Annotated in this window: 55 protein-coding genes; 16 read left to right on the top strand and 39 right to left on the bottom strand. The window is 68.8% G+C overall.

Going from position 1 to position 45,628, the window contains the following annotated elements:
* The 6 genes from AC1RSK_RS23385 to AC1RSK_RS23410 form a co-directional block, all read right to left on the bottom strand.
* On the bottom strand, positions 1–459 hold a 459-nt coding region (locus tag AC1RSK_RS23385), incomplete at its 3' end, for an IF-2-associated domain-containing protein (RefSeq protein ID WP_492910096.1).
* Positions 460–555: 96 nt separating this feature from the next.
* Positions 556–1,203: an RNA-binding protein gene (locus tag AC1RSK_RS23390; protein WP_492910097.1), complete on the bottom strand. Its 648-nt coding sequence runs from the start codon at positions 1,201–1,203 to the stop codon at positions 556–558.
* 92 nt (positions 1,204–1,295) lie between these two features.
* Entirely contained in the window at positions 1,296–3,011 is a 1,716-nt protein-coding gene (gene nusA / locus AC1RSK_RS23395) for a transcription termination factor NusA (RefSeq protein WP_492910098.1), read from the bottom strand.
* 27 nt (positions 3,012–3,038) lie between these two features.
* On the bottom strand, positions 3,039–3,593 hold the full coding sequence (rimP, locus tag AC1RSK_RS23400) for a ribosome maturation factor RimP (RefSeq protein ID WP_492910099.1): 555 nt from the start codon (positions 3,591–3,593) through the stop codon (positions 3,039–3,041).
* A gap of 158 nt (positions 3,594–3,751) precedes the next feature.
* A complete protein-coding gene (locus AC1RSK_RS23405; RefSeq protein ID WP_492910100.1) occupies positions 3,752–4,282 on the bottom strand; it encodes a hypothetical protein in 531 nt (176 codons plus the stop codon).
* Positions 4,283–4,392: 110 nt separating this feature from the next.
* Positions 4,393–4,776 (bottom strand): VOC family protein, encoded by a 384-nt coding sequence (locus AC1RSK_RS23410; RefSeq protein ID WP_492910101.1) that lies wholly within the window; start codon positions 4,774–4,776, stop codon positions 4,393–4,395.
* 421 nt (positions 4,777–5,197) lie between these two features.
* On the opposite strand from AC1RSK_RS23410, the gene AC1RSK_RS23415 reads away from it, so the two are divergent.
* Positions 5,198–6,238, top strand: coding sequence for a phosphotransferase family protein (locus AC1RSK_RS23415; RefSeq protein WP_492910102.1), 1,041 nt, complete (start codon positions 5,198–5,200; stop codon positions 6,236–6,238).
* Here AC1RSK_RS23415 and trmB read toward each other — a convergent pair.
* The 17 genes from trmB to AC1RSK_RS23500 form a co-directional block, all read right to left on the bottom strand.
* Positions 6,235–6,918 carry a tRNA (guanosine(46)-N7)-methyltransferase TrmB gene (gene trmB / locus AC1RSK_RS23420; protein WP_492910103.1) on the bottom strand — a complete coding sequence of 228 codons (684 nt, stop codon included), beginning with the start codon at positions 6,916–6,918 and terminating at the stop codon, positions 6,235–6,237. The genes AC1RSK_RS23415 and trmB overlap by 4 nt on opposite strands.
* 40 nt (positions 6,919–6,958) lie before the next feature.
* A complete protein-coding gene (gene metK, locus AC1RSK_RS23425; protein WP_492910104.1) occupies positions 6,959–8,179 on the bottom strand; it encodes a methionine adenosyltransferase in 1,221 nt (406 codons plus the stop codon).
* 204 nt (positions 8,180–8,383) lie between these two features.
* Positions 8,384–8,815 carry a helix-turn-helix domain-containing protein gene (locus tag AC1RSK_RS23430; RefSeq protein WP_492910105.1) on the bottom strand — a complete coding sequence of 144 codons (432 nt, stop codon included), beginning with the start codon at positions 8,813–8,815 and terminating at the stop codon, positions 8,384–8,386.
* 37 nt (positions 8,816–8,852) lie between these two features.
* Complete coding sequence (lnt, locus tag AC1RSK_RS23435; protein ID WP_492910106.1) at positions 8,853–10,451, bottom strand: apolipoprotein N-acyltransferase; 1,599 nt, start codon at positions 10,449–10,451, stop codon at positions 8,853–8,855.
* On the bottom strand, positions 10,448–11,251 hold the full coding sequence (locus AC1RSK_RS23440) for a hemolysin family protein (protein WP_492910107.1): 804 nt from the start codon (positions 11,249–11,251) through the stop codon (positions 10,448–10,450). Before AC1RSK_RS23440 ends, lnt begins: the two co-directional genes overlap by 4 nt.
* Positions 11,252–11,320: 69 nt before the next feature.
* The gene (gene ybeY, locus AC1RSK_RS23445) at positions 11,321–11,797 is read right to left on the bottom strand and encodes an rRNA maturation RNase YbeY (RefSeq protein WP_492910108.1); all 477 of its coding nucleotides are present in this window, start codon (positions 11,795–11,797) and stop codon (positions 11,321–11,323) included.
* Entirely contained in the window at positions 11,797–12,738 is a 942-nt protein-coding gene (locus AC1RSK_RS23450; protein ID WP_492910109.1) for a PhoH family protein, read from the bottom strand. The genes ybeY and AC1RSK_RS23450 overlap by 1 nt, the downstream gene beginning before the upstream one ends.
* Complete coding sequence (miaB, locus tag AC1RSK_RS23455; protein WP_492910110.1) at positions 12,735–14,087, bottom strand: tRNA (N6-isopentenyl adenosine(37)-C2)-methylthiotransferase MiaB; 1,353 nt, start codon at positions 14,085–14,087, stop codon at positions 12,735–12,737. Before miaB ends, AC1RSK_RS23450 begins: the two co-directional genes overlap by 4 nt.
* A 192-nt stretch (positions 14,088–14,279) precedes the next feature.
* Positions 14,280–14,705, bottom strand: coding sequence for a Fur family transcriptional regulator (locus AC1RSK_RS23460; RefSeq protein WP_492910111.1), 426 nt, complete (start codon positions 14,703–14,705; stop codon positions 14,280–14,282).
* A 42-nt stretch (positions 14,706–14,747) separates the two neighbouring features.
* Positions 14,748–15,164, bottom strand: coding sequence for a GNAT family N-acetyltransferase (locus tag AC1RSK_RS23465; protein WP_492910112.1), 417 nt, complete (start codon positions 15,162–15,164; stop codon positions 14,748–14,750).
* Positions 15,165–15,314: 150 nt separating this feature from the next.
* Positions 15,315–15,962, bottom strand: coding sequence for a tRNA (adenosine(37)-N6)-threonylcarbamoyltransferase complex dimerization subunit type 1 TsaB (tsaB, locus tag AC1RSK_RS23470; protein ID WP_492910113.1), 648 nt, complete (start codon positions 15,960–15,962; stop codon positions 15,315–15,317).
* Between the two features lie 8 nt (positions 15,963–15,970).
* A complete protein-coding gene (locus tag AC1RSK_RS23475; protein ID WP_492910114.1) occupies positions 15,971–16,582 on the bottom strand; it encodes a DUF1131 family protein in 612 nt (203 codons plus the stop codon).
* A 139-nt stretch (positions 16,583–16,721) separates the two neighbouring features.
* Positions 16,722–16,919, bottom strand: a complete 198-nt coding sequence (locus AC1RSK_RS23480; RefSeq protein WP_492910115.1) for a hypothetical protein — start codon at positions 16,917–16,919, stop codon at positions 16,722–16,724.
* Positions 16,919–17,098, bottom strand: a complete 180-nt coding sequence (locus AC1RSK_RS23485) for a hypothetical protein (RefSeq protein WP_492910116.1) — start codon at positions 17,096–17,098, stop codon at positions 16,919–16,921. The genes AC1RSK_RS23480 and AC1RSK_RS23485 overlap by 1 nt, the downstream gene beginning before the upstream one ends.
* Positions 17,095–17,313, bottom strand: coding sequence for a hypothetical protein (locus tag AC1RSK_RS23490; RefSeq protein ID WP_492910117.1), 219 nt, complete (start codon positions 17,311–17,313; stop codon positions 17,095–17,097). The genes AC1RSK_RS23485 and AC1RSK_RS23490 overlap by 4 nt, the downstream gene beginning before the upstream one ends.
* Entirely contained in the window at positions 17,310–17,438 is a 129-nt protein-coding gene (locus AC1RSK_RS23495) for a hypothetical protein (protein WP_492910118.1), read from the bottom strand. The genes AC1RSK_RS23490 and AC1RSK_RS23495 overlap by 4 nt, the downstream gene beginning before the upstream one ends.
* Before the next feature lie 88 nt (positions 17,439–17,526).
* A complete protein-coding gene (locus tag AC1RSK_RS23500) occupies positions 17,527–18,276 on the bottom strand; it encodes a HesA/MoeB/ThiF family protein (RefSeq protein WP_492910150.1) in 750 nt (249 codons plus the stop codon).
* A gap of 36 nt (positions 18,277–18,312) precedes the next feature.
* On the opposite strand from AC1RSK_RS23500, the gene hslV reads away from it, so the two are divergent.
* The 3 genes from hslV to AC1RSK_RS23515 all read left to right on the top strand — a co-directional run bounded on the left by hslV (position 18,313) and on the right by AC1RSK_RS23515 (position 21,498).
* Positions 18,313–18,861 (top strand): ATP-dependent protease subunit HslV, encoded by a 549-nt coding sequence (gene hslV, locus AC1RSK_RS23505; RefSeq protein ID WP_492910119.1) that lies wholly within the window; start codon positions 18,313–18,315, stop codon positions 18,859–18,861.
* Between the two features lie 6 nt (positions 18,862–18,867).
* Positions 18,868–19,350 (top strand): GNAT family N-acetyltransferase, encoded by a 483-nt coding sequence (locus AC1RSK_RS23510; protein ID WP_492910120.1) that lies wholly within the window; start codon positions 18,868–18,870, stop codon positions 19,348–19,350.
* Positions 19,351–19,437: 87 nt separating this feature from the next.
* On the top strand, positions 19,438–21,498 hold the full coding sequence (locus AC1RSK_RS23515) for a sulfatase-like hydrolase/transferase (protein ID WP_492910121.1): 2,061 nt from the start codon (positions 19,438–19,440) through the stop codon (positions 21,496–21,498).
* Here the strand turns inward: AC1RSK_RS23515 and AC1RSK_RS23520 are convergent.
* The gene (locus tag AC1RSK_RS23520; protein ID WP_492910122.1) at positions 21,495–22,919 is read right to left on the bottom strand and encodes an MFS transporter; all 1,425 of its coding nucleotides are present in this window, start codon (positions 22,917–22,919) and stop codon (positions 21,495–21,497) included. The two genes, AC1RSK_RS23515 and AC1RSK_RS23520, sit on opposite strands and share 4 nt — an antisense overlap.
* 128 nt (positions 22,920–23,047) lie before the next feature.
* Between AC1RSK_RS23520 and AC1RSK_RS23525 the strand changes: the two genes are divergently transcribed.
* Positions 23,048–23,539, top strand: a complete 492-nt coding sequence (locus AC1RSK_RS23525) for a PaaI family thioesterase (RefSeq protein ID WP_492910123.1) — start codon at positions 23,048–23,050, stop codon at positions 23,537–23,539.
* Positions 23,532–24,479, top strand: a complete 948-nt coding sequence (locus AC1RSK_RS23530; RefSeq protein WP_492910124.1) for an alpha/beta fold hydrolase — start codon at positions 23,532–23,534, stop codon at positions 24,477–24,479. Before AC1RSK_RS23525 ends, AC1RSK_RS23530 begins: the two co-directional genes overlap by 8 nt.
* 228 nt (positions 24,480–24,707) lie before the next feature.
* On the opposite strand, the gene AC1RSK_RS23535 is transcribed toward AC1RSK_RS23530, so the two are convergent.
* Positions 24,708–25,112 carry an NtrZ family periplasmic regulatory protein gene (locus tag AC1RSK_RS23535; protein ID WP_492910125.1) on the bottom strand — a complete coding sequence of 135 codons (405 nt, stop codon included), beginning with the start codon at positions 25,110–25,112 and terminating at the stop codon, positions 24,708–24,710.
* Between the two features lie 299 nt (positions 25,113–25,411).
* On the opposite strand from AC1RSK_RS23535, the gene AC1RSK_RS23540 reads away from it, so the two are divergent.
* The 4 genes from AC1RSK_RS23540 to holA all read left to right on the top strand — a co-directional run bounded on the left by AC1RSK_RS23540 (position 25,412) and on the right by holA (position 30,187).
* On the top strand, positions 25,412–25,846 hold the full coding sequence (locus AC1RSK_RS23540) for a DUF3576 domain-containing protein (protein WP_492910126.1): 435 nt from the start codon (positions 25,412–25,414) through the stop codon (positions 25,844–25,846).
* Positions 25,847–25,916: 70 nt separating this feature from the next.
* On the top strand, positions 25,917–28,496 hold the full coding sequence (gene leuS, locus AC1RSK_RS23545) for a leucine--tRNA ligase (RefSeq protein ID WP_492910127.1): 2,580 nt from the start codon (positions 25,917–25,919) through the stop codon (positions 28,494–28,496).
* Complete coding sequence (gene lptE, locus AC1RSK_RS23550) at positions 28,496–28,987, top strand: LPS assembly lipoprotein LptE (protein ID WP_492910128.1); 492 nt, start codon at positions 28,496–28,498, stop codon at positions 28,985–28,987. The genes leuS and lptE overlap by 1 nt, the downstream gene beginning before the upstream one ends.
* Before the next feature lie 150 nt (positions 28,988–29,137).
* Positions 29,138–30,187 (top strand): DNA polymerase III subunit delta, encoded by a 1,050-nt coding sequence (gene holA / locus AC1RSK_RS23555; protein WP_492910129.1) that lies wholly within the window; start codon positions 29,138–29,140, stop codon positions 30,185–30,187.
* Between the two features lie 314 nt (positions 30,188–30,501).
* Here holA and AC1RSK_RS23560 read toward each other — a convergent pair whose 3' ends face one another.
* Positions 30,502–30,927 carry a cupin domain-containing protein gene (locus tag AC1RSK_RS23560; protein ID WP_492910130.1) on the bottom strand — a complete coding sequence of 142 codons (426 nt, stop codon included), beginning with the start codon at positions 30,925–30,927 and terminating at the stop codon, positions 30,502–30,504.
* An 85-nt stretch (positions 30,928–31,012) separates the two neighbouring features.
* Here AC1RSK_RS23560 and AC1RSK_RS23565 point away from each other — a divergent pair, with 85 nt between their 5' ends.
* Entirely contained in the window at positions 31,013–31,642 is a 630-nt protein-coding gene (locus AC1RSK_RS23565) for a LysE family translocator (protein WP_492910131.1), read from the top strand.
* Here AC1RSK_RS23565 and AC1RSK_RS23570 read toward each other — a convergent pair whose 3' ends face one another.
* Both AC1RSK_RS23570 and AC1RSK_RS23575 read right to left on the bottom strand, forming a co-directional pair.
* A complete protein-coding gene (locus AC1RSK_RS23570) occupies positions 31,643–32,146 on the bottom strand; it encodes a M48 family metalloprotease (protein ID WP_492910132.1) in 504 nt (167 codons plus the stop codon). It lies immediately after the preceding gene.
* A 151-nt stretch (positions 32,147–32,297) separates the two neighbouring features.
* Positions 32,298–32,780, bottom strand: coding sequence for a hypothetical protein (locus tag AC1RSK_RS23575; protein WP_492910133.1), 483 nt, complete (start codon positions 32,778–32,780; stop codon positions 32,298–32,300).
* Between the two features lie 178 nt (positions 32,781–32,958).
* Here AC1RSK_RS23575 and AC1RSK_RS23580 point away from each other — a divergent pair, with 178 nt between their 5' ends.
* Entirely contained in the window at positions 32,959–33,537 is a 579-nt protein-coding gene (locus tag AC1RSK_RS23580; protein WP_492910134.1) for a CC0125/CC1285 family lipoprotein, read from the top strand.
* A 156-nt stretch (positions 33,538–33,693) separates the two neighbouring features.
* On the opposite strand, the gene AC1RSK_RS23585 is transcribed toward AC1RSK_RS23580, so the two are convergent.
* Positions 33,694–34,482, bottom strand: a complete 789-nt coding sequence (locus AC1RSK_RS23585) for an SDR family NAD(P)-dependent oxidoreductase (RefSeq protein ID WP_492910135.1) — start codon at positions 34,480–34,482, stop codon at positions 33,694–33,696.
* A 56-nt stretch (positions 34,483–34,538) separates the two neighbouring features.
* Between AC1RSK_RS23585 and AC1RSK_RS23590 the strand changes: the two genes are divergently transcribed.
* The gene (locus AC1RSK_RS23590; protein WP_492910136.1) at positions 34,539–34,943 is read left to right on the top strand and encodes a YkvA family protein; all 405 of its coding nucleotides are present in this window, start codon (positions 34,539–34,541) and stop codon (positions 34,941–34,943) included.
* A 67-nt stretch (positions 34,944–35,010) separates the two neighbouring features.
* Positions 35,011–35,763 carry a lysoplasmalogenase gene (locus AC1RSK_RS23595; RefSeq protein ID WP_492910137.1) on the top strand — a complete coding sequence of 251 codons (753 nt, stop codon included), beginning with the start codon at positions 35,011–35,013 and terminating at the stop codon, positions 35,761–35,763.
* 313 nt (positions 35,764–36,076) lie between these two features.
* Here AC1RSK_RS23595 and AC1RSK_RS23600 read toward each other — a convergent pair whose 3' ends face one another.
* The 5 genes from AC1RSK_RS23600 to AC1RSK_RS23620 form a co-directional block, all read right to left on the bottom strand.
* Positions 36,077–36,706, bottom strand: a complete 630-nt coding sequence (locus AC1RSK_RS23600) for a glycoside hydrolase domain-containing protein (RefSeq protein WP_492910138.1) — start codon at positions 36,704–36,706, stop codon at positions 36,077–36,079.
* A 73-nt stretch (positions 36,707–36,779) separates the two neighbouring features.
* Positions 36,780–37,751 (bottom strand): DMT family transporter, encoded by a 972-nt coding sequence (locus AC1RSK_RS23605; protein ID WP_492910139.1) that lies wholly within the window; start codon positions 37,749–37,751, stop codon positions 36,780–36,782.
* The gene (locus AC1RSK_RS23610) at positions 37,751–38,473 is read right to left on the bottom strand and encodes a 2OG-Fe(II) oxygenase (protein ID WP_492910140.1); all 723 of its coding nucleotides are present in this window, start codon (positions 38,471–38,473) and stop codon (positions 37,751–37,753) included. Before AC1RSK_RS23610 ends, AC1RSK_RS23605 begins: the two co-directional genes overlap by 1 nt.
* A gap of 11 nt (positions 38,474–38,484) precedes the next feature.
* Positions 38,485–39,372 carry an SDR family NAD(P)-dependent oxidoreductase gene (locus AC1RSK_RS23615; RefSeq protein ID WP_492910141.1) on the bottom strand — a complete coding sequence of 296 codons (888 nt, stop codon included), beginning with the start codon at positions 39,370–39,372 and terminating at the stop codon, positions 38,485–38,487.
* Between the two features lie 68 nt (positions 39,373–39,440).
* Positions 39,441–40,439, bottom strand: a complete 999-nt coding sequence (locus tag AC1RSK_RS23620) for an NADPH:quinone oxidoreductase family protein (protein WP_492910142.1) — start codon at positions 40,437–40,439, stop codon at positions 39,441–39,443.
* A 78-nt stretch (positions 40,440–40,517) separates the two neighbouring features.
* On the opposite strand from AC1RSK_RS23620, the gene AC1RSK_RS23625 reads away from it, so the two are divergent.
* A complete protein-coding gene (locus tag AC1RSK_RS23625) occupies positions 40,518–41,402 on the top strand; it encodes an isoaspartyl peptidase/L-asparaginase family protein (RefSeq protein WP_492910143.1) in 885 nt (294 codons plus the stop codon).
* A gap of 81 nt (positions 41,403–41,483) precedes the next feature.
* On the top strand, positions 41,484–42,743 hold the full coding sequence (locus AC1RSK_RS23630) for a UbiH/UbiF/VisC/COQ6 family ubiquinone biosynthesis hydroxylase (protein WP_492910144.1): 1,260 nt from the start codon (positions 41,484–41,486) through the stop codon (positions 42,741–42,743).
* Positions 42,744–42,909: 166 nt separating this feature from the next.
* Here AC1RSK_RS23630 and AC1RSK_RS23635 read toward each other — a convergent pair whose 3' ends face one another.
* The 5 genes from AC1RSK_RS23635 to AC1RSK_RS23655 all read right to left on the bottom strand — a co-directional run.
* Entirely contained in the window at positions 42,910–43,104 is a 195-nt protein-coding gene (locus AC1RSK_RS23635) for a Trm112 family protein (protein ID WP_492910145.1), read from the bottom strand.
* A gap of 10 nt (positions 43,105–43,114) precedes the next feature.
* Entirely contained in the window at positions 43,115–43,768 is a 654-nt protein-coding gene (locus tag AC1RSK_RS23640) for an LON peptidase substrate-binding domain-containing protein (protein WP_492910146.1), read from the bottom strand.
* Positions 43,769–43,779: 11 nt separating this feature from the next.
* On the bottom strand, positions 43,780–44,691 hold the full coding sequence (trxA, locus tag AC1RSK_RS23645) for a thioredoxin (RefSeq protein WP_492910147.1): 912 nt from the start codon (positions 44,689–44,691) through the stop codon (positions 43,780–43,782).
* A gap of 238 nt (positions 44,692–44,929) precedes the next feature.
* Positions 44,930–45,439, bottom strand: a complete 510-nt coding sequence (locus AC1RSK_RS23650) for a prolyl-tRNA synthetase associated domain-containing protein (protein ID WP_492910148.1) — start codon at positions 45,437–45,439, stop codon at positions 44,930–44,932.
* Between the two features lie 2 nt (positions 45,440–45,441).
* A partial coding sequence (locus AC1RSK_RS23655; protein ID WP_492910149.1) for a hypothetical protein occupies positions 45,442–45,628 on the bottom strand: 187 nt, incomplete at its 5' end.

The following is a 45,628-nucleotide window of genomic DNA, read 5'->3' on the forward strand; positions in this document are numbered from 1 at the left end:
GGCCACAGGGGCCGGGGCCGGCGCTTCGGCGGCCGGAGCCGCAGGAGCCGGGGCGGCCGGAGCCGGGGCCGCCTTGGCGGCTTCCGCAGCAGCCGCGGCGGCGGCGGCCTTGCGGGCCTCCTCGGCGCGGGCGGCGGCCTGGATCTGGGCCTGGCGCTGGGCGCTTTCGATGGCGGCCTGGCGGGCCCGCATCTCGTCGGCGGAAAGACCGCCCGAGCCTTGCGAGCCTTGCGGACGCTGTTGCGGGGCGCCCGGTGCGGGGCGCCGCTCAGCGGCCGAGGGACCGGCGAGATTCGCCGCCGGCGCGGTGTGGGTCCGCTGCCGCTTGGTTTCCACCACCACCGTCTTGGTCCGCCCATGGCTGAAGCTTTGCTTCACCACGCCGGCGCTGACCGACCCCGTGCGGGGCTTCAGCGTCATGGGCGGGCGGCCCGGGCGGTTGTCGTTCTCGTCGCTCATGCGTCTCGCTTAACTCGCGACCGGATGATCCGGCCGCACTACCTGAATTTCCAAACTCACAAAGGGCCCGGTCGCGGTTTCCCGCGGGCCCTTCTCCTACCGTTCCTCGCGCCAGTCCTCAGGGAGAAGCGGGCGAAATCCGGCCAGACGTTCGACGTCTTGCGTCCAACTCTTGGCCGACCGTCCGCCGAGGAAGGCGGTGTGTATCACATTCTCGGCTCCCAAGGCCAAACCCAATTCGGCGGAAGTGAAAACGCCGATGACCCGAGGCTGCGGGGTCATATGCCGGGCCAGGTTGAGAATCTTCGAACGGCCGTCGGCCGCCCCGTCGCTGGCCTCGATCAGCCAGGCGGCCTTGCCGCCGCGAACGGCGGACATGACCTTTTCGAAGCCCGATGTAAGGTCGCCCGACCGGCGCGCAAGGCCCAGGCTGTCGAGAACCCGCTTGGTCAGCAGTTTCTCGACCAGATCGGCCAGGCCGTCGGGCACCGTCAGCTTGGCCTTGGCCGAGCGGGCGAAGGAGTTTTTCTTCGCTGCCGCCTCGATGCTGGCGCGGTCGGCGGCGACCCAGATGCCCCGGCCGGGCAGCTTGCGGGCGATGTCGGGGGTGACGACGCCGTCGGGGCTGGCGACGAAACGGACAAGCTTCTGCTCCGCCATCACCTCTCCCGAGACGATGTCGCGCCGTTCCCTGGCGGCTTCCGCCAGGGTCTTGTGAGCCGAAATGTCGGTCTCAGCCTGCATGGGCTGGTCGCGTTCCTTGTCGTCGACCAGCCTGGGATAGGCCGGTCAGTTCATCGTCGAAGACGTCAGTCCGAGGGTTTGGCCAAGGACGCTCACGCGTCCCGAGCCTCGCCTTCGGCCTCGGCCAGGGCGACCTCTTCCGAGGCTTCCGGCTGTTCGCCTTCGGCTTCGGCTTCGGCGTACTCCACGCCTTCCTCGCCCTCGTAGTATTCTTCCTCGACGTATTCCGGCTCCGGCGGGGCTTCGACCCAGCCCATCACCACGCGGGCGCGCATGATCAGGGTCTCGGCGTCTTCCGGCGTCAGGTTGAAGCTTTCCAGGGCGCCGGCCTCGCGGACCCGCTCGCCGTCCTTGCTTTCGTACCAGCCGCGCAGGTCGTCTGGGACCAGGCCGGCCAGGTCTTCCACCGTCTTGACGTCGGCTTCGCCCAGGGCGACGGCCATCGGCAGGGTGATGCCCTCGATCTCCAGGACGCCGTCCTCGACGCCCAGTTCGGTGCGCTTGGCGTCCAGCTCGGCGGCGGCCTTGTCGAGGAATTCGCGGGCCCGGGCCTGCAGTTCCTCGGCGGTGTCCTCATCGAAGCCTTCGATCTCGGCGATTTCATGCGGCTCGACGAAGGCGACGTCCTCGACGGACACAAAGCCTTCGGTGGCCAGCAGCTGGGCGATGACCTCGTCGACGTCCAGGGCGTCCTGGAACAGCTGGGTGGTCTCGGCGAACTGCTTCTGGCGGCGCTCGGACTCTTGAGACTCGGTCAGGATATCGATCTGCCAGCCGGTCAGCTGGCTGGCCAGGCGGACGTTCTGGCCGCGGCGGCCGATGGCCAGCGACAGCTGTTCGTCGGGGACCACGACTTCGACGCGCTCGTCGTCCTCGTCCATGACCACCTTGGAGACTTCGGCCGGGGCCAGGGCGTTGACGATGAAGGTCGCCTCGTCCGGGCTCCACTGGATGATGTCGATCTTTTCGCCCTGCAGCTCGGCGACGACGGCCTGGACGCGCGAACCACGCATACCGACGCAGGCGCCGACCGGGTCGATGCTGGAATCGTTGGAGACGACGCCCATCTTGGCGCGGCTGCCCGGGTCGCGGGCGACGGCGCGGATCTCGATGACGCCGTCGTAGACTTCCGGCACTTCCTGCGCGAACAGCTTGGCCATGAAGCCGCCGTGGGCGCGGCTGAGCATGATCTGCGGCCCCTTGGTCTCGCTGCGGACGTCGTAGATGTAGCAGCGGATGCGGTCGCCGAGGTTGAAGTTCTCGCGCGGGATCGACTGGTCGCGGCGCATGACGCCTTCGCCACGGCCGAGGTCGACGATGACGTTGCCGTATTCGACGCGCTTGACGACGCCGTTGACGATCTCGCCGACGCGATCCTTGTACTCTTCAAACTGGCGCTCACGCTCGGCCTCGCGGACCTTGCCGAACACCACCTGGCGGGCCATCTGGGTCTGCACCCGGCCGAACTCGAAGGGCGGCAGTTCTTCGTCGAACACCTGACCGACTTCGGTGTCGGCGCCATAGAAGGCCTTGGCGTCGGCCAGGCGCATCTTGCCGACGTCGCCCTCTTCGAATTCCTCGACGTCGTCCGGCACCACGGTGACGTAGCGCTTGATCGAGGTCTCGCCGGTCTTGGCGTCGATGGCGACGCGGATGTCGTGCTCGGCGCCGTAGCGGCTGCGGGCGGCCTTCTGGATCGCTTCCTCGATGGAGGCGATGACGATCTCCTTGTCGATGCCCTTCTCGCGGGCGACCGCGTCGGCGATCTGGAGCAGTTCGAGGCGGTTGGCGGAAATGCCGGTGGCCATGGTCTAAGTCCTTAGAACTCTAAAGGGTCAGTCGTTGTCGTTGCCGACGGAGTTGATGTCGTCCTGGGCGATGCGGGCGGCGCGCTGTTCGGCGCCGACCTTCATCAGCTGGTCGTTGAGGACCAGCTTGGCCTCCAGGATCCAGTCGAACGGGATGTAGAGGGTGGTGTCGGCGTCGCCCTCGACGTTGATGCCGACCTGGCCATCCTCGACCCCGGCCAGCTCGCCCTTGAACCGCTTGCGGCCCTCGGCGATGCGGTCGAGTTCGATGCGGGCCTCGTAGCCTTCCCAGGTCTCGAAGTCCTTCAGGCGGGTCAGCGGCCGGTCGATGCCGGGGCTGGAGACTTCCAGGGTGTATTCGCCGGTGATCGGGTCGGCGGCGTCCATGACCTCGGAGATGGCGCGCGACAGGCGGGCGCAGTCCTCGACGACCATCTCGCCGTCGGGGCGCTCGGCCATGATCTGCAGCCGGCGGGTCTGGCCGCCCATCAGGCGCAGGCGCACGATCGCGTACCCGGCGGCTTCCGCCACGGGGTCGAGCAGCTCGATCAGGCCGCGATCCTCATTCGTGCGTGCGCGCAAAGTGCGCCTCTCCCGAAAGTCGTCCAAAAACCCAAAACAAAAGCGGCGCCCCGGAGGACGCCGCTCGAATGCGCTATCCAGCGCGTTCAAACGATGTGGAGGCTCATATAGACCCTCCCTCGCTGGTTGTCAGCCCCCCAACAACGCGGGGCTGGGCGCTAGCCGAAATTGACCGGCGGCAGACGGCCCTTGCGGCGCGCCGCCTTGGCCGCGCCGGAGACGGCGTCATAGACCCCGCCGCCGATGCTGCCCGCGATCACGGGCGCCAGACCATGCACCGCCAGCCAGGCGTAGACGGCGCCGTCGGCCTTGGCGATGTCCATGAGCTGGGCCCAGAAGGCCTCGATGGGAAAGAGGCCGAACAGGGTGGCGACCAGCGGCGATCCGCCGCCGAACTTCCAGGCCAGGCCGCTGGCCAGCAGGAAGAGCAGACCGCCGAAGCCGCCGGCTCCGACCGGGGCGGTGCGCCGGCCCATCAGGCCAAACAGCAGCAACCCAAGCCCCAGGAAGACCAGGGCGCCGGGCGCCGCCGCCGGCACGCCGGTCAGCCCCACCTGTCCCATGTCCATCAGATTGCCGGCCGACAGGTCGCCACGGCCTTCCCAGACCACCAGCACCAGTGAAATCACCAAAGCCCAGACGAGGGCGCCGAGGATCCACCCCAGCGCCATGCGCACACCCCTGATCATGTCTTCCTCCCTCGCCCACGTTTCTCGGGACGATTTCATTCACCATGACCGGGTTTTCGGCACGGTCAATGCTGAGACACGCGCGGGGCGAGCCGCAATTCCCGTGAGGCTCACGCAGTGTTGTGGGCGAAGGCGATCACATGGCCGTCAAGGTCGCGGACCTCGAACTCCCGGGTCCGATAGGGGGTGTCGCAGGGCGGGCTGGCGATGTCGGCGCCGCGCGAGACCAGTTCGGCGTGCAAGGCGTCGGCGTCCTGGACCCAGACATGGGCGTCCCAGATGCCCGGCTTGTAGTCGCGATTAGGGCCCGGTGTCGGCTGGCTGGCGGCGTCCTGCAGCATGAACTCGACCCCGCCCCGCGTGAGAAAGGCCATGCGCGGCGGATCGCCCAGCACCCCGCCGACCGCGAACCCCAGCCGGTCGCGCCAGTAGGGGATCGAGGCCGCCAGATCGGCGACCACCAGCACCGGAAAGACGCTCCAGGTTTCGGTCATCGGCCTGCTCCGTAGCTGGCCGGACAATACTGGGCGACCAGGGCCACCGGAACCCTGATTGCCCGCCGCCCTTCAGCAGCTGCCGCGCGGCGACGGAGGAGTCGCCCGGGAAGCCGCCGGCGCCGCCGATCCGCTTGACTTTGGCCATGGCGCATCTCCCTCTGCGCGCCGGTATTCTGCGCCCCTTGCCTCTGGGTCCGCCCACCCCTGTTCCGACCACCCCGACGAAAGTCGGGGCCCAGGGTCCACTCTCGGATGAGGTGCGGCGCTGATCAGCGCTAGCCTGTCTTCTGGTTTGCCAGCTGGGCCCCGACTTTCGTCGGGGTGGTCGGTGGAAGGAAGGCGAGCGCGATTTGCTTGCCGCCACGATAACCTCCTACGCTTTCCCTCGAAGGCCGCGACACGACGGCCGGGAGGAATGATGGGCAGCGAGAATCCGGTCCCTGAGGGCGTCGATCTCTCCGTCCTCGAAGCCTTCATGGACGGCAAGCGCCTGGGCTCGGGCCCGCTAGAGGACCTCACCGTCCTGACCGGCGGGACGCAGAACATCCTCCTGAAGTTCACCCGCTCAGGCCGCGACTACGTCCTGCGTCGCCCGCCGCCGAAGCGTCGCGCCAACTCCAACGAGACCATGCGCCGCGAGGCCCGGGTGCTGGCCGCCCTGGCCGGGTCGGACGTGCCGCATCCGGGGCTGATCGCCGCCAGTCCGGAAGAGACCATGGACGGGGCGGCCTTCTACCTGATGGAGCCAATCGACGGCTTCAATCCGACGGTCGGCCTGCCGCCGCTGCACGCCAACGACCCGGCCGTGCGGCGACGCATGGGCTTCGCCCTGGCCGACGGCATCATCGCGCTCGGCCGCGTCGATATCGCCGCCGTCGGACTGGAGACCCTGGGCAAGACCGATGGCTGGCTGGAGCGGCAGGTCCCGCGCTGGCGGGCGCAGTTCGAGAGCTATCGCGAGTTTCCGACCTGGACCGACGAGATTCCCGGCGTCGAAACGGTCGGCGCCTGGCTGGACGCCCATCGCCCGGCGTCGTTCCGGCCCGGCCTGATCCACGGCGACTACCACCTGGCCAATGTCATGTACCGCCATGACAGCGGCGAGCTGGCCGCCATCGTCGACTGGGAGCTGGCCAGCACCGGCGATCCGCTGCTCGACCTCGGCTGGCTGATGGCCATGTGGCCCGAGCCCGGCCAGGACCTGACGCCGGTTACCCCCTGGGAGGGCTTTCCGACGATCGGCGAGGTCATCGACCACTATGGCAGGGGCAGCGACCGGGATCTGAGCCACATCCGCTGGTACGGGGTTCTCGCCTGCTACAAGCTCGGCATCATCCTGGAAGGCAGTCACGCCCGGGCCGGCGCGGGTCTGGCGCCCAAGGCCATCGGCGACCGCCTGCACGCCTCAACCCTCAACCTCTTCCAGCGCGCCCTGCGCTGGATTGACGAAACCTCTTAGGCTCGCACGAAGTCCAGCCACACCGGCGGGATGTCGCCGAGCTTCTTTTCTTCGTAGCGGGTGGTCAGGTGATCGGCCGGCGGGACACGCCAGTCGTCGGCCTTGTCGGCCGGCCAGGCGAAGAGGCCGCTGTTCAGGACGCGTTCAAGCGTCCAGTCGGCGTAGTCGGCCCAGTCGGTGGCGAAGCGGAACTTGCCGCCAGGCTTCAGCACCCGGTGGGCCTCGGCCAGGAACTCAGGATTCACCAGCCGGCGCTTGTTATGCCGCGCCTTCTGCCAGGGGTCTGGGAAGAGGACGAACAGGCGGTCGACGCTGCCGTCCGGCAGGTGGGCCAGCACCTCGCGGCCGTCGCCGGGGTGGATGCGGGCGTTGCTGGCCCCCGCTTCGTCGAGGTGGCGCAGGGCGCTGGCGACGCCGTTCTGGAAGGGCTCGGCCCCGATGATCAGCAGGTCCGGGTTCCGCGCCGCCTGCCCGGCCAGGTGCTCGCCGCCGCCGAAGCCGATCTCGACCCAGACCGCCGTGGCGTCGGGCTTCAGGGTTTGGGGATCGAAGGCGGCGTCCGGCACGGCGATGGACGGCAACAGGCTGTCGAACAGCGCCGCCTGCCGCGCCTTGATCGGCCGCGACTTGATGCGCCCGAAGGAGCGCAGGGGGCCGTGAGGTTGCTGGGGCTTGGGCATGGGAGGCGGCCTTTACCGCCTCCGCGCCGTGGGCGGAAGGCTAGAAGGCCTTTTGCAGTTCCGGGACCAGGTCGATCTTTTCCCAGCTGAAGCCGCCCTCGTTGTCCGGCTGGCGGCCGAAGTGGCCGTAAGCCGTGGTGCGGGCGTAGATCGGCTTGTTGAGCTGCAGGGTCTTGCGGATGCCGGCCGGGGTGCCGCCGCCGATGAAGTCGGGCAGCAGTTTTTCCAGCTGGGCCGGATCGACCTCGCCGGTGCCGTGGGTGTCGACGTAGAAGCTCAGCGGCCGGGCGACGCCGATCGCGTAGCTGATCTGGATGGTGCACTTCTTGGCCAGACCCGCCGCCACGACGTTCTTGGCCAGGTAGCGGCAGGCGTAGGCGGCCGAGCGGTCGACCTTGGTCGGATCCTTGCCGGAGAAGGCGCCGCCGCCGTGCGGGGCCGCGCCGCCGTAGGTGTCGACGATGATCTTGCGGCCGGTCAGGCCGCAGTCGCCGTCTGGCCCGCCGATCAGGAACTTGCCGGTCGGGTTGATGTGCCACTTGGTCTTCTTGGTGATCAGGCCGTCGGCGAAGAGGGGCAGGATGTAGGGGCGCAGGGCGCCCAGCAGCCGCTTCGACGTCGGGGCGCCGCCGTCCATCTTCTTGCCGTGCTGGTGGGAGACGACGATCTCCTCAACATGCACCGGCCGGTCGTTCTCGTAGCGCAGGGTGACCTGGCTCTTGGCGTCGGGCTCGAGGAAGGGCAGCTCGCCGCTGTGCCGCAGCTCGGCCAGGCGGCGCAGGATGTTGTGGCTGTACTGCAGGGTGGCCGGCATGAACTCCGGTGTGTCGTCGGTGGCGTAGCCGAACATGATGCCCTGGTCGCCGGCCCCCTCGTCCTTGTTCTCGCCGGCGTCGACGCCTTGCGCGATATGGTCGGACTGGGCGTGCAGGAAGCACTGGTACTTGGCCTTTTCCCAGTGGAAGCCCTTCTGGGCGTAGCCGATGTCCTTGATCGCGGCGCGAACCTTGGGCTCGAGCGAGGCGATCAGCGCCTTGTTGCGCTCCTTGTTCTCGGACTTGGAGGCGCCGGGCTTGGCGGCGCGGATCTCGCCGGCCAGCACGATGCGGTTGGTGGTCACCAGGGTCTCGCAGGCCACCCGGGCTTCGGGCTCCTCGGCCAGGAAGGCGTCGACGACGGTGTCGCTGATGCGGTCGGCGACCTTGTCGGGGTGCCCTTCGGACACGCTTTCGCTGGTGAAGATGTAGTTCTGACGGCTCACGGAAGGCTCCCGGTTCAACGCGAGGGACCATATAAAGGTATCTTTATATCCGCAAGCTCGCTTCTAGTCCGTCATCCTCGCACTTGTTGCGAGGACCCATCCCCGCGAGCGGATGCGGGAGCGCGCGGACAGAGCGGCGCCGCCTTGCAACCGTTCGAGATCATGGGTCCTCGCAACAAGTGCGAGGATGACGGGCGCTGAGCGCTAAGCGTCCTCGCCGTCCGTGTCTTCGACCATGCTGCGGACCAGCTCGACGATCCGCTTGCGCAGCCGGGGGCTTTTCAGGCGCGAGAACAGCTCGGCCAGCTCCAGCCCCTCGCTCGACATCAGGAAGGCGTTGACGAACTTCTCCGAGGCCGGCTCGGCCTCGCCGCCGCCGGTCTTCAGCGAGGAGGGGTCGGCCAGGCCCTCGAAGAAGTATTCGGTGCCGGTCTGCAGGGCGACGGCGATCTCGTACAGCTTGGAGGCCGACACCCGGTTGGCGCCGCGCTCGTACTTCTGGACCTGCTGGAAGGTCAGGCCGAGATCGTCGGCCAGACGCTCCTGGGTCACCCCCATGGCCTTGCGCCGCTGTCTGACCCTCCGGCCGACATGGACGTCGATCGGATTGGGCGAACGGCTAGCGTCGTCAGTCATTGAAGGAAGCGCCCCGATAAGAAACACACATCAGCCGTCAGGCGGCGGACGGCATATTGGGGAGGTTTTTCAGACGTCGCCAGTGAAAGACCGCTGTTACGGTCAGGCCTGCAATTATGAATATCAGTAACGGAAGGTCGCCCAACCTGCGGTAGGGAGTTTCGACTACTCTAGGTGGCAGTTTGACATCGACCACAGCCTGAGCGCCTTGTTCGATGCGGCTGGAGGGAATCACCCGGCCGTAAGCGTCAACCATCGCCGACACCCCCGTCGGGGTGGCGCGGGCCATCGGGACCCCTTCCTCGATGGCCCGGTAGCTGGCCAGGTTGAGGTGTTGCAGGGGGCCACTGGTGGCCCCGAACCAGGCGTCGTTGGAGACGTTGACGATCAGGTCGGGGGCCTTGCCGGAGCGTTTCGCGCCCTCACGGGTGAAGCCCGGATAGAGGCTTTCGTAGCAGATCAGCGGCTGCAGCACCGGCAGGCCCGGAATGGCCAGCGGGGCCGGCCGCTTGCCGGGCGCGAAGCCGTCGCCGATCTGCACCAGGTTCTTGACCCCCAGCGGCGACAGCAGGCTGTCGAGCGGCAGGTATTCGCCGAACGGCACCAGCCGGAACTTGTCGTAGCGGCCAAGCTGGACGAGGTCGCCCTCCTGGCGGCGCAGGACCAGCAGGCTGTTGAAATAGCGCGGCGCGTCCGGCGTTCCCTCGACCCGGGCGACGCCCACCAGCAGCACCTGACCCGGCGCCAGCGCCTCGATGATGGCCGCCCGCGTCCAGGTCCCCTCGGCGAGGTAGTCCTCGGCCAGGGCCGGCACCGCGCCTTCCGGCCAGATGACGATGTCGGGGACCCGGCCGTCTTTTGACGGCAGGCGAGTCAGCGACAGGTACTTCCCCATGATCCGGCTGAAGGATTGCGGATCGTACTTGGCCTCCTGGGGCACGTTGGGCTGGACGATGCGGACCACAGGACCTGGCGGCTGAGCCCAGGTTACTGTGAACAGAAACGCGCCGTAGCCGACCATTACCATCAGCAGAACGGCCGCCGCCCCGCAGGCGATCATCGCCGGTCGGCGCGGCGCCTTCCAGAGCAGGGCCGGTGCGGCCGCGATCCCGACGGTGAGGACGGTGAGGCCATAGGCGCCGACCACCGAGGCCGACTGCGAGATCAGCGAACCCGCCCGCCAGGTCTCGCCGGGCAGGTTCCAGGGAAACCCCGTCAGGATATGGCCGCGCAGCCATTCGGCCGCCCCGAAGGCGGCGGCGAAGACGATGACCCGCCAGGGCCCCGTGACCCGGCTGGCCCGGTAGAGCAGCGCCGCCAGGCCCCAGAACAGGGCGATGCCGCCGGCCATGAAGGTCACCGCGAAGGGGGCCATCCAGCCGTGGGCGGCGATGTCGACCAGGAAGGCCTCGGCCACCCACCAGGTGCCGATGGCGAAATAGGCGACGCCGGCCAGCCAGCCGCGCCAGAAGGCCGAACGCAGCGGCCGCTCCGGACTGGCGCCGTCGACCAGCAGCAGGATGACGCCGTAGCCGAGCAGCCCCGGCAGAAGCCCGAACGGCGGATGGGCCAGGGCCGCCGCCGCGCCGGCCGCCAGCGCGATCAGTCGCGTCTTCCAGGCCGGGGAGAGGCTCACACGGCTTCCTGGTGGCGCTGGGCGCGGCGCACCCGCACCCGCTTGACCCGCCGGATGTCGGCGTCAACGACCTCGAAGTCCCAGCCGCCGGGATGGGCGATCACCTCGCCGGCCTCGGGCACCCGGCCGGCCAGGGCGGTGACCAGGCCGCCGACCGTGTCGATGTCCTCTTCCAGCTCCTCCGGGGCCAGCCGGCCGACCTCGAGCGCCGCCTCCAGGTCCTCCAGGTCGGCGCGGGCGTCGACCTCGAACACCCCGCCGGGCCTGGCGACCACGCCGCTGACCTGGGCCTCGTCATGCTCGTCGTCAATCTCGCCGACCACCGCTTCCAGCAGGTCCTCGAGGGTGGCCAGGCCGCTGACCCCGCCGTGCTCGTCGATGACCAGCGCCAGATGCACCCGGCCCGCCTGCATCTTCTCCAGCAGGGTCGTGGCCGGCATGGCCTCTGGCACGTACAGCACCTCGCGCTTGAGCTTGCGGATCAGCGCCCCGGTGCTGGCTTTGCGGCCCTCGGCCAGCAGGCGGAAGATGTCCTTGATGTGGAGGACCCCGACCGGATCGTCGAGCGTCTCGCGATAGACCGGCAGGCGGCTGTGCTCGGTCTCGATGAAGCGGGCGACGACGTCGTCGAACGGGGTGTCGATCTCGATGGCCTGGATGTCGGCCCGCGGCGTCATCACGTCGCCGACGTCGAGTTGGGCGAACTCTCGGGCGTGCTGGGCCAGCTCATTGGCGGCCGGCGCGTCAGGGGAACCGGGCTCGTCGCTCTCGCCGAAGGCGCGCAGCACCTGGCGCAGCATGCCGCCCAGCCCCCCGCGACTTCGCTGGGGAGGGTCGGACGGGGGCGGGTCTTGATCGCTGTCGGTCATCTAGCTCTGTTCGGACGCGTAGGGGTCGGAAACGCCCAGAGAGGCCAGCACGCGCCGCTCCAGGTCCTCCATCGCTTCCGCCTCATCATCGGTCTGGTGGTCGTATCCCGCAAGATGCAGCACGCCATGCACCGTCAGGTGGCTCAGATGGTCGGCCAGGGACTTGCCCTGCTCGGCCGCCTCCCGGGCGCAGACGCCGTAGGCCAGGGCGATATCGCCGAGCAGGTTCTCGGGGTTCGGCGGGGCCGGGAAGGAGAGGACGTTGGTCGGGCCGGGCTTGTCGCGGAACTGCTGGTTGAGCTCGGCGACGGAGGCGTCGTCCGTCAGCAGGACCACGACACCCAGTACCTTCCCCTCTGGGGGAGGGGGGAGGAACTGGAGCGTAGCCACAGCCGCGCGGGTCACAAGCGCTTCAACGTCCGCCACCGCGTTCCAGGCCGGGTCTTCAACCTCGACCTCTATCTCCGACCCGCTCATCAGCCGCGCTTGGCCGCGTCTTCGTCGTAGGCCTTGACGATGCGGGCGACCATCGGGTGGCGGACCACGTCGGCGGCCGTGAAGCGGGTCAGGGCGACGCCCTCGACGCCCTCCAGGATGGCCACGGCATGGGCCAGGCCGGAGTCGCGGGGATTGACCAGGTCGATCTGACTGGGATCGCCGGTCACCGCCATGCGACTGCCCTCGCCCATGCGGGTCAGGACCATCTTCATCTGCAGACGCGAGGTGTTCTGGGCCTCGTCGACGATGATGAAGGCGTGGCTGAGGGTGCGGCCGCGCATGAAGGCGATCGGCGCGACCTCGATCTCGCCCTTCTCGCGCCGCTTGCGCAGCTGCTCGGCGCCCATGATCTGGATCAGGCTCTCCCAGACCGGGGCCATGTAGGGATCGACCTTCTCGGTCAGGTCGCCGGGCAGGAAGCCGAGTTTCTCGCCCGCCTCGACCGCCGGACGGGTGACGATCAGCCGGTCGATCTCACCGCGCATCAGCATGCCGGCCCCATGGGCCACGGCCAGGAAGGTCTTGCCGGTGCCGGCGGGACCCAGGCCAAAGACCAGGTCGTGGCGGCCCAGCATGTCCATGTACTGGGCCTGGGTCGCCGTCTTCGGCGACACCGGACCACGGCGGACGCCGCCCGGGGCGACGGGGCCTGCTTCGCCGGAGCGGGCCTGGCCCAGCGCCACACGCACGTCGGCCTCGGTGACCTCGGCCCCGGCGTCGGCCTGGGCGGCGAGGGAGGCGATGGCCCGTTTGGCGAGCGAGCGGGCGCGGGCGTCGCCGTCCACGGAGACGCCGCCGCCGGGGGTCTCGACGAGCACCTTGAAGGCGTCCTCGATGAGGGCGGCGTGGCGGCTGCCGGGACCGGCGACCGCGCGGGCGGCGACGTCGGACAGGGGCAGGAATTCAGGCGGACGACTCACGCGGGCTCCAGCGCTTGCACAAGCTCACCGGTGAGACTGCCCCGATGGCCGGTGACGATCCTGACCGGAACGATCTGGCCAACCAGATGATCCGGCCCGTCGAGGTGGACAGGCTGCAGATAGGGGCTGCGGCCGCCCAGCTGGCCGTCCTTGCGGCCGCGCTTTTCGATCAGCACGGGCAGCACCTTGCCGGCCTGGGCCTCGTTGAAGGCCTGCTGCTGCTGACCGAGCAGGGCGTTCAGCCGGGCCAGGCGTTCGTCCATGACCTCCTCGGCCACCTGGCCGGGCATGGCCGAGGCGGGCGTGCCGGGGCGGCGGCTGTATTTGAAGGAGAAGGCCGAGGCGTAGTTCACCTGCGCGACCAGATCGAGCGTCGCCTGGAAGTCGCGCTCCCGCTCGCCGGGGAAGCCGACGATGAAGTCGCCGCTCATGGCGATATCCGGCCGGGCGGCGCGGATGCGCTCGACCAGCTTCACGTAGCTCTCGGCCGTATGGTCGCGGTTCATGGCCTTGAGGATGCGGTCCGAGCCCGCCTGCACCGGCAGATGCAGGTAGGGCATCAGCTCCGGCAGCTCGCCATGGGCGGCGATCAGGGCTTCGTCCATGTCGCGCGGGTGGCTGGTGGTGTAGCGGATGCGGTCCAGCCCATCGATCTTGGCCAGCTGGCGGACCAGCGCCGCCAGGCCGCCCTCGGCCCCGTCGTAGGCGTTGACGTTCTGGCCCAGCAGGGTGACTTCGCGGACGCCTTTCTCGGCCAGACCGCGGGCCTCGGCGAGGATGGTGTCGGCGGGCCGCGACCACTCGGCGCCGCGGGTGTAGGGCACCACGCAGAAGGTGCAGAACTTGTCGCAGCCCTCCTGCACGGTGAGGAAGGCGGTGACGCCGCTGACGTGACGCGTCTCGGGCAGGGCGTCGAACTTTTCCTCCGGGGAAAATTCGGCGGCCAGGCCCTCGCCCTTGGCGCGGTGGGCGCGGGCGATCAGTTCGGGCAGCTGGTGATAGGCCTGCGGCCCGACCACCAGATCGACGGCCGGCTGGCGGCGCATGATCTCGGCGCCTTCCGCTTGAGCGACGCAGCCGGCCACGGCGATGGTCATGACGCCGTCGCCGCTCTCGGCCTTGCGGGCCTTCATCCGCTTGATCTGACCCAGTTCCGAATAGACCTTCTCGGTGGCCTTCTCGCGGATGTGGCAGGTGTTGAGGACGACGAGGTCGGCGCCCTCCGGGTCGTCGGTCATGCCATAGCCCAGCGGGCGCAGGACGTCGGCCATGCGCTCGCTGTCGTAGACGTTCATCTGACAGCCGTAGGTCTTGATGTAGAGGCGCTTCTGGGGCGCGGTGCTCGTCATGGCCGGGGTTATGGGGTCAGCAGCCCCAACTCGCAAGTTATCAGCCCTCCCTCCCCTTTATGGGGAGGGTGTCACGCGTAGCGTGACGGGTGGGGAAGTCGGATGCAGCGCGCTCTGTCACGTGAGTACCCCACCCTGCGCGCTTCGCGCGCTGTCCCTCCCCATAAAGGGGAGGGAGGAACCCGCGCAGCGCTACTGCGTCACCTTCTCGCTGTCTTCCAGCGGCAGGCCGTAGAGCTCCAGCCGGTGGTCGACCAGCCGATACCCCAGCTTGCGGGCGATCGCCTGCTGCAGCCGCTCGATCTCCTCGTCGACGAACTCGACGACCTGGCCGGTCTTCATGTCGATCAGGTGGTCGTGGTGGTGGTCGGGCGCCTCTTCGTAGCGCGAGCGGCCGTCGCGGAAGTCGTGGCGCTCGATGATGCCGGCCTCCTCGAACAGGCGCACCGTGCGATAGACGGTGGCGATCGAGATGTGCGGGTCGACGTCATGGGCGCGGCGGTACAGTTCCTCGACGTCCGGATGGTCGTTGGCCACCGACAGCACGCGGGCGATGACCCGGCGCTGGTCCGTCATGCGCATGCCTTTTTCGACGCAAAGCTTTTCAAGACGGTCCATGGGGCCTCCGGGCGAGTCGGGCGCAAGATAGTCACGCCGGGGCTAGCTGTTAAGGGAAAGCCGCATCACGAGGGCGTCGACGGGTGGAACGGCGTTTCCGCGCGCATAATAGCCCCGCCGCCGGCCCACCGTCTCGAAGCCGAAATCGCGATAGAGGCTCAAGGCCGGGACATTGTCGTCGGCCACCTCCAGGAACAGCGCCTCGGCCCCCAGGGCCAGGGCCTGGACCGCCGCCGCCTCGACCAGCCGCCGGGCCAGACCCTGCCGCCGCGCCGCCGGGGCCACGGCCAGGGTGACGATCTCTGCCTCCCCGGCCAGGGCGCGAGCGAGGATGAAGCCATGGGTCTCGGCGATCACGAAGGTCCCGGGGGTTTCGAGCAGGGAGGCGAACTCGGCCGCGCTCCAGCTGTGTTCGAAGGCGCTGGCGTGGACCAGGGCGAGGGTTTCGGGATCAGGCATCGCCTACCCCCTCAATCCGATCATCCCGACGAAAGTCGGGACCCAGTGTCCACCAGCGTGAGAGACGCGGGCTCTGATCAGAGCGGACCCGGATACCGCCTGCCAGCTGGGTCCCGACTTTCGTCGGGATGATCGGATTGAGGGGGAGGGTCATGCGTAAGGATCGATGCCCCCCGGCAGCTTGGCGTCCGGCGTGCGCAGGTAGAGCGGCCGCGCGGTCGGGATCGGTTCGCGCACCGCCGCCGCCAGCCGCGCCACCCAGGCCGGGTCGGGCCCGCCGGGGGTCTCGATGACGGCGCCGGGGATCATTCCATCCAGCAGGGGCGCGCCAGAGCCGACCAGGGTCACCGGTCCGTCGCCAGCCAGTTCGGCCAGCCGCGCCGCCGCCGTGCCAACCGCCAGCGCATCCGGGGCCATCAGCGGCGCGCCGTCGCGGAAGGCCTGCAGGTAGATCTGGCTGCGCCGGGCGTCGACCGCCGCGCAGACGAAGCCGCTCCGCCCCGCCGCCAGGGCCGGTAGCGAGCCGACCCCGACCAGCGGAACCGACAGGGCCGCGCCAAGTCCCTTGGCGAAGGCCAGCCCGACCCGCAGACCGGTGAACGAGCCCGGCCCCACCGTCGCGGCGATGCGGCTCAGCCCCTCGAACCCGAACGGGGCCATCATCGCGGCGACCATCGGGGCCAGCCGCTCCTGATGCCCCCGGCTCATCGGCTCGGAGACGCAGGCCAGCACCTCGTCCCCGTCCAGCAGGGCGGCGGAGCAGGCGTCCAGGCAGGTATCGACGGCGAGAATGCGCACCTGAGGGCCTAGCCCCGATTCCAGATCAGGCCGGTCAGGACGCCGTTGGCGGCGAGGAAGGCGGCCGAGGGCACGGCGTTGTCGGACACGCCGTCCTCCCACTTCCCGTGGGTTTCATAAACATAGGCCAGGCGTGGCTCGCCGGGACGTCGGCAGAAGATCTTGCCGGTGTCGTTCTCCCAGCCGGCCTTGCAGTCGCCCGGCTTGAAGCCGCTCTTGCTCCAGGGATCGCCCAGGCGCTCGCCGCGCGGTCCGACCACCGGTCCGCCGCGGGCCCAGACACCGTGCAGTCTTCCCTTGTCGTCGCTGATCCGCAGATCGAGGCCGTCATCGTCACGCACATCGAGGACGCCGAACGCCTCGCCTTCCCAGTTCTCCGTTCCCGGCTCGACCCGGGCGCCCGGGAAGAGCTTGGCCAGGGTCGCGCGGTCGTAGGGGGTGTCGGCGGTGATCGGCCCGATGCCGGTTTCGGAGGCGGTATAGGCCGGCTGGGCCGCGACGGCGTCGGCCGGAAGGGTCGCCTCGGTGGCGGCGGCGACCGGCGCGGTCGGCTTTTGCTCGGCGGGCTTGCCGCAGGCGGCGAGGGCGAGGAGCGACAGCAGGGCGAGGCGGCGGATCATGCGCCCACCCTAGAGCAGGGCGCGATTTGATGGAATCAAATCGCTTGCTCTAGCCTCTTCGTTGTCGCGCGTTTGCTCCGATAACCGGGCCCCACTTATCGGAACGCGCTCCGGCGGCTTCCACAGGCGGGTAAACCGGTCAGTCGCCGGCGGAATCGGCCGCCGCCAACGCCTCTTCGCCGGCCCCGGTGATCTCCCAGCCTTCGCGGCTGCGGGCGGCCAGGCCCAGTTCGGTCAGGGCCCGGGCGTCGGCGATGTTGATGAAGTCGACCGGCTTGCCGGCCCGCTTCAGGGCCAGGTTACGCAGGGCGATCAGCAGCCCCTCACTCAACGCCATCATTGGCCTCCGGACAGGGGATTGGGACGGGCCGCAGCCCGGCGGGCCATGGTGGTGTCGAGGATCTGGCGCAGGCGGTTGGCCTCGGCGCCAAGGTCGGTGACATCGCCCTCCAGCTGGGCGACGCGGCTCTTCAGGTAGGCGTTCTCACGCTGCAGGCGGGCCAGCTCCTCGCTCATGGCGCCTTGGCGGCCTGGGCCAGCTGGTTGCGGACCACCGCCTTCAGGAGGGCCGTGCGGTGCGGGCTGTTGCCGCCGGCGGCCAGTTCGGTGCGGGCGCCTTCCAGCACCTCGCCCCGGTGACGGCCGCCGAGCGCCCAGGCCTCGGCCCGGATCTCGGCGTTGCCGACGCTGCCTTCGCCCACCGAGTTGAGATAGCGCAGGAAACCGTTCACTTCGGACCGCGCGTCGAGCGCGGATCGCTGAGACCCGAGCCATTGGCGGGCCTGGGAACCCGCACGGCGCCGCTCGAGCGGCTGTCGGCGAGGAAATGGCGGGGCTTGGGGGGATTGCTGGACATGACGTCCTTTCAGGGCCGGGGGATTGGCGCGGCGCGCCGCAACCCTCAGCCCTTTGGATATAGGCGTTCCGGGCCGATAAAGCTTGTCTTATCGCGACCCCACCTTGCCGGAACAGGCGGGGCAGGCCGGGTCGGCGCCGACCCGCACCGTGCGGCTCTCGCCGGCCAGGCCGTCGTAGATCAGCAACCGGCCGGTCAGGGCCTCGCCGGCCCCGGTGAGCAGCTTGACCGCCTCAAGCGCCATCATCGCGCCGATGACCCCGGCCAGGGCTCCGACCACCCCGACCGCGACGCAGGTCTCGGCGTCCGGCGGGACCTCCGGCACCAGGCAGCGGTAGCAGGGCTGGCCCGCGAACACCCCCACCTGCCCGGTCCAGCGGCCGATGGCCCCGCTGACCAGCGGAACCTGCGCCGCCAGGCAGGCGTCGCTGACCAGCAGCCGGGTCTCGAAATTGTCGGTGCCGTCGAGCACCAGGTCATGGCCGGCGATCAGGCCGGCGACATTGGCCGCCGTCACCGCCGGGGCCGCCAGGACCGCCACATGCGGATTGAGCGCCGCCAGATGCTCGGCGGCCGCCGCCGTCTTGGCCCTTCCGACATCCTCGGTGGCGAACAGCACCTGGCGCTGCAGGTTGGACAGGCTGACCGTATCGTCGTCGCTCAAGGTGAGACGCCCCACCCCCGCCGCCGCCAGGTAGAGGGCGGCCGGGGCGCCCAGGCCGCCGGCCCCGACGATCAGCACCCGCGCGGCCTTGAGCTTCTGTTGTCCCGGCCCGCCGACCTCGCGCAGCACCAGATGGCGGGCGTACCGTTCGACCTCGCCCTCGCTGAACGCCACCTTGACCTCACTTCCGCCCATGGCCACATCGGAGCCATGCAACACAGCAACAGCTTCCCCGACTGGCACGGCACCACCATCCTCGCGGTCGCCAAGGACGGCAAGACCGTCATCGCCGGCGACGGTCAGGTGTCGATGGGCGCGACCGTGGTCAAGGGCTCGGCGAAGAAGGTCCGCAAGCTGGCCGGCGGCAAGGTCATCGCCGGCTTCGCCGGGGCTACCGCCGACGCCTTCACCCTGCTGGAGCGCCTCGAAGCCAAGCTGGAGCAGTATCCCGACCAGCTGGCCCGGGCCTGCGTCGACCTCGCCAAGGACTGGCGCACCGACCGTTATCTGCGCCGGCTGGAGGCCATGCTGATCGTCGCCGACAAGACCAGCATCTACACCGTCACCGGCGTCGGGGACGTGCTGGAGCCCGACCAGGGCGTGGCCGCCATCGGCTCCGGCGGAGGCTACGCCCTGGCCGCCGCCCGGGCCCTGCTCGACAGCGACCAGGACGCCGAGGCCATCGCCCGCAAGGCCATGGCCATCGCCGCCGACATCTGCGTCTACACCAACGGCTCACTGACGGTGGAAACCGTCTGAGGAGCCATGGCCTACAGTTTCACGCCGCTGACGAAGGGCGACCTGCCGCTGCTGGCCCGCTGGCTGGCCGCGCCGCACGTGCGTGAGTGGTGGGAGGACGACAGCGGTCCGGAGGAGGCCGAGGAAGCGCTGGCCGACGCCCATACCTGGCCCTTCCTGGTGCATCTGGACGGCCGCCCGATCGGCTACATCCAGGCCTACGACCCGCACGCCTGGCCCGGCCACCACTTCGAGGGTCAACCGCCCGGAACCCGCGGCGTCGACCAGTACATTGGCGAGGCGGAGCTGCTGAACCAGGGCCACGGCCCGGCCTTCGTGCGCCAGTTCTGCGACCGGCTCATTGCCGATGGCGCGCCGGTGGTGGTCACCGATCCCCATCCCGACAATGCCCGCGCCATCCGCGCCTACGAAAAGGCCGGCTTCGTCCGCTATGGCGGACCTGTCGACAGCGACTGGGGCGTCTGTCTGCTGATGGCCCGCCGCGCCTGACTGCGGCCCGACGAACCATATTCATCTTTAAGTTGCTTTTTGAACAATGCTACGCGAATTTGCGCCCATCCTGTGATGGAGGGGCTGATGTCGACGAGCGACCACGGGGGCGACCTGGCTAAGAAGGGGCGCCCCAACATCCTGTTGATCACCTGCGACCAGTACCGGTTCCCCCGGTTCTCCTACGGACCCGACCACGGCTTCGACCAGCCGCTGAAGGAGATCCTCGGCTTCCAGCCGCTGAGCCACCCGCACGCCAATCCCTACAAGAAGTTCTTCCCCGGCCTGCTTCGCCTGCGCGAGAACGCCGTCAACCTGCGCAACCACACCATCGCCGCCAGCGCCTGCACCCCCAGCCGGACGGTGATCTACACCGGCCAGTACGGCACCCGCACCGGCGTCACCCAGACCGACGGCCTGTTCAAGAACGGCGACTCCTCCAACTTCCCCTGGCTCGAGGCCGGCGGCATCCCCACCCTCGGGACCTGGATGCGCGAGGCAGGCTACAGCACCCACTATTTCGGCAAGTGGCACGTCTCCAACCCGCCCGAGCACAGCCTCAAACGCTACGGTTTCGACAACTGGGAGGAGTCCTATCCCGAGCCGCACGGGGCCCAGGCCAACAACCTGGGCGTCTACCGCGACGTCGGCTTCACCGACAGCGCCTGCACCTTCCTGCGCCGCCAGGGCCTGGCCAGCAATTACAACCGGGCCTACGCCTCGATGTCGGTCAATGACCCGTCGACCAGCGGGCCGGACGTCGACGACATCCCGCCCTGGCTGGCGGTGGTCTCCTTCACCAACCCGCACGACATCGCCACCTATCCCGGCGTCATCGGCCAGGCCCTGCCCGACCCCGACAACCGCTCGGGGACGCAAGGGGTGTTCGGCCCGCTGACGGTGCCGAACCAGGGCGACAAGACGCCGCCGCCGGTGGCCGGGACCCTGCAGGTGCCGCTCAACCCGCTCGATTTCCCGCAGGACTGCGCCCGGCCCTCGCCGAGCCAGAACGAGGACCTGTCGAGCAAGCCCAGCTGCCAGCATGAGGCGGCCTACAAGGTCGGCCTGGCCCTGGCCGCCAAGGGCGGCTTCAACATCGTCAGCGGCGTGACCGGCGCCTTCCCGAAGCTGCCCGGAACCAACGCCGAGGAAGCAGCCGTCGCCTTCGCCCTGAAGAGCAGCATTCCCCTGCAGCTGGCCGACGATCCGCAGAAGGGCGCCGCGCAGTTCATCCAGCTCTATGCCTGGCTGCATTCGGTGGTCGACCGCCACATCGACGCGGTGCTGACCGCGCTGGAGGAGTCGGGCCAGGCCGACAACACCATCGTCATCTTCCTGGCCGACCACGGCGAGTACGCCGCCGCCCACGGCATGATGCTGGAGAAGTGGCACACCGCCTACGCCGAGGCGCTGCATGTGCCGATGATCGTCCGCTTCCCGATCGTCCCGGGGGCCGACACCGAGGCGAAGAAGGACCACCAGGGGGTCTCCGACCCGGTGCAGTGCGACGCCCTGACCAGCCACATCGACATCCTGCCCACCGTGCTGGGCCTGGCCGGGGTGCATGAACACCGCCGCCACAAGATCAGCGCCGACCTGGCCCTCAGCCGTCCGGTCCCGCCCCTGCCCGGCGTCGACCTGTCGAGGCTGCTGGAACAGGCCGTCGCTGGCGGCCCGGTCGACGATGCGATCATCGAGCCCGACGGCGGGGTGCGCGAAGGCGTCCTCTTCATCACCGACGACGAGATCACCGCCCCCCTGCCGCCGTCGCGCACGGCCCAGGAGAAGCACTCTTACGAGGAGTTCGCCGTCTTCCAGGCGGTGGTCGAATCGGTCCGTACCGGCGCCGGCGGCAAGGGGCCGGTGCACCTGACCCCCGGCTCGATCAAGCAGCCCAACAACGTCCGCTGCGTGCGCACCAACACTCACAAGCTGGCCCGCTATTTCGACCCCTCCGGCAAACACCCGCAGGAATGGGAGATGTACGACCTGGTCGCCGACCCCAACGAGATGGAGAATCTGGTCGATGTGCGGGTCAGCCCGCCGACGGCGCGCTCGGACCTGCACGGGCCCAGGCGCGAAGAGGTGCAGAAGGACGCCGACCGGCTGGCGATCCTGCTGGCCCGGCTGGAGCGGCGCGACCTTTAGTGACCGCGCAGCTGCATTGAAATCTCGTCGTGGACCTTGCGTGTGATGGCGTAGGGCCAGATCAGGGCGACCCCGACACAGGAGATCACCGCCGCCAGCGGACCGTGCACCAGCACCAGCCGGATCAGGGCGTCCGGGTCGATGGCCACCAGCGGGTCGGCCTTGGGCGGCATGCCCATCAGGTCCAGGCCGATACCGGCCAGCAGCACCCCGACCCCGCTGGCCGCCTTGGCCGCGAAGGTGATGCCGGAGAAATACAGCCCCTCGCGCCGATGGCCGAAGCGCAGTTCGTGCTCGTCGGCGGCGTCGGCCATCATCGCCGGGAAGGCGACCAGCACCAGGCCGATGCCGACGCCGGCCACCACCATCATCGCCAGCAGAGGCGGAATGGCGGCCGCGCCCGACGGCCGGTAAAGGCCGCTGATCCACAGCAGCGGCGCGACCAGCCAGACCAGGTTCAGCATGGTGACGCCGATCACCACCACCGACCGCTTCTCGAACCAGCGCGCCAGGGCCGAGGCCGAAGCCACGCCGACCACCGTGCCGATCAGCAGCACGAAGGTCAGGCGCTGGATCTGGTCGGTGTCGATCTTCCAGACAAAGGTGTTGTGGTGCGCCCCTGTGGTGCCGTTGACCCCGATGGCCACCATGATCAGCAGGCAGGAGAGGAACAGGATCCGGAACGAGCGGTTGGAGAAGATCTCCGCCACCTCGCCGGGCAGGCGGCTGATCATCGACCGCTCGGTCGTCTCCGGTTGCGGCAGGCCCATGGCATAACGGCCGGCCCCGGCGCAGCACAGAAGCATGCAGACCGTCAGCAGCCCCGCCACCGACCAGCCAAGGGCCGGATAGGCGGCCAGCTTGAACAGGCCTTCCGGCGGCGTCAGATAGACGCTGTAGGCCAGGAAGATGACGACCACCGCCGACACCAGGCCGATCATGGTCCGCCAAACCACGACCCGCGACCGCTCCAGATAGCCATCCGACAGTTCGGCCCCGAGGGCGACATAGGGCACGTTGAACAGCGAGGTGGCGCCGCGGGCAATCAGCGAGGCCCCCAGCAGCCAGGCGAACAGCAGCGGTTCGCCCAGGTCCTTCGGCGGCGAGAAGATCAGGCCGAAGCCCAGCGCCACCAATGGGATGCTGAGCACCATCAGCGGCAGCCGCCGCCCGAACCGCGAGCGGATGTTGTCGGAGATCGAGCCGACCAGCGGGTCCATGATGGCGTCGAGGCAGAGGCTGAGGCCCACAGCGATGCCCGTCAGCACCCCGGAGAGGCCGAGGACCTGGGTGTAGTAGAAGAAGGTGAAGGGCAGGGCGACATCGAACCCGCCGCTCTGCACCGTCTGGCCGAGGCCATAGGCGAACTTGACGTGGTAGGGCGGCTTGAAGGCCGGGACCACCGTTTCCGCAGAACTCACGCGCATTCCCCCGACGTCTCGTTGAGGCGGAGGTTGGAGCCTTATCGGCGCCCGGCGCAATGATGACGTGGCGTCAAGGACAACGGATCGCGCTTCACCCCCGTTCAAACAAACGTTAGACTTCCCTCATGTCCGACGATCTCACCGAAGCCCAGACGGCCGACATCCCCGATGGCTACCGGATTCTCAACTGGACCCGGGGCTTCGGCCGCCAGATCGGGCCGCTGTACGAGAAGCATGACGCGGCCGGCGCCACCCTGGCCTTTCGGGTCGAGGAGCACCACACCAACGGCATGGCCAACTGCCACGGCGGCATGCTGATGAGCTTCGCCGACATGGCCTGGGGCCGGGTGATCTCGGTGGCCAAGAGCCACTACTGGGTGACGGTGCGGCTGACCTGCGATTTCCTGTCCGGCGGCAAGCTGGGCGACTGGATCGAGGGCCAGGCCGAGATGGTCGCGGAAGAGGACGACGTCTTCACCGTGCGCGGCCGCATCTGGTCGGGCGAGAGGCTGATCATGACCGGCGTCGGGGTGTTCAAGACCATCGGCCCGCGCCCGCCGCGGCCGGGCGAAAAAGCCTTCATCGAAGCCAAGGAGACCGAGGTGCTGCATGGCTGACGGCCACCCCATCTGGCCGGATGTTCCGCCGCCCCTCGCCCCCTATCACGGTGAAAAGCCGCCGGCCCCGGCCTGGTTCGACGCCGCCATCGCCCAGGCGCCGGAGCGCTCGACCTACGACGTTCAAGGCGCGGCCATCGAGCTCCTGACCTGGGGCGAGGTCGGCAAGCCCGGCGTTCTGCTGCTGCACGGCAACGGGGCCCATGCCGACTGGTGGAGCTTCATCGCCCCGTTGCTCAGCAGTGATTTCCGCGTCGCGGCGATCAGCTGGTCGGGCATGGGCGACAGCGACTGGCGGCCCAGGTACGACGCCGACATCTTCGCCGCCGAGATCCTGGGGGCCATCGAGGCGGCCCAGCTGGAGGCCGACGGCGGCAAGGCCCGGGTGGTCGGCCACAGCTTCGGCGGCTTCCCGGCCCTCTACTGCGCCGTCCACCACGCCGAGCGCCTGCGCGGGGTGGTGATGCTGGACTCGACCATCCATCCGCCCGAGCGGCAGTGGAACGGCCCGCCGCGTCGCAACGGCGTCAATAAGGTCTACCCCGACCTGCCCAGCGCCCTGGCCCGCTTCCGCCTGGCGCCGCCGCAGACCTGCGAGAACGACTATGTCGCCGACTGGATCGCCCGCCGGGCCCTGCGCCAGGCGCCGATGCCGGACGGGTCTGGTGTGGGCTGGACCTGGAAGTTCGACCCCGAGCTCTGGCACAATTTCACCATGCCGCCGCTGGGCGCCCTGCTTGCCCAAGTGAAATGCCCGCTGGCCATGGTCTGGGGCGAGCGGTCGAAGCTGATGTTCCCCGAGACGATGGACTTCATGCTGCGCGAACTGCCCGACGACATCGTCAAGTTCGCGATTCCGGACGCGGATCATCACGTGATGATCGACCAGCCCCTGGCCACGGCGGCGGCGCTGCGGGCGCTGCTGGCGGCGTGGCCGTAGGTTTTAAGGGTGGGCTCCTGCCCTAACCCATCCACCGTCACCCCAAGACTTGTTCTTGGGGCCCACGGCAGGTGTGTCGACGATCAGCGCATTGGAGGCGCGGCCGCGCCTCCAGCCTCAGGGCTAGCGGCGGCTGAACCGTGGGTCCCAAGAACAAGTCTTGGGATGACGACGGTGGGTGGTGGAGACTGTGGAGAATAATCGTCGCCAACTGGCGACACGACCGTCCTAGAACTTGAAGGTCGTTTCCAGGCGCACGCGGGGCGCCTCGTCCTTTTCGCCGTTGCGGCGAACAGGGTTGTCGCGTTCGGACGCGAGACCGACCGCGCCGCCGACGCGGAGCGACGGGGTCACCTTGAAGTAGGCGCCGGCTTCCAGGTCCTTGGCGTCGGCTTCGCGGCCGACCGGAGAACCCAGGCCCAGCTTGACGCCCCACTTGCCGGTCTTGGCGTCGAACTGAACGCTGCGATCGGCGCGGCCGGGGCCGAGACGGCTGTCCTGAAGGTTGAAATCGCCACGAACCCGGAAGTCCTCAGCCGGCTTCGGCTTGGTCACGTTCTGCGCATGCGCCATCCCGGCCGATCCAATCAGGACCAGCGCAGTCGCCGCCGCAATGTAACGCGCCTTGCTCATAATCGCCTTTTAAGACCTTCCGCCCCGCGCCGACCTCTATATCGCCCGGGGGCCGGGCCGTCAGCTCATTCCGCATCATATAAGCGATCACGGCGACTTTGGGTCAACGGCAAGCACAGACCAAGGATCGATTCCCACCTCGCCTGTGGCGGGAAGGTCACGAGATTCCCCGTTGGACCTTGTCTTGCCATGATGTAGACGCACCGAACAGAATATCTCCGTTTGCGGGGGCGCAGTCGGATTTGGAGCAAGATAGCATGCGGTTTGCGCGCGGGGCGTTCAGGTTGGGCGCGATTGTGATGTTGGCGGGCGCTTTGGCGGCCTGCGGCTCCGGCGGTCCCAAGACCGTCAAGGACGGCAACGGCGGCTTCCTGGGCATCGGCGGCAAGAAGGCGTCGAAGGGCACGGAAATCGGCGTCAACGGCTATCTGTGGCGCGCCGCCACCGACGTCATCAAGTTCATGCCCCTGGCTTCGGCCGACCCCTACGGCGGCGTGATCATCACCGACTGGTACACCGACGCGGCGACCCCCAACGAGCGCTTCAAGGTCACCGTCTACATCCTCGACACCCGCCTGCGCGCCGACGCCCTGAACGTCAGTGTCTTCAAGCAGGTCAACAGCGGTGGGACCTGGGTCGACGCCCCGACGGCGGCCCAGACCGAAGCCGACATGGAAAACGCCATCCTCGACCGGGCCCGCAAGCTGCGGCTCGCGAACCTCGGCGAAGAATAGGAAAGGGAGTGCGGCGCGCTCCTGCGCCGCACCTCTTGTTGCCGCGCGGGCGTCGCCCTAAGAACCGCGCATGGCACGCTATAACCCCAAGGAAACCGAGCCCCGGTGGCGTAAAGCCTGGGCCGACGCCGATGTGTTCCGCACGGCGGACGACGATCCGCGCCCGAAGTACTACATCCTCGAGATGTTCCCCTACCCGTCGGGGCGGATGCACATGGGCCATGTGCGCAACTACACGATGGGCGACGTGGTGGCGCGCTACAAGCGGGCCCAGGGCCATGCGGTGCTGCACCCGATGGGCTGGGACGCGTTCGGCATGCCGGCCGAGAACGCGGCCATGGAGCGCGGCGTCCATCCCAAGGGCTGGACCTACGACAACATCGCGGCGATGCGCGAACCGTTCAAGATTCTGGGCACCAGCATCGACTGGTCGCGCGAATTCGCCACCTGCGACCCGGAATATTACGGACAGCAACAAAGGTGGTTCCTGAAGCTGCTGCAGCGCGGCCTGGTCTATCGCCGCGAGGCGACGGTCAACTGGGATCCGGTCGACATGACCGTGCTGGCCAACGAGCAGGTCATCGACGGCCGCGGCTGGCGCTCCGACGCCATCGTCGAGAAGCGAAAGCTGACCCAGTGGTTCCTGCGCATCACCGACTATGCCGACGACCTGATCGACGGTTTGCAGACCCTGGACCGCTGGCCTGAGAAGGTCCGGATCATGCAGGAGAACTGGATCGGCCGCAGCCAGGGCCTGCGGATGACCTGGAAATTCGACGGTGCGCCTGAAGGTTTCGAGGACGGCCTGGAGGTCTACACCACCCGCCCCGACACCCTGTACGGGGCCAGCTTCCTTGCTATCGCCCCCGATCACCCGCTGGCCGAACAGCTGGCCGCCGATCCCAAGGTCGCCGACTTCATCAAGCTGTGCCGCGCCGGCGGGACCAGCGAGGCCGAGATCGAGGGGGCTGAGAAGCTGGGCCTGGATACCGGCCTGTCGGTCGTCCACCCCTTCGACCCCGACTGGAAGCTGCCGGTCTGGATCGCCAACTTCGTGCTGATGGATTATGGAACAGGAGCGATCTTCGGCTGCCCGGCCCATGACCAGCGCGACCTGGACTTCGCCCGCAAGTATGACCTGCCGGTCAAGCCGGTGGTGCTGCCAGGCGACGCCGATCCGGCCAGCTTCGAGGTCGCCTCGGAGGCCTATGTCGGTCCCGGCAAGATCTTCAACTCCGACTTCATGGACGGCATGACGGTGGAACAGGCCAAGGCCGCCGCCGTGGCCCGCGTCGAGGCCCAGGACCAGGGCAAGGGCGCCGTCGTCTATCGCCTGCGCGACTGGGGGGTTTCCCGCCAGCGCTACTGGGGCTGTCCGATCCCGATCATCCACTGCCAGTCCTGCGGCCCGGTCCCGGTGCCCGACGACCAGCTGCCGGTGGTCCTGCCCGAGGACGTCAGCTTCGACGTTCCCGGCAACCCGCTGCTGCGCCATCCGACCTGGAAGAACGTCAAATGTCCGTCCTGCGGCGCCGATGCGCAGCGCGAGACCGACACCCTGGACACCTTCGTGGACTCCAGCTGGTACTTCGCCCGCTTCGCCAATCCGCACGCCGCCACGCCCATCGACAAGGCCGCCGCCGACAAGTGGCTGGCCGTCGACCAGTACATCGGCGGCGTCGAACACGCCGTGCTGCACCTGCTGTACGCCCGTTTCATCACCCGTGCCCTGAAGGACGAGGGCATGCTGAGCGTGGCCGAACCCTTCGCCGGCCTGTTCACCCAAGGCATGGTCACCCACGAGACCTACAAGACGGCCGAGGGCGCCTTCGTCGAGCCGGCCTGCGTCGACTTCACCACCGAGGCCGGAGTGCGGATCGCCAAGGTCAAGGCGACCGGCGAGCCGCTGGCCATCGGCGACATCGAGAAGATGTCGAAGTCCAAGAAGAACGTCGTCGCCCCCGAGGAAATCTTCGACACCTACGGCGTCGACGCCGCCCGCCTGTTCGTGATGAGCGACAGCCCGCCGGAACGCGACGTCGAATGGACCAACGCCGGCGTCGAGGGCGCCGGCCGCTTCGTGCACCGGGTCTGGGCCGAGTTCGAGAACCAGCCGGCAAGCACGGCCCTGGCCTTCGACGACAGCGACGCGGCCGCCCTGACTTTGCGCCGCGCCACCCACAAGCTGATCGGCCCGGTCGGCGACTCCATCGAGCGCTTCCGGTTCAACAGTGGCGTCGCCAAGCTGTACGAGTTCCTGAACATCCTCAAAGCCCACCCGGCCGCCGGGGCCACCGCCGCCGTCCTCGCCGCCCGCCAGGAGGCCCTGGAGGTGCTGGCCCGGCTGATAAACCCCTTCACCCCCCACCTGGCCGAGGCCTGCTGGGAGAAGCTGGGCAAGGACGGCATGGTGGTGAACGCCGAATGGCCGAAAGCCGACGCCGCCCTGGCCGCCGACAGCGAGGTCACCCTGCCGGTGCAGATCAACGGCAAGCGGCGCGGCGAGCTCGTGGTCGCCAAGGGCGCCGATTCCAAGGCCGTCGAAGCCCTGGCGCTGGCGGACGCCGCCGTTTCGGTCCACCTTGCCGGCCTCACCGTTCGCAAGGTGATCGTGGTCCAGGACCGCATCATCAACATCGTGGCCAACTGATGCGCACACCCGTTCTGCTCGCCGTGCTTGGACTGCTCAGCCTTCCGCTGGGCGGTTGCGGCTTCACGCCCCTCTATGCGGCGCCCGGCGTCTCGCCGGGGCTGTCGGCGGTCGAGACCATCGCCCCGGAAGGCCGCACAGGCGCCCTGCTGCGCGAATCGCTCGACGACGCCCTGGCCCGCGATTCCCGGCCCGCCGAATGGCGCCTGGAGCTGACCCTCAAGGAAAGCCGCATCCCGCGCGGCCGCCGCACCGACGGGGTGGCCAGCCGCTACGAATATGTGGTCACCGCCAACTGGAAGCTGGTCTCCCGCGCCGACGGCTCCACGGCGACGCAAGGGATCAGCCAGGCCGAGGTCACCTTCGACCGCGCCGAACAGCCCTACGCCGCCATCGCCGCCCAGCAGGACGCGGAACAGAAGGTCGCCGACGAACTGGCCCGCAAGATCCAGATGGATCTGGCCGTGTGGATGCTGAAGCGGAACGGGTGAGCTTACCTCAACGCTGTCATCCTCCGGCGCCCGCAGGGCGACCGGGGGACCCAAGGCGGCTCTGGAAAGACTCCCGGCTATTGTCACGCGGAAAAATGGGTCCCCCGGATCGCTTCGCGGCCGGAGGATGACAGGGTAGAAGGGGCAGCAATGATCGTCTCCAAACGCCCCGACGTCGACCGCATCCTCAAGGGCCCGCCGGACACCATCCGCGCGGTCCTCCTCTACGGCAAAGACCGCGGCGGTGTGCGCGAGCGGGCCGACGGGCTGGCCAAACGCATCACCCCCGACCTCACCGACCCCTTCAACGTCGCCATGCTGACCGAGACCGACCTCGACCAGGCCGGCAAGCTGGAGGAGGAGCTCACCGCCCTCTCGATGATGGGCGGCCGGCGGCTGATCCGCGTACGGCTGACCGGCGAGCGGGCCGCGCCGGACAAGACCTGCGCCGAGGCCCTGACCGCCCATGCCGAGGGCCGGCTCAACCCCGACGCCTTCCTGATCGTCGAGGCCGGCGCCCTGGGCCGCGACTCGGCCCTGCGCAAGGCGGCTGAGAAGGCGCCCGCCGCCGCCGCCATCCCCTGCTACGAGGACGAACAGGGCGATGTCGCCCGCATGGCCCGCGAGGCCTTGGCCGCCGACAAGGTCAGCCTCGATTCGGCGGCGCTGGACCTCTTCGCTTCACGCATGCCCAAGGAGCGCGGCGTCGCCCGCCAGGAGATCGAGCGGCTGATCCTGTGGATCGGCCCCGGCAGCGGCCGGCAGGTCGGGGCCGTGGAGCTGGAGGAATTCCTCGGCGTCGAGCCCGAGGCCTCGCTGTTCGAGGCCGCCAATGACGCCTTCGGCGGCCGGCTGGGCGCCGCCCAGGCCGGCCTGGCCCGGGCCGCCGCCGAGGGCGAGGCCGGACCGCCGGCCGTGCGGGCCATGGGCATGCACCTGGCCAAGCTGCGCCGCACCCTGACCCTGGTCTCCAGCGGAGCCGGCCTGCCCGAGGCGGCCAAGGCCAGTGGTGTCTTCTGGAAGCAGGAGAAGGAATTCCTGCGCCAGGCCCGGGCCTGGACCCTGGCCCACATCGACGCCCTGCAGCCGGAGATCCTCGCCGCCGACAAGGCCTGCAAACAGACCGGCAGCCCCGACAGGCTGATCGCAGAGCGGTTGGCGCTGACCATCGCGGGTCGGGCGAGAAGGTTGGGGCTGTAGACGCCTCTCATCTCTCCCCGTCTACGCAGGGCAATCGCATAGGGCTGCGATGGAATGCTTGTGAGTTCGCCTCTGGGCTCCCTTCTCCCCTCGCGGGAGAAGGTGTCGGCGAAGCCGACGGATGAGGGGGCCCCCCGGCCTCCGACACAGCCTGTCGCCACCGCCTCTGCGCAGCTGAAAGACCTATCGACCCCTCATCCGGCCCTTCGGGCCACCTTCTCCCGCAAGGGGAGAAGGGACCTCTCACGGCGGCTGGCCCAATCTTGGCCACCTGTTTTCATATGCGATAGCCCTGCCGCTCGGGGGGTGCGCCTCTAGGGTTTGGGAACCGCGACCCGCGCCTTCAGGGGATAGGCGATGATCAGCACCAGGGGTTCGGCGCCCGTCTGGCGGATGCCGACGTCGGCGCCCTCGTAGAGATAGGCCGCCGTTCCCGCCTCGACGACCGCGTCCTTGCCGTCGGAGGTCACCACGCCGGCGCCCGAGATCACATAGTAGACCTCGTCGTGCCCCAGCACATGCAGGCCGATCGAGGCGCCCGGATGCAGGGTGCGCTTACGGAACTCGAAATTGCGGCCCGGCGCGGCGTCCGACATCCGGTAGGCGGTGCTCATCCCCACCCCCTTGTGCGGCGGGACCTCCTCCCGCGCCACATCGGCCTCGCGGACGATCACGGCAGGGGGGACGGCGGCCGGCGCGGCGGCCAGCAGGACGGCGATCAGGGGCGCGAGCAGGTTCATCGGAATACTCCGTCAATCAATGACACCGGTTTCCATACCCTGCCATCATTGACCCCGACGGCCAACCGCTTCAAGCAGCGGCGGCATGCAGCTGCCCGTCGATCCGCAGAAATACCTCGCCTTCCTGGGTGTCATGGCGGTGATGGCGATCACCCCGGGGCCGGCCAACCTGTTCGCCATCGCCACCGGCATGCACCGGGGTCGCGCGGCCGTGATCCGCGGCGTGGCGGGGATGAGCTGCGCCACCCTGGTCTGGTTCGTCGGCGCGGCCCTGGGCCTCAGCGCCCTGCTCGCCGCCTTCCCCCGGGTCTTCCAGGTCCTGACCTGGGCGGGGGCGGCCTATGTCGCCTGGCTGGGCCTGTCCTCCATCCTCTCGGGGGTCCGCAACGATCCGGACGCCGAGACGCCGGCGACCCACCTGGAGCGCTCGGCCTTCCGCGACGGCTTCGCCGTGCAGCTGTCCAACCCCAAGGCCCTGCTGTTCTTCACCGCCGTCCTGCCGCCCTTCGTCGATGTCGCCCGGCCGATGCCGGCGCAGATGAGCCTGTTCGCCGCCGCCACCCTCGGCATGGACATGATCACCATGACTGCGTACGGCCTCGGCGGCGCGGCCCTGGCGGTGTTCATGACCCGGCCGAGCTTCCGCCGCCTGTTCCGTTTCCTGGTCGGCGGCCTGCTGATCGGCGCGGCGGCGATGATCTTGATACGAGGTTAGTCAGCCGCTTGGGCGACAACTTATGCAAAAACTGTAATCTACCGACCCCCGAGCTGCATCATCCCAACCGCGACTGATTATTTTAGCTCTTGAGCGCTTGTCGGGGTGCGAGCGGGTCGGGTAGTCGGTGCCCACCGTCAGAATGGCAGCCGTAGCGGACTCCTTGGCGGCTCCCAGTCGCCGCAATGCCTGGCCGCTCCAGTAGTCAGCATTGAACTCGCTCTGATGACTGTCTGACGAAAAGCCGGCAATATGGTGCCCGACTTCGTGGGCGATCACCTGAATGGCGGCCCACTGGGTCCCAGTTTGACGGTTTAGAGTCTCCAAAAACTCCACGTCGATAAGCAGCGCCTTGCGGCCACCCGCCACTGTAGCGGATGCATTGTTTTCTTGCTTGGTGATGTAGATATCAAAGTCAACCGCGAAGGAGAGGCTAGACATAATCTGGCCAACAACTTGAGGAATACCCGAAGGGTCATTGTTTCTTCGGGCGCGGCGAGCCACGTAGTCGTGCGGTGTGTCGCTCCATCCGTGGTTCAGACTATACTCGCAGAAGGGTCGAGCCGATTTCGCGGACGCTTCGCCGGAAATCGCCAGCCCGGCAGCGGCTCCGAGGATAAGGCCCCGGCGTGTGTGACATGAACAGTTCACCGGATTACCTCGGCCTGAAGCCCTTGGGCGTGGTCGGTATTTTGATCCGTACAGTCTGATCCTCGTCGTCGATTTCGATGTCCTCAATATCCTCTTCATCCATCTCCGGTGGCTGTCCTCCCCCACCTCGCTGGACATCAACCCCCCCGGCTGAACCACCAGAGGACGAGCAAGCCTGAACTATCTGTCCATACCAGCCGTTTACCATGTTGGCTTGGCCCATATACCAGTAATTGAGCTGCTGAAGAAAAGACTGTTGACAGTATCCATTCATTCCACAACGCTGTGGAATTCCGTAGTAGTACTCGTTATTTGCGATCTGGTTTACTTGTCCGACATATTGCTGGAGCTGATTTATTGCAACTTGGCAATTTACTGACGCCTGGGCCAAGGCGGCCGTCGCCGTGAACGCGAAAACTGAAGCGGCTGCGGCGCAAATGACGCTTCTGGCCACTTTCCGGGCCGAATTTTTCGGTACTTGGTTCACTTTCGCCCCCAATCTGCAAAGATGCGACCATTAAGAACGACGTTATCAGAATGTCGATGCAATTTCTACTCAGCGTTGCGCCCCTTTGAAGGGTAGTTGCGCAACTCGGGACGATCTGATGGCGTTACCTTCGGGGACGCCGTCGGTCATGAGAACCGCAAGGATTAGGAGACCCGGGATGACATTCGCTAAGGCCGCAGCGATTGCAACGTTGCTGGGATTGAGCGGCCTCGCAGCCTGCGCCACCGCCACGCCATACCAGCCCAACGTCCGGGGCAGTTCCGTCTCCGGCGGCTACACCGACCAGCGCATCACCAGCAACCGCTTCAAGGTCAGCTTCTCGGGCAACAGCCTGACCTCCCGCGACACCGTCGAGCGCTACCTGCTGTACCGCGCCGCCGAGCTGACCCTGGCCGAGGGCTACGACGGCTTCGTCATGGCCGGCCGCGAGGTCAACCGCGACAGCCGCACCTACTACGACCCGCCTCCCGGCGGCCGCTTCGGCTACGGCTACTGGCGGCCCAGCTGGCGCTACTTCGGGCCCCGCTATGGCTGGCGCGCCTGGGATCCCTGGTACAGCAACCGCTTCTGGGCCGACGAGATGGATATGCGGACCGTCACCCGGTTCGAGGCCAACGCCGAGATCGTCATGTACCGAGGCGCCTCGCCCTCGCCGGCCGCCGAGAGCTTCAACGCCCGCGAAGTGGTCGCCAACCTCGGGCCGGGCATCGTGCGGCCGGAAGACGTCCGGAACTGATCCCCCCACGGCCGTCATCCCGGAAAGCGCGCAGCGCTTATCCGGGACCTAGGGGCCGCAGCGCCCGGCCGCAAAGCCGCGTTTGATAGCGAGATCACGCACCCCCTGGGTCCCGGATAGCCCGCTTCGCGGCCTTCCGGGATGACGGAGGGTGGGTTACCGCGGGGCCATCCGGATGGCCCCGTCCAAACGGACGTCCTCGCCGTTGAAGTAGCCATTGGTGATCATCTGCAGCGCCAGCTGGGCGTACTCCTCGGCATGGCCGAGGCGCTTGGGGAAGGGCACCGAGGCCGCCAGGGCGGCCTTCACCGCTTCCGGGGCGGCGTTCATCAGCGGGGTGTTGAAGATGCCCGGCAGGATGGTGTTGACGCGGATGCCCTCGCTCATCAGGTCGCGGGCGATCGGCAGGGTCATGCCGACGACGCCGCCCTTGGAGGCCGAATAGGCCGCCTGGCCCATCTGGCCGTCCTCGGCCGCGACGCTGGCGGTGTTGACGATGGCGCCGCGCTCGCCGTCTTCCAGCGGCTCCAGGGTCAGCATGCCGGCCGCCGACTTGGCGATGCAGCGGAAGGTGCCGATCAGGTTGATCTGGATGATCATGTCGAAGTGGGCCAGCGGGAAGTGCTTGATCTCGCCGGTGGTCTTGTCGCGGCTGGCGGTCTTGGCGGCGTTGCCGGTGCCGGCGCAGTTGACCAGGATCCGCTCCTGGCCGTTGGCGGCGCGGGCCTTTTCGAAGCCGGCGTCGACCTCGGCGTCGCTGGTGACGTTGACGGCGCAGAAGGTCACCCCCAGTTCCTTCTCCAGGGCCGCGCCGCGGTCCGACTGGCGATCGAGGTCGAAGATGGCCACTTTCACACCCTGGGCGACCAGGGCGCGCACCGTGGCTTCGCCGAGGCCGGAGGCGCCGCCGGTGACAACGGCGGAAATGGAACTATCGAGTTTCATGGACGTCTCCCATCGAGATCGTGTTGAATGCTGTTTCGAAAAGAGGGTTTAGCCCCGTGAGCGCGAAAGCCAAGCCGTCACCCGACGTCAAGCCGGGCGAGATTCTTGATCCATCGAAGGCGCTGGTCCCCGAGACCCTGCGCGTCAACGAGGTGCGGGTGCGCGAGGGCTTCTGGCCCAAGGTCCGCCGGGTCGCCGCCAGGGTCCCCTTCCTCGACGACGTGCTGAGCGTCTGGTGGTGCGCCCGCGACCCGGAGACCCCGCTGGCCGCCAAGGGCCTGATGATGGCCGCCCTGGCCTATTTCGTCCTGCCCACCGACGTCATCCCCGACGTCCTGGCCGGCGTCGGCTTCACCGACGACGCGGCGGTGATCGCGGCCTTGCTGGCCGTGGTGGGGAAGAATGTGAAGGCCAGGCACCGCGAGGCGGCGCGCAGGTTCCTCAATCCGGACGGCGGCTGAACACTCAAATCCTTGACGTCGGCGCCCCGTCGCCCTCTCCTCCCCCTATCGGGGCTGGAGCAGGGGCATGGTCTTCAACGGCGGCACACTCGCGCTCCTCGTCTCCCTGGCGGCCGGGCTGGCCTACGGTTTCGTCCTGGCGGGACGGCCGCCGTCGGCGGTGCGGACCATCGTCAAGGTGATGGCCGTCGGGGCCCTGGCCCTGTTCGGCCTCTACATGTGGCTCGGCGACGCCAGCCTGACCCAGGACGCCGCCGACCCCCGCTTCGCCGCCTTCCTGAAGAGCACCCGCTGGATCGGCGGGGCGGCGGCCGTCGGCCTGACCCTCTGCGCCATCGGCGATGGCTTCCTGGCCGGGGACCCGAAGCGCTGGCTGCTGCCGGGGCTGGTCGCCTTCCTGCTCGGCCACGTCGCCTATGTGGCCATGTTCCTGATGCCGGTCCCCGCCCCCTGGGGCGAGCCGACGCTCGGTGTGCCCGGCTGGATCGTCGCCGGCTTCGTGGTCGCCGCCGTCCTGTGGATGCTGCGCTGGCTGTGGCCGGCGCTCGGCGACATGCGCTGGCCGGTCGTGGCCTACGCCGTGGTGATCGGCGCCATGGTCGTCGCCAGCCTGACGGTTTCGCAGCAGGGGGCGCATCTGGCCGTGGCCGCCCTGCTGTTCATGGCCTCCGACGCCATCCTCGCCGCCGACATGTTCAAGGGCTTCAAGGTCTTCGGCTCAACCCGCCTGACCGCCTGGGCCGTCTGGTTCCTCTACTTCGGCGCCCAGCTGCTGTTCGCCGAGCGATTCCTCTCCCTGTGGATCACCTCGCGGCTCTGAAACGCCCGCCCGCCGGGCCTTCCGGCAATATGTCTAGACATATTCATCGGCTCTGAGGGCCTCTGCCGAGGCATGACCAGAGGCTCGGCCGGCGGCGTAGGTCGCCGCGCAGCGCTTTCGACCTGCAAACCCCGCCAATCGACCTACGCCGGACCCACGCGCAAGGCGACATTCCCAGGCAGCGAACCCACGCCAAAGCCAACAGGACAAGGGGTTCGGCCCGCTTTCGCCGGTTTTCGAGGAACACCGCCTTTTTTGTGGGTCGGGCGAGCCGCGGTATAATGGTCGCCGCTTCGATAGACGCCGCAGCGCCCTAGGGCGCTGAAGGATCGGCCGCGTTGCAGATGTTGAGGTCGACGGCGGCGTGGGCGTAGCCCTCCAGGTAGACGTTCTGGCGGTATTGGGTGGCCACCGCGCCGGGGTCGATGGAGCCGGCCGGCAGGTTGGCCGGATCGAAGGTCTGGCCGCCGGCGTCCGGGATGTGGAAGCTCCAGATCTGGCTCACCTTCGGCTGGGCCCAGCTGATCAGGATGTGCGAGCAGTAGATGCCGGGGGTGAAGCCCGCCGCCTGCACGGCCGCGACCCAGGCGTCGATGTAGGCCTCGAACGGCGCGGAGATCGGCCCACCTGTCTCGATGTCGAGGAAGACCGTCGAGTCCGAGGCGAAGCCGGCGTTGCGCATCAGGCTGGCCGCCGACTGGCCGTCGGTGGTCCCGCGCGAGGCGCTCAGGGACGAGGCGCCGTCCTGCAGGCCGACAAAGACCGGCAGGAAGCCCCAGCCGGCCGCCGCCAGACTGGCCCGGGTCGGCATCCAGCTGGTGTCCGAATGGTAGGGGGCCGGGGCCAGGTAGAAGCCGGTCACGGCGATCGGACTGCCCGAGCGCAGCCATTGCATCCAGGAATCGCCCGGATAGCTGGATTGGTCGAAGCCGGTCGTGGTCATGTCGTCCTCCCGCAGGGTCGGGCGACAGTTCGTTCTAAGCGGGTTTTTTAGTCAATACGTCTTTTGAGGGAAATTAGCTGGCCGGCGGGTCGATCTCGCGCTCGGCCCTCTCGCGGGCCAGCTTGCCGGCCTGTTGTTCGCGCCAGGTGATGACCAGGGTCGAGGCGACGACGATGGCGGCGCCCAGCAAGGTGGTCCAGGTCGGGACCTCGGCGAAGACCACGAAGCCGACGAAGGCGGTGAACACCAGGCGGGTGTAGTCGATCGGGGCCATGGCGGCGGCGTCGCCGATCTGCATGCCCTTGATGTAGCAGGCCTGGGTCAGGGTCCCGAGGATGCCCATCAGGCAGAGCAGCAGGAAATCGGGCCAGCTCGGCCAGGCCCAGACGAACAGGGCCGGCGGGATGGAGAAGGCGACGCCCAGCACGGCCGCATAGACCAGCAGGGTGAAGGGGCTGTGGTCGCGGGTCATCACCTTCATGCCGGTGATGGTCATGGCGAACAGCCCGGCCGAGGCCAGGGCGGCGAATTGGGCAAGCCCGAAGCCGTGGCCGCCGCTGGCGAAGCCGGGGGCCAGCATGACGCAGACGCCGGCGAAACCGACCAGGGCGGCGCCGATCCGCCAGACGCCCAGGCTTTCGCGCAGGATGAAGAAGGCCAGGGGGACGAGCCATAGCGTGCGGGTGAAGCTGAGGGCGTTGGCTTCAGCGAGCGGCAGCTTCTGGAAGGCGTAGAAGCTGAGGATCATGGCCACCGTGCCGGCGGCCGAGCGGAACAGCAGGATGCCCAGCCGGGTGGTGCGGAAGGTCCCCTTCACGTCCTTGAGGATCATCGGCAGCAGGATCACGAGGCCCGCGGCCGAGCGGTAGAAGGTCTGCAGGGCGGCCGGGTAGTCGGAGCCCAGGACCTTGATCAGGCTGGTCATGGCCGTGAAGCCGACCGCCGAGGCCAGCATCCACAGGGCCCCCTGCAGGTTGGGCGTCAGGCCCCGGTAGGCGGCGCGGGCCCGGTCCGCGGCGCCAAGCGGAGGAAGTTCCTCCGGCATCAGCACCGCACCCAGCCGGTGACCGCGTGGCGGTGGGCTCCGGCATAGGGGGCGACGTAGGAGACGGCGTGGGCGCTGGGGATGGCGAAGATGTTGAGGGCGTTGAAGCTGGGGGTGTAGCCCTCGGCGACATGGCCGTCCTCGTCGAGGAAGCTCAGCACACCGCCCCAGTCGGCCCGCCAGACCGGGGTGAAGTTGAGAACGTAGGCGAACAGACGATTCTTGCCGCTGACGTGGTCGTCATGGGCCGAGAGGAAGTCGCCGGGGCGGTAGCGGCTGGCCATGGTGTCGGCGAAGGTCCCGCGGCTGTCGCCGGTCAGGGTCTCGACGAAGCCGAGGAACTGCGGACTGTTGACGAAGGCGTGCACCGCCTCGATGGGGGCAAGATCGCCGCCGCGCCGGATGCCGACGTCCAGCTCCTCGCCGACCCGCCAGGCGTCGAACTGGAAGCAGAAGCCGCGCTGGGCGGCCGTCTTCATCTCGGCGTCGAAGGCGGCGCGGTTGGCGGCGTCCATGCCCTCGAACTGGGCCAGGGAGCCGTCCAAGCTGGGGCCCGTCGTGCGCCAGGTCTTGATCCAGGGCACCTCTGGGCCGGCCAGGGCCTTGGCCACCCGGTCGGCCCCGTCGCCGGCGAAGAAGCCCGGGATGTGCAGCCGACCAAGGCGCCGGAAGACCTTCGCCAGGACGGCGGGGTCGAGAGCCGGGTCTATCGTCAGCTGCACAGAACGCTCCTTTAGCCGGCCTGCTGGGCCAGCATGGCGGCGCGCATCTGTTGCGCCTGTTCGGGGGTGATGCCGAGAGCCTCCAGGATCGGCGAGCCGACGTTGGGATCCCAGCTGCCGCGGCCGCCGATGGTGATGCCGCCATCGACGACGATGTGGGTGCCGGTGACGAACACCGAGTCGTCGCTGGCCAGGTAGAGGGCGGCGCGGGCGATGTCCTCCGGGGCGCCGGACTTGGGGATCGGCTGCACCTTATGGCCGATCTCGGCGACCTGGGCGGCCATCTGGTCGGCCACTTCGCGCGGCAGGCCGAAGCTGGCCCCGAAGATGGAGGTGGCGATCAGGCCCGGGCAGATGGCGTTGACGCGGATCTTCTGGGGGCTGAGCTCGGCGGCGGCGCAGCGGCTCATGTGGATGACGGCGCATTTGGCGGCGCTGTAGGCGATGGGCCCGAAACCCGCCTGCAGGCCGGCGATCGAGGCGGTGTTGATGATGCTGCCGCCGCCGCGCTTCTGCATCAGCGGCAGGGCGTGCTTCATCCCCAGCATCGGCCCGCGCACCAGCAGGGCGAAGGTGGCGTCCCAGCCATCGGCGTCCATGTCGGCGACGCCAGTGGTCGTGCCGCCGTGGCCGGCGTTGTTGAAGAGCACGTCGAGACCGCCGAAGGCGCTGTCAGCCAAGCCTATGGCCTTGGCCACATCAGCCTCGCTGGTCACATCGCAATGGGCGTAGCGGACCGTGTCGGGGAAGCGCTTCTCCAGCATCGCCCCTTTTTCGTCCTGCAGGTCGGCGGCGACGACCTTTGCCCCCTCGGCCACGAACAGCTCGACCGCGCCCAGCCCGATCCCCGACGCCCCGCCGGTGATCACGGCCACCTTACCCTCAAGCCTTCCGGCCATGCTCCGTCCTTCCCTGATCCTTGATTATTGGGCCCGCCCGGATCGAGCCGGACGGGCCTGTAGCGCGGCTATTCGGTAACGACGACGACCTTGCCCATGGCCTTGCGGGCCGCCAGGTGGGCGATGGCGTCGCCGGCCTTTTCCAGGCTGAAGCGCTCGGAGACGTAAGGGCGAATCTTGCCCTCGGCGTACATGGCCATCAGCTGTTTGACGTTCTCCTGGTGACCCTTGGGGTCGCGGGCCACGGCGGCGCCCCAGAAGACCCCGACGATGTCGCAGCTCTTCAAGAGGGTCAGGTTCAGCGGCACCTTGGGGATGCCGGCCGGGAAGCCGATGACCAGGAAGCGGCCGCCCCAGCCGGCGGCGCGGATGGTGGCCTCGGCATAGTCGCCGCCGACCGCGTCATAGGCGACGTCCCAGCCCCCCGGGCCGCAGGCGTCCTTGAACAGCTGGCCGAGCGCCTTGAGTCCGTCCTTGTCGAAGGGGCCGGTGGGGTAGACGACGCCGGACTCGGCCCCGTGCTTGATGGCCAGGTCAACCTTCTCCTGGCTGGAGGCCGCCGCGATCACCCGCGCGCCCATGGCCTTGCCCAGCTCCACCGCCGCCAGGCCGACGCCGCCGGCCGCGCCGAGGACCAGCAGGGTCTCGCCCGGTTGCAGCCGGCCGCGATCCTTCAGCGCGTACCAGCTGGTGCCATAGGTCATCATGAAGGCCGCCGCCTCGTCGAAGGGCATGGCGTCGGCGATCGGGGTCAGGCGGGCGGCGTCCAGCGCCACCACCTCGGCCATGCCGCCGCTGCCGGTGCTGGCCAGCACCCGGTCGCCGACTTTCACGCCGGCAACGCCGTCGCCGAGCGCCTTGACCACGCCGGAGACTTCACCGCCCGGCGAGAAGGGGCGCGGCGGCTTGAACTGGTACATGTCCTGGATCATCAGGACGTCGGGATAGTTGACCCCGCAGGCCTTGACCGACAGCAGAACCTGGCCCGGACCGGCGGTCGGCTCGTCCACATTTTCCACGACCAGGGTCTCTGGACCGCCCACGACCTTGCTGAGCACCGCCTTCATGCCAACTCTCCCGCTTTTCTGTTGAGGCGACAGAGGCTATCGCCGCCGTTGAAACGTTCATAAGGCCGGAGGCCCGCGATGGCGAACAAATGTTTGAGTCTCGTTCTGCATGGCGGCGCCGGGGCCAAGGCCGGCCGCGACTACGACAAGGAGGTCGCCCATATGCGCGGCCTGGTCGAGGCGGCGCGGGACGCGCTGAAGGCCGGGGCGAGCGCCCTGGATGTGGCCGAGAAGACCACCCGCGAGCTGGAGGTGTCGGGGCTGTATGTCGCCGGGCGGGGGGCGTCGCCGAACACCGACGGGGTCTATGAGCTGGATGCGGCGATCATGGATGGATGGCTGCATCGCTGCGGGGCGGTGGCGGCGCTGGAGGGGTTCGAGAGCCCGATCGCCGTGGCGCGGGAGGTGCTGGAGCGGACGCAGCATGTGATGCTGGCCGGGAGTGGCGCGGCGGGGCTGGCGGCGGCGCGGGGCTATGCGCGGATCGTCGATCCCAAGGCCTGGTACACCCATGCGGGGACCTTCGAGGACAACCATCCGCCGGGCGCGCTGGCCCACGGGACGGTCGGCTGTGTGGTGCGGGACGGCGAGGGCCGGCTGGCGGCCTGCACCTCGACCGGCGGGGTGTTCGGCAAGATGCCCGGGCGGGTCGGCGACACGCCGATCATCGGGGCGGGGTGCTGGGCCGACAAGACCGTGGCGGTCAGCTGCACCGGCCAGGGGGAGTATTTCGTCAAGGTCGCGGCCGCCGCCCAGGTGGCGCACCGGATGCGGTTCGGCGGCCAGAGCCTGGCCGAGGCGGCCGACGCGGTGCTGGGCGAGATCGCGGCCATGGGCGGCGACGGCGGGCTGATCGCGGTGGCGGCGGATGGGTCGATCACCATGCCGTACGTCAGCCAGGGGATGAAGCGGGCGGCCCTGACGCCGGACGGGGAGATCGTATCGGCGGCGTTCGTCCTCTAGAAACGGGGACACATTGAATTCCTCGGAATTCAATGTGTCCCCTCTTCCCCTTCGATCGCCTGCAGGCCCATATCCCCTTCCATGACTGACACCGCTTTCGACGCCGACGTCATCATCGCCGGGGCCGGTATGGCCGGGGCCACGCTCGGCCTGGCGCTGGCCAGCGCCGGTATGACCGCCATCCTCGTCGACCCCGCCCCGTTCGACGCCCAGCTGGCCCCGACCTTCGACGGCCGCTCGTCCGCCATCGCCTACGCCAGCTTCCGCCAGTGGAAGGCGCTCGGGGCCGGCGGCGAGCTGGAGCCGCACGCCCAGCGGATCGAGCAGATCCTGGTCACCGACGGGACCAGCCCCGGGGCCGCCGCATCCCGCCCGGGCTCAGCCTTCCTGCGCTTCGATTCGGCCGAGATCGGCGATGTCTCCGGCGGCGAGCCGCTCGGCTACATGCTGGAGAACCGCCGCATCCGCAGCGGTTTGGCTAAGACCATCGAAGCCACGCCCGGCCTGACCGTCCTGGCCCCGGCACGCGTGGCCTCGCTCCAGGTGACGCCGGCCGCCGCCCTGGTCACCCTGGCCGACGGCCGGGTTCTGAAGGCGCCGCTGGTGGTCGGGGCCGAGGGCAAGACCAGCATCATCCGCCAGCAGGCCGGCATCGGCGTCGTCGGCTGGCCCTATGCCCAGTCCGGCGTCGTCGCCACCGTCGAGCTGGAGCGCGACCACGAGGGCGTGGCCCACGAATACTTCCTGCCCGGCGGGCCGTTCGCCATCCTGCCGCTGACCGGGCAGCGGGCCAGCCTGGTGTGGACCGAAAAAACCGCCCAGGCCGAGGCCCTGCGCGGGGCGCGGCTGGAGATCGTCCACGCCCATATGCAGCGGCGGTTCGGCGAGTTCCTCGGCGCGCCGAAGGTGGTCGGGCCGGTGTTCGTCTATCCCCTGGCCCTGTCGCTGGCCGAGCAGATGTGCGCCCCCCGCGTGGCCATCCTCGGCGACGCCGCCCACGGGGTGCACCCGATCGCCGGTCAGGGCCTGAACCTCGGCCTGAAGGACGCTGCGGCCCTGGCCCAGGTGCTGGTCGAGGCCCTGCGGCTGGGCGAGGACATCGGGGCGGAGGGCGTGCTGGAGCGCTACGCCGCCTGGCGTCGGTTCGACAACACCATGCTGGCGGCGGCCACCGACGTCTTCACCCGGCTGTTCAGCAACGACTTCGCCCCGCTGCGGGCGGCGCGCGGACTGGGGCTGGCGGTGGTCAACCAGATCGCCCCGGCTCGTCGGTTCTTCATGCGCGAGGCCGGCGGGGCGGTGGGCGATCTGCCGCGGCTGCTGCGGGGCGAGGCGCTGTAGACCCGAGTTCCTCCCCCTCTTGGGGGAGGGGGACCATCGCGCAGCGATGGTGGAGGGGGTCCCCACGGGCGGTTCAGCTTCGAACAGGTTTACCCCCCGGCCTGGGCGGTGACCCCCTCCGTCAGCGGCTGCGCCGCTGCCACCTTCCCCGAGAGCGGGAGGAACTTTACTCGCTCAGTTCCCGCGCCTCTTCCGGCAGCATGACCGGCACGCCGTCGCGAATCGGGTAGGCCAGCTTGGCGCCCTTGCTGATCAGTTCGCCGGCGGCGCGGTCATACTCCAGCGGGCCGTGGGTGACCGGGCAGACCAGGGCTTCCAGCAGGCGCGGGTCGACGTCGATGGGGGTAGGGGCTTCGGTCATAGGCGGGCTTCTACTGCATCGAAGGTTCGTCGTCGTCCCCGATCACCGCGCCGATGCGTAGGAGAGCGATGAGGACCTCGGCGCGGGCGTCGTGGGTGACCGCCTCCAGCAGGGCCTGTTTCTCGGCCGGCTCGAACGGCAGGCCCATGGCCAGGCTGTCGATCAGGCTCTCGGCCGGGGCCGAGCCGGCGGCGTCCCAGTCGACGGCCAGGCCGCGCGGCTCCAGATAGCCGCGCAGGGCGTCGAGGAATTCGATCTTCTGGATGGCGCATTCGGGCGGCGGCTGCAGGTCGCCGATGAAGGGCAGGTAGTCGGCCCGCACCTGGCGATAAGGAGCCATGACGCCCAACTCCTCCTTGACCCGGAAGCGGCAGACGCCGGTCAGGGTGACCAGGTAGCGGCCGTCGCCAGTCTCGGCGAAGGCGGTGACCCGGCCGGCCGTGCCGACCGGCGCCAGGGCCGGGCGCTCGCGGTCGCCGCCGGCCTTGGTCTGGATCATGCCGATCATCCGGTCGCCGCCCATGGCGTCGTCGAACATGTTCAGATAACGCGGTTCAAAAATATTCAACGGCAGCTGGCCGCCGGGCAGCATGACCGCCCCGTCGAGCGGGAAGACCGGTATGGCCTGGGGCAGGTCGTCGATCTTGCGATAGCCCGTGACCATGGCGCGGCCTCCTAGCTGAACAGGATCGAGGACAGCCGCCGCCGGCCCGCCCTGGTCACCTCTGATGTAAGGCCGGCGGCCTCGAAGACCACCAGCAGCTGCTTGCGGGCCGCTTCCTCGTTCCAGGTGCGGTCGGCGGCGATGATGTCGAGCAGCAGGCCGGCGGCGTCCTCGTAGCGGCCCTGGCCGGCATAGGCCCCGGCGAGGTCGAAGCGGGCCTGGTGATCGTCCGGATTGGCCTTGAGGGCGGCTTCCAGCGGCGCGGTCTCGCCCGCGGCGCCGGCGGCCAAGGCCAGGCTGGCGCGGACGGCCTCGAGGTCGGGATCCTTGGCGCCCTCCGGGGCCAGGGCGGCGATCTCGGCCGCCTGTTCCAGGTCGCCCTGGGCGACATAGATGCGGGCAAGGCCGCCGATGGCCTTCACATTGGCGGGGTCCATCTGCAGGGCCTGGGCGTAGGCCTGGGCGGCCCCGCCGACGTCGCCGAGGTCGATGGATTCCTTGGCGAGGGCGAGGACCTCGTCGATGGCGCTGGCCGGGGGCGGGCCGGCCAGGCGTTCGATGAACTGGCGGACCTGGCTCTCGGGCAGGGCGCCCTGGAAGCCGTCGACCGGCTGGCCGTTCACGAAGGCGTAGACGGTCGGGATCGACTGCACCCGCAGCTGGCCGGCGTAGGCGGGGTTACGATCGACATCGATCTTCACCAGCTTCACCGCCCCGCCCATCGAGGCGACAACCTTTTCCAGCACCGGGGTCAGCTGTTTGCACGGCCCGCACCAGGTGGCCCAGAAGTCGACGATGACCGGCTGGACCTTGGAGGCCTCGATGACGTCGGCCAGGAAGCCGGCGTCGGAACCTTCCTTGATCAGGTCGGCCGCCCCCTGAGGGGTTGCGGGGGCCGGGGTGGTTTCGCCGATAAGGGTCATGCGGAGTCCGTGAAGTTCAAGGTCGTGGTCCGCAACATGGTCGCTGGGGCGCGACCGTTCAACGCACATCGGGATGATTTGGTCTTCTTCTCTCCCCAGGTTCCGATCACCCCGACGAAAGTCGGGGCCCAGCTGGCAGGTCGCCAAAGGGCTCAGCGCTGATCAGCGCTCAGGCCCATCCGGTATCGGACACTGGGCCCCGACTTTCGTCGGGGAAGTCGGATTTGGGGTGGGCAGACTAGCCTTCCACCCGCGCCATGGCGCCAAAATCCACCACGATCGGTTCCCGCCCGAGCGCGGTCAGGAATCGCCGGAAGTCGGCCTGGCTGATCGCGGTGGTGGCGGTATTGGTCAGGGGGTGGAAGTTGATCGGGTCGCTCAGCGCCAGGGCGGCGTCGAGCACGAAGGTCACCCGATGGTCGGTGTCATTGGCCAGGGCGAAGGCGGTGACCGAGCCGGGGATGACGCCGAGCGTCTCTTCCATCAAGGCCGCCGGGCCGAACGACAGCCGGGCCGAGCCGATGACCGGATGCAGCCGCTTGAGGTCGATCTGGGTCTCGCCGAGCGCCGAAATCAGCCACAGCCGGCCCTTGGCGTCCTTGAGGAACAGGTTCTTGCTGTGGCCGCCCGGCATGCCGGCCTTGACATCGCCGCCCTCGCCGACCCGGAACACGGCCGGATGGTCCAGCGTGGTGTGCGCGATCCCGAGGCCCTCGAGAAAGGCCAGCAGCTCCGCCTTGGTCCGCATGCCTAGCGACCGCCGGGATCGCGGGTCGACAGCGGCGAGTCGGGGTCGGTCGGCGGGCGCTTGGCTTCCGGCGGCGGCGGGGCGGCCGGCTTGGGAGCCGGCGGCTCGGGGACCGGCAGCGGCGGGGGGGCGACGATCGCGGCCGGCGGCGGAGCGACCGGCGCGGGCGCGACGGCCTTGGGGGCCGGC

This window comes from Caulobacter sp. GW821-FHT11A05 (genome assembly GCF_058809015.1).

Excerpts from the sequence above, each read along its gene's own strand:
- AC1RSK_RS23390 (WP_492910097.1), bottom strand. The coding sequence starts at position 1,203 with ATGCAGGCTGAGACCGACATTTCGGCTCACAAGACCCTGGCGGAAGCC.
- nusA (WP_492910098.1), bottom strand. The coding sequence starts at position 3,011 with ATGGCCACCGGCATTTCCGCCAACCGCCTCGAACTGCTCCAGATCGCC.
- AC1RSK_RS23405 (WP_492910100.1), bottom strand. The coding sequence starts at position 4,282 with ATGATCAGGGGTGTGCGCATGGCGCTGGGGTGGATCCTCGGCGCCCTC.
- AC1RSK_RS23410 (WP_492910101.1), bottom strand. The coding sequence starts at position 4,776 with ATGACCGAAACCTGGAGCGTCTTTCCGGTGCTGGTGGTCGCCGATCTG.
- AC1RSK_RS23415 (WP_492910102.1), top strand. The coding sequence starts at position 5,198 with ATGGGCAGCGAGAATCCGGTCCCTGAGGGCGTCGATCTCTCCGTCCTC.
- trmB (WP_492910103.1), bottom strand. The coding sequence starts at position 6,918 with ATGCCCAAGCCCCAGCAACCTCACGGCCCCCTGCGCTCCTTCGGGCGC.
- AC1RSK_RS23430 (WP_492910105.1), bottom strand. The coding sequence starts at position 8,815 with ATGACTGACGACGCTAGCCGTTCGCCCAATCCGATCGACGTCCATGTC.
- AC1RSK_RS23440 (WP_492910107.1), bottom strand. The coding sequence starts at position 11,251 with ATGCTGCGCCAGGTGCTGCGCGCCTTCGGCGAGAGCGACGAGCCCGGT.
- ybeY (WP_492910108.1), bottom strand. The coding sequence starts at position 11,797 with ATGAGCGGGTCGGAGATAGAGGTCGAGGTTGAAGACCCGGCCTGGAAC.
- miaB (WP_492910110.1), bottom strand. The coding sequence starts at position 14,087 with ATGACGAGCACCGCGCCCCAGAAGCGCCTCTACATCAAGACCTACGGC.
- AC1RSK_RS23460 (WP_492910111.1), bottom strand. The coding sequence starts at position 14,705 with ATGGACCGTCTTGAAAAGCTTTGCGTCGAAAAAGGCATGCGCATGACG.
- AC1RSK_RS23465 (WP_492910112.1), bottom strand. The coding sequence starts at position 15,164 with ATGCCTGATCCCGAAACCCTCGCCCTGGTCCACGCCAGCGCCTTCGAA.
- AC1RSK_RS23475 (WP_492910114.1), bottom strand. The coding sequence starts at position 16,582 with ATGATCCGCCGCCTCGCCCTGCTGTCGCTCCTCGCCCTCGCCGCCTGC.
- AC1RSK_RS23480 (WP_492910115.1), bottom strand. The coding sequence starts at position 16,919 with ATGGCGTTGAGTGAGGGGCTGCTGATCGCCCTGCGTAACCTGGCCCTG.
- AC1RSK_RS23485 (WP_492910116.1), bottom strand. The coding sequence starts at position 17,098 with ATGAGCGAGGAGCTGGCCCGCCTGCAGCGTGAGAACGCCTACCTGAAG.
- AC1RSK_RS23495 (WP_492910118.1), bottom strand. The coding sequence starts at position 17,438 with ATGTCCAGCAATCCCCCCAAGCCCCGCCATTTCCTCGCCGACAGCCGC.
- hslV (WP_492910119.1), top strand. The coding sequence starts at position 18,313 with ATGCAACACAGCAACAGCTTCCCCGACTGGCACGGCACCACCATCCTC.
- AC1RSK_RS23510 (WP_492910120.1), top strand. The coding sequence starts at position 18,868 with ATGGCCTACAGTTTCACGCCGCTGACGAAGGGCGACCTGCCGCTGCTG.
- AC1RSK_RS23515 (WP_492910121.1), top strand. The coding sequence starts at position 19,438 with ATGTCGACGAGCGACCACGGGGGCGACCTGGCTAAGAAGGGGCGCCCC.
- AC1RSK_RS23525 (WP_492910123.1), top strand. The coding sequence starts at position 23,048 with ATGTCCGACGATCTCACCGAAGCCCAGACGGCCGACATCCCCGATGGC.
- AC1RSK_RS23530 (WP_492910124.1), top strand. The coding sequence starts at position 23,532 with ATGGCTGACGGCCACCCCATCTGGCCGGATGTTCCGCCGCCCCTCGCC.
- AC1RSK_RS23535 (WP_492910125.1), bottom strand. The coding sequence starts at position 25,112 with ATGAGCAAGGCGCGTTACATTGCGGCGGCGACTGCGCTGGTCCTGATT.
- AC1RSK_RS23540 (WP_492910126.1), top strand. The coding sequence starts at position 25,412 with ATGTTGGCGGGCGCTTTGGCGGCCTGCGGCTCCGGCGGTCCCAAGACC.
- leuS (WP_492910127.1), top strand. The coding sequence starts at position 25,917 with ATGGCACGCTATAACCCCAAGGAAACCGAGCCCCGGTGGCGTAAAGCC.
- lptE (WP_492910128.1), top strand. The coding sequence starts at position 28,496 with ATGCGCACACCCGTTCTGCTCGCCGTGCTTGGACTGCTCAGCCTTCCG.
- holA (WP_492910129.1), top strand. The coding sequence starts at position 29,138 with ATGATCGTCTCCAAACGCCCCGACGTCGACCGCATCCTCAAGGGCCCG.
- AC1RSK_RS23560 (WP_492910130.1), bottom strand. The coding sequence starts at position 30,927 with ATGAACCTGCTCGCGCCCCTGATCGCCGTCCTGCTGGCCGCCGCGCCG.
- AC1RSK_RS23565 (WP_492910131.1), top strand. The coding sequence starts at position 31,013 with ATGCAGCTGCCCGTCGATCCGCAGAAATACCTCGCCTTCCTGGGTGTC.
- AC1RSK_RS23580 (WP_492910134.1), top strand. The coding sequence starts at position 32,959 with ATGACATTCGCTAAGGCCGCAGCGATTGCAACGTTGCTGGGATTGAGC.
- AC1RSK_RS23585 (WP_492910135.1), bottom strand. The coding sequence starts at position 34,482 with ATGAAACTCGATAGTTCCATTTCCGCCGTTGTCACCGGCGGCGCCTCC.
- AC1RSK_RS23595 (WP_492910137.1), top strand. The coding sequence starts at position 35,011 with ATGGTCTTCAACGGCGGCACACTCGCGCTCCTCGTCTCCCTGGCGGCC.
- AC1RSK_RS23600 (WP_492910138.1), bottom strand. The coding sequence starts at position 36,706 with ATGACCACGACCGGCTTCGACCAATCCAGCTATCCGGGCGATTCCTGG.
- AC1RSK_RS23605 (WP_492910139.1), bottom strand. The coding sequence starts at position 37,751 with ATGCCGGAGGAACTTCCTCCGCTTGGCGCCGCGGACCGGGCCCGCGCC.
- AC1RSK_RS23615 (WP_492910141.1), bottom strand. The coding sequence starts at position 39,372 with ATGGCCGGAAGGCTTGAGGGTAAGGTGGCCGTGATCACCGGCGGGGCG.
- AC1RSK_RS23620 (WP_492910142.1), bottom strand. The coding sequence starts at position 40,439 with ATGAAGGCGGTGCTCAGCAAGGTCGTGGGCGGTCCAGAGACCCTGGTC.
- AC1RSK_RS23625 (WP_492910143.1), top strand. The coding sequence starts at position 40,518 with ATGGCGAACAAATGTTTGAGTCTCGTTCTGCATGGCGGCGCCGGGGCC.
- AC1RSK_RS23630 (WP_492910144.1), top strand. The coding sequence starts at position 41,484 with ATGACTGACACCGCTTTCGACGCCGACGTCATCATCGCCGGGGCCGGT.
- AC1RSK_RS23635 (WP_492910145.1), bottom strand. The coding sequence starts at position 43,104 with ATGACCGAAGCCCCTACCCCCATCGACGTCGACCCGCGCCTGCTGGAA.
- AC1RSK_RS23640 (WP_492910146.1), bottom strand. The coding sequence starts at position 43,768 with ATGGTCACGGGCTATCGCAAGATCGACGACCTGCCCCAGGCCATACCG.
- trxA (WP_492910147.1), bottom strand. The coding sequence starts at position 44,691 with ATGACCCTTATCGGCGAAACCACCCCGGCCCCCGCAACCCCTCAGGGG.
- AC1RSK_RS23650 (WP_492910148.1), bottom strand. The coding sequence starts at position 45,439 with ATGCGGACCAAGGCGGAGCTGCTGGCCTTTCTCGAGGGCCTCGGGATC.